This window comes from Streptomyces scopuliridis, from assembly GCF_042790125.1.
In the GTDB taxonomy this organism is placed as follows: domain Bacteria; phylum Actinomycetota; class Actinomycetes; order Streptomycetales; family Streptomycetaceae; genus Streptomyces; species Streptomyces scopuliridis_A.
On sequence record NZ_JBHTZS010000011.1, the window covers coordinates 226,244 to 283,914 of the forward strand.

45 protein-coding genes (2 of these 45 running past the window's edge) are annotated in these 57,671 nt (G+C 70.5%); 27 read left to right on the plus strand and 18 right to left on the minus strand.

The window, feature by feature from the left end; genetic code table 11:
* The 20 genes from ACFRKB_RS19570 to ACFRKB_RS19665 form a co-directional block, all read left to right on the plus strand.
* Nucleotides 1–981 carry the 3' portion of a phage tail sheath family protein gene (locus tag ACFRKB_RS19570; protein WP_383107250.1) on the plus strand. 870 nt of this gene lie to the left of the window's left edge, so the window shows 981 of its 1,851 coding nt (coding positions 871–1,851); its start codon lies off the left edge, out of view; the stop codon is at nt 979–981.
* 28 nt (nt 982–1,009) lie between these two features.
* Nucleotides 1,010–1,534 carry a phage tail protein gene (locus ACFRKB_RS19575; protein ID WP_249950016.1) on the plus strand — a complete coding sequence of 175 codons (525 nt, stop codon included), beginning with the start codon at nt 1,010–1,012 and terminating at the stop codon, nt 1,532–1,534.
* A gap of 94 nt (nt 1,535–1,628) precedes the next feature.
* Nucleotides 1,629–2,375, plus strand: coding sequence for a T4 family baseplate hub assembly chaperone (locus ACFRKB_RS19580; RefSeq protein ID WP_383107252.1), 747 nt, complete (start codon nt 1,629–1,631; stop codon nt 2,373–2,375).
* The gene (locus ACFRKB_RS19585) at nt 2,368–3,111 is read left to right on the plus strand and encodes a hypothetical protein (protein ID WP_383107253.1); all 744 of its coding nucleotides are present in this window, start codon (nt 2,368–2,370) and stop codon (nt 3,109–3,111) included. The genes ACFRKB_RS19580 and ACFRKB_RS19585 overlap by 8 nt, the downstream gene beginning before the upstream one ends.
* Before the next feature lie 4 nt (nt 3,112–3,115).
* Nucleotides 3,116–4,039 carry a Pvc16 family protein gene (locus ACFRKB_RS19590; RefSeq protein ID WP_383107255.1) on the plus strand — a complete coding sequence of 308 codons (924 nt, stop codon included), beginning with the start codon at nt 3,116–3,118 and terminating at the stop codon, nt 4,037–4,039.
* 33 nt (nt 4,040–4,072) lie between these two features.
* Complete coding sequence (locus ACFRKB_RS19595; RefSeq protein ID WP_383107256.1) at nt 4,073–6,100, plus strand: ATP-binding protein; 2,028 nt, start codon at nt 4,073–4,075, stop codon at nt 6,098–6,100.
* The gene (locus ACFRKB_RS19600) at nt 6,091–6,435 is read left to right on the plus strand and encodes a hypothetical protein (RefSeq protein ID WP_383107258.1); all 345 of its coding nucleotides are present in this window, start codon (nt 6,091–6,093) and stop codon (nt 6,433–6,435) included. Before ACFRKB_RS19595 ends, ACFRKB_RS19600 begins: the two co-directional genes overlap by 10 nt.
* The gene (locus ACFRKB_RS19605) at nt 6,432–13,100 is read left to right on the plus strand and encodes an eCIS core domain-containing protein (protein ID WP_383107259.1); all 6,669 of its coding nucleotides are present in this window, start codon (nt 6,432–6,434) and stop codon (nt 13,098–13,100) included. The genes ACFRKB_RS19600 and ACFRKB_RS19605 overlap by 4 nt, the downstream gene beginning before the upstream one ends.
* Nucleotides 13,101–13,217: 117 nt before the next feature.
* A complete protein-coding gene (locus ACFRKB_RS19610) occupies nt 13,218–13,790 on the plus strand; it encodes a hypothetical protein (protein WP_383107261.1) in 573 nt (190 codons plus the stop codon).
* The gene (locus ACFRKB_RS19615) at nt 13,787–14,479 is read left to right on the plus strand and encodes a hypothetical protein (RefSeq protein WP_383107263.1); all 693 of its coding nucleotides are present in this window, start codon (nt 13,787–13,789) and stop codon (nt 14,477–14,479) included. Before ACFRKB_RS19610 ends, ACFRKB_RS19615 begins: the two co-directional genes overlap by 4 nt.
* 30 nt (nt 14,480–14,509) lie before the next feature.
* Complete coding sequence (locus ACFRKB_RS19620; protein WP_383107264.1) at nt 14,510–14,839, plus strand: LysM peptidoglycan-binding domain-containing protein; 330 nt, start codon at nt 14,510–14,512, stop codon at nt 14,837–14,839.
* A complete protein-coding gene (locus ACFRKB_RS19625) occupies nt 14,829–15,971 on the plus strand; it encodes a hypothetical protein (protein WP_383107266.1) in 1,143 nt (380 codons plus the stop codon). The genes ACFRKB_RS19620 and ACFRKB_RS19625 overlap by 11 nt, the downstream gene beginning before the upstream one ends.
* Nucleotides 15,972–16,004: 33 nt before the next feature.
* Nucleotides 16,005–16,532, plus strand: coding sequence for a phage baseplate assembly protein V (locus ACFRKB_RS19630; protein WP_383107268.1), 528 nt, complete (start codon nt 16,005–16,007; stop codon nt 16,530–16,532).
* Nucleotides 16,533–16,551: 19 nt separating this feature from the next.
* Entirely contained in the window at nt 16,552–16,890 is a 339-nt protein-coding gene (locus tag ACFRKB_RS19635; RefSeq protein WP_365970346.1) for a hypothetical protein, read from the plus strand.
* On the plus strand, nt 16,887–17,255 hold the full coding sequence (locus ACFRKB_RS19640; RefSeq protein ID WP_365970345.1) for a GPW/gp25 family protein: 369 nt from the start codon (nt 16,887–16,889) through the stop codon (nt 17,253–17,255). The genes ACFRKB_RS19635 and ACFRKB_RS19640 overlap by 4 nt, the downstream gene beginning before the upstream one ends.
* Nucleotides 17,252–20,434 (plus strand): putative baseplate assembly protein, encoded by a 3,183-nt coding sequence (locus ACFRKB_RS19645; protein WP_383107270.1) that lies wholly within the window; start codon nt 17,252–17,254, stop codon nt 20,432–20,434. The genes ACFRKB_RS19640 and ACFRKB_RS19645 overlap by 4 nt, the downstream gene beginning before the upstream one ends.
* Complete coding sequence (locus tag ACFRKB_RS19650) at nt 20,431–24,273, plus strand: putative baseplate assembly protein (protein ID WP_383107272.1); 3,843 nt, start codon at nt 20,431–20,433, stop codon at nt 24,271–24,273. Before ACFRKB_RS19645 ends, ACFRKB_RS19650 begins: the two co-directional genes overlap by 4 nt.
* Nucleotides 24,270–26,441: a hypothetical protein gene (locus ACFRKB_RS19655; RefSeq protein WP_383107273.1), complete on the plus strand. Its 2,172-nt coding sequence runs from the start codon at nt 24,270–24,272 to the stop codon at nt 26,439–26,441. The genes ACFRKB_RS19650 and ACFRKB_RS19655 overlap by 4 nt, the downstream gene beginning before the upstream one ends.
* 101 nt (nt 26,442–26,542) lie before the next feature.
* Nucleotides 26,543–28,138, plus strand: coding sequence for a DUF6519 domain-containing protein (locus ACFRKB_RS19660; RefSeq protein WP_383107274.1), 1,596 nt, complete (start codon nt 26,543–26,545; stop codon nt 28,136–28,138).
* 39 nt (nt 28,139–28,177) lie between these two features.
* The gene (locus ACFRKB_RS19665) at nt 28,178–29,059 is read left to right on the plus strand and encodes a peptidoglycan-binding protein (RefSeq protein WP_383107276.1); all 882 of its coding nucleotides are present in this window, start codon (nt 28,178–28,180) and stop codon (nt 29,057–29,059) included.
* A 74-nt stretch (nt 29,060–29,133) separates the two neighbouring features.
* Here ACFRKB_RS19665 and ACFRKB_RS19670 read toward each other — a convergent pair whose 3' ends face one another.
* The 14 genes from ACFRKB_RS19670 to ACFRKB_RS19735 form a co-directional block, all read right to left on the minus strand.
* Nucleotides 29,134–29,646, minus strand: a complete 513-nt coding sequence (locus ACFRKB_RS19670; RefSeq protein WP_383107277.1) for a MarR family winged helix-turn-helix transcriptional regulator — start codon at nt 29,644–29,646, stop codon at nt 29,134–29,136.
* Complete coding sequence (locus ACFRKB_RS19675) at nt 29,643–31,574, minus strand: MFS transporter (RefSeq protein WP_383107279.1); 1,932 nt, start codon at nt 31,572–31,574, stop codon at nt 29,643–29,645. The genes ACFRKB_RS19670 and ACFRKB_RS19675 overlap by 4 nt, the downstream gene beginning before the upstream one ends.
* 96 nt (nt 31,575–31,670) lie before the next feature.
* Nucleotides 31,671–32,528 (minus strand): GNAT family N-acetyltransferase, encoded by an 858-nt coding sequence (locus ACFRKB_RS19680; protein WP_383107281.1) that lies wholly within the window; start codon nt 32,526–32,528, stop codon nt 31,671–31,673.
* A gap of 107 nt (nt 32,529–32,635) precedes the next feature.
* Nucleotides 32,636–33,472 (minus strand): phosphate ABC transporter ATP-binding protein, encoded by an 837-nt coding sequence (locus ACFRKB_RS19685; protein ID WP_383107283.1) that lies wholly within the window; start codon nt 33,470–33,472, stop codon nt 32,636–32,638.
* Between the two features lie 21 nt (nt 33,473–33,493).
* Complete coding sequence (locus ACFRKB_RS19690) at nt 33,494–34,471, minus strand: sortase (protein ID WP_383107285.1); 978 nt, start codon at nt 34,469–34,471, stop codon at nt 33,494–33,496.
* A gap of 211 nt (nt 34,472–34,682) precedes the next feature.
* A complete protein-coding gene (locus ACFRKB_RS19695) occupies nt 34,683–36,131 on the minus strand; it encodes an Ig-like domain-containing protein (RefSeq protein ID WP_383107286.1) in 1,449 nt (482 codons plus the stop codon).
* Entirely contained in the window at nt 36,128–36,271 is a 144-nt protein-coding gene (locus tag ACFRKB_RS19700) for a hypothetical protein (RefSeq protein WP_383107288.1), read from the minus strand. Before ACFRKB_RS19700 ends, ACFRKB_RS19695 begins: the two co-directional genes overlap by 4 nt.
* A gap of 18 nt (nt 36,272–36,289) precedes the next feature.
* Nucleotides 36,290–37,291 (minus strand): hypothetical protein, encoded by a 1,002-nt coding sequence (locus tag ACFRKB_RS19705; RefSeq protein ID WP_383107289.1) that lies wholly within the window; start codon nt 37,289–37,291, stop codon nt 36,290–36,292.
* 259 nt (nt 37,292–37,550) lie between these two features.
* On the minus strand, nt 37,551–40,067 hold the full coding sequence (locus ACFRKB_RS19710) for a hypothetical protein (RefSeq protein ID WP_383107291.1): 2,517 nt from the start codon (nt 40,065–40,067) through the stop codon (nt 37,551–37,553).
* Nucleotides 40,064–41,797 (minus strand): phosphate ABC transporter substrate-binding protein PstS, encoded by a 1,734-nt coding sequence (locus tag ACFRKB_RS19715; protein ID WP_383107293.1) that lies wholly within the window; start codon nt 41,795–41,797, stop codon nt 40,064–40,066. Before ACFRKB_RS19715 ends, ACFRKB_RS19710 begins: the two co-directional genes overlap by 4 nt.
* The gene (gene pstA, locus ACFRKB_RS19720; RefSeq protein WP_383107294.1) at nt 41,794–43,092 is read right to left on the minus strand and encodes a phosphate ABC transporter permease PstA; all 1,299 of its coding nucleotides are present in this window, start codon (nt 43,090–43,092) and stop codon (nt 41,794–41,796) included. Before pstA ends, ACFRKB_RS19715 begins: the two co-directional genes overlap by 4 nt.
* Nucleotides 43,093–43,227: 135 nt before the next feature.
* On the minus strand, nt 43,228–44,280 hold the full coding sequence (pstC, locus tag ACFRKB_RS19725; protein WP_383107296.1) for a phosphate ABC transporter permease subunit PstC: 1,053 nt from the start codon (nt 44,278–44,280) through the stop codon (nt 43,228–43,230).
* A 146-nt stretch (nt 44,281–44,426) separates the two neighbouring features.
* Complete coding sequence (locus tag ACFRKB_RS19730) at nt 44,427–44,819, minus strand: YegP family protein (protein WP_383107298.1); 393 nt, start codon at nt 44,817–44,819, stop codon at nt 44,427–44,429.
* A 293-nt stretch (nt 44,820–45,112) separates the two neighbouring features.
* The gene (locus tag ACFRKB_RS19735; RefSeq protein WP_383107299.1) at nt 45,113–46,321 is read right to left on the minus strand and encodes a S8 family peptidase; all 1,209 of its coding nucleotides are present in this window, start codon (nt 46,319–46,321) and stop codon (nt 45,113–45,115) included.
* A gap of 384 nt (nt 46,322–46,705) precedes the next feature.
* Between ACFRKB_RS19735 and ACFRKB_RS19740 the strand changes: the two genes are divergently transcribed.
* On the plus strand, nt 46,706–48,061 hold the full coding sequence (locus ACFRKB_RS19740; RefSeq protein WP_383107301.1) for a M14 family metallopeptidase: 1,356 nt from the start codon (nt 46,706–46,708) through the stop codon (nt 48,059–48,061).
* A 74-nt stretch (nt 48,062–48,135) separates the two neighbouring features.
* On the opposite strand, the gene ACFRKB_RS19745 is transcribed toward ACFRKB_RS19740, so the two are convergent.
* Complete coding sequence (locus ACFRKB_RS19745) at nt 48,136–48,804, minus strand: ChbG/HpnK family deacetylase (protein WP_383107302.1); 669 nt, start codon at nt 48,802–48,804, stop codon at nt 48,136–48,138.
* 378 nt (nt 48,805–49,182) lie between these two features.
* Between ACFRKB_RS19745 and ACFRKB_RS19750 the strand changes: the two genes are divergently transcribed.
* Both ACFRKB_RS19750 and ACFRKB_RS19755 read left to right on the plus strand, forming a co-directional pair.
* Nucleotides 49,183–49,617 (plus strand): subtilase-type protease inhibitor, encoded by a 435-nt coding sequence (locus tag ACFRKB_RS19750; RefSeq protein ID WP_383107304.1) that lies wholly within the window; start codon nt 49,183–49,185, stop codon nt 49,615–49,617.
* Nucleotides 49,618–49,769: 152 nt separating this feature from the next.
* Nucleotides 49,770–50,381 (plus strand): hypothetical protein, encoded by a 612-nt coding sequence (locus ACFRKB_RS19755; RefSeq protein ID WP_383107305.1) that lies wholly within the window; start codon nt 49,770–49,772, stop codon nt 50,379–50,381.
* Between the two features lie 68 nt (nt 50,382–50,449).
* On the opposite strand, the gene ACFRKB_RS19760 is transcribed toward ACFRKB_RS19755, so the two are convergent.
* Nucleotides 50,450–52,489 (minus strand): ATP-binding protein, encoded by a 2,040-nt coding sequence (locus ACFRKB_RS19760; protein WP_383107350.1) that lies wholly within the window; start codon nt 52,487–52,489, stop codon nt 50,450–50,452.
* 230 nt (nt 52,490–52,719) lie between these two features.
* On the opposite strand from ACFRKB_RS19760, the gene ACFRKB_RS19765 reads away from it, so the two are divergent.
* On the plus strand, nt 52,720–53,676 hold the full coding sequence (locus tag ACFRKB_RS19765; protein ID WP_383107306.1) for a hypothetical protein: 957 nt from the start codon (nt 52,720–52,722) through the stop codon (nt 53,674–53,676).
* 41 nt (nt 53,677–53,717) lie between these two features.
* On the opposite strand, the gene ACFRKB_RS19770 is transcribed toward ACFRKB_RS19765, so the two are convergent.
* The gene (locus ACFRKB_RS19770; protein ID WP_383107308.1) at nt 53,718–55,193 is read right to left on the minus strand and encodes a short-chain fatty acid transporter; all 1,476 of its coding nucleotides are present in this window, start codon (nt 55,191–55,193) and stop codon (nt 53,718–53,720) included.
* A 260-nt stretch (nt 55,194–55,453) separates the two neighbouring features.
* Between ACFRKB_RS19770 and ACFRKB_RS19775 the strand changes: the two genes are divergently transcribed.
* From ACFRKB_RS19775 to ACFRKB_RS19785, 3 genes are all read left to right on the plus strand, one after another.
* A complete protein-coding gene (locus tag ACFRKB_RS19775) occupies nt 55,454–55,885 on the plus strand; it encodes an Rrf2 family transcriptional regulator (protein ID WP_383107309.1) in 432 nt (143 codons plus the stop codon).
* Between the two features lie 97 nt (nt 55,886–55,982).
* Nucleotides 55,983–56,735 carry an SDR family NAD(P)-dependent oxidoreductase gene (locus ACFRKB_RS19780; protein ID WP_383107310.1) on the plus strand — a complete coding sequence of 251 codons (753 nt, stop codon included), beginning with the start codon at nt 55,983–55,985 and terminating at the stop codon, nt 56,733–56,735.
* A gap of 227 nt (nt 56,736–56,962) precedes the next feature.
* Nucleotides 56,963–57,490, plus strand: coding sequence for a DUF4142 domain-containing protein (locus ACFRKB_RS19785; RefSeq protein WP_383107311.1), 528 nt, complete (start codon nt 56,963–56,965; stop codon nt 57,488–57,490).
* Nucleotides 57,491–57,641: 151 nt separating this feature from the next.
* Here the strand turns inward: ACFRKB_RS19785 and ACFRKB_RS19790 are convergent, their stop codons facing one another.
* Nucleotides 57,642–57,671, minus strand: the end of a protein-coding gene (locus tag ACFRKB_RS19790; protein ID WP_383107312.1) for a hypothetical protein. The gene runs 144 nt beyond the window's last position; the window shows 30 of its 174 coding nt (coding positions 145–174); its start codon lies beyond the right edge, outside the window — the gene reads right to left on this strand; the stop codon is at nt 57,642–57,644.

A 57,671-nucleotide genomic window follows, 5' to 3' on the forward strand; every position in this document is an offset into this window, starting at 1 on the left:
GCCAATGACCTGGGCCTTGAGGCCTCGGTCAACCCGCCCGTCTTCCCGCTCAAGGGCGGCAAGGACGGCGATCCGCCCGGCCCGCGCGACCTCATCGGCAGCGAGGCGCGCAAGACCGGTGTGCAGGCGCTGCGCGATGTGGACGACGTCAATCTGCTGGCCCTGCCCGAGCTTTCGGCGTACGAGTCCACCGAGGACATGGTCACCGTCCTCTCCGCGGCCGAGCAGCTCTGCCGGGAGCGGCGGATCTTCCTGCTCGTGGACGCCCCGTCCACCTGGGGCAGCGTGGACGCCGCGCGGGCCGGGATCGGCGCGTTCGAACCCGTACGCAGCGATCACGCCGCGCTGTACTTCCCGCACCTCCAGCTGACGGACCCGCTCACGGGACGGCTGCGCTCCTTCCCGCCGTCCGGGGCCATCGCCGGGGTCATCGCCCGTACCGACGGCGAGCGCGGCGTCTGGAAGGCGCCGGCCGGGACCGAGGCGCGGCTGTCCGGGGTCCGGTCGCTGACCGTCAAGCTCACCGACCGGGAGAACGGACTGCTCAATCCGCTCGGTGTGAACTGTCTGCGCACCTTCCCGGTGGTCGGTCCGCTGGTCTGGGGCGCCCGTACGCTCCAGGGCGCGGACGCGCTCGACAGCGAGTGGAAGTACGTACCGGTGCGCCGGCTCGCGCTGCATGTCGAGGAGAGTCTCTACCGCGGTCTGCAGTGGGTCGTCTTCGAGCCCAACAACGAGCAGTTGTGGCAGCAGATCCGGCTGAAGGCCTCGGCCTATCTCAACGATCTCTTCCGGCAGGGCGCGTTCCAGGGCGGCACACCGCGCGAGGCGTACTTCGTCAAGTGTGACAAGGACACCACCACCGAGGCCGATATCGAGCGCGGAGTGGTCAATGTCCTGATCGGCATCGCGCCGGTCAAGCCCGCGGAGTTCGTGATCGTGAAGATCCAGCAGGTGGCCGGGCAGTTCGACCTGTCGTAACCGAGGAAAAGGAACACGAAGGAAACCGATGGCTGAGTTCCAGATCAACGCCCATCGCTTCGACCCCTACAAGAATTTCAAGTTCCTGGTCCTGTGGGACGGTCGAACGGTCGCGGGCGTCAGCAAGATCAGTCCGCTGAAGCGCACCACCGAAGTGGTCAAACACCGCCACGGCGGCGACCCCAGCTCACCGCGGAAGTCGCCGGGCCGCTCCGAGTTCGAGGGGGTCACGCTCGAACGCGGTGTCACCCACGACCCGGAGTTCGACCGCTGGGCCAACAAGGTCTGGCAGGTCGGGGCCGGGCTCGGTTCGGAGGTCTCGCTGCGGGACTTCCGCAAGGACATCATCATCCAGGTCCTCAACGAGGCCGGGCAGGTGGCCGTCTCGCACAAGCTCTACCGGGCCTGGGTGAGCGAGTACCAGGTGCTCGGCGAGCTGGACGCGAACGCGAACGCCGTCGCCATCCAGAGCGTCAAGCTCGAATGCGAGGGCTGGGAGCGGGACTACGAGGTGGAGGAGCCGGTCGAGCCGTCGTTCACCCACCCGGCCTGATCCACGCGCCGGCGCAAGCACTCGAAGCCGCACCACCCGAGGCACCCGCTCCACCCGCACCACCGATACCACCTGCACACCGGAGGAATGAGCGATGACGCCGACGGGGCCGGCCGAGCTGCTCGCCACCTGGGAAGCCGGGCTGGCGCAGCAGGAAGCGGGACGGTCTCTGCTGCTGCACCGGGCGGCCCGCCCGGGGGCCGGCACCGACGAGTTGCTGTCGATGCCGGTCGGCGCGCGCGAGTCGGATCTCTTCGCGCTGCGCCGGGCGCTGTTCGGCGAGCGCATGCAGGTACGCGTCGAGTGCGCGGCGTGCGAAGAGGCGATGGAGTTCGATCTCGACGCGACGCTGCTGGGCGTCCGGGGAAGGACTCCGGACGGGCCGCTGCGGGTGCAGGAGGGCGACTGGGTGGTGGAGTTCCGGCTGCCCACCGTCGCCGACCTCGCGGCGGCCGGCTCCGCGCCGGACGCGGCGGAGGCCCGTCGGCTGCTGGTGGCACGCTGCGCGGTCTCGGCCGTACGGGGCGGGACGACGGTACCACCGGAGCGGCTGGCCGGGCTGCTGCCCGCGGACGTACAGCGGCGGCTCGCCGAAGCGGCGGCGGAGGCCGATCCGGCTGCCGATGTGACGCTGAATGTCAACTGCCCCGAGTGCGGCGGGGCCACCCCCGCCGCACTGGACATCACCTCGTATCTGTGGACCGAACTGGACACCTGGGCACGGGACTTGCTGCTCGATGTCCATCTGCTCGCGAGCGCCTACGGGTGGAGCGAGCCGGAGATTCTGGCGCTCAGCCCGCTGCGGCGTCGTTACTACCTGGAGCTGTGTGCCGATGCCTGACTACTTCGACCGGCTGCTCGCCCGGTACACGCCGGTGCCCGGGGTGGGCGGTGCCGAGGGCACCGGGGGCTTGGCACGGGTCCGGCCACGGCTGCCCGGCCCGTACGAGCGGGTGGAGGCGCTGCGGTCCGGCCCGCAGGAGCCCGACGAGCCGCTCTCGCTGATCCCGTCCGCTTCCCAACCCGTCCTTGGGCAGGCCGAGTTGGTGCGCCAGGAGCGTGAGGTGCGGACGGACCGGCATACGGTGGTACGGACCGAGGCGGTACGTCCGGGAGACGAGCCCGAGCGGCCGGCCGGCCCCGCCGCCACCCCGAGCACGGGGCCGCCGCTCCCACCGTTGTCACACCGGACTCCGGGGCCGCGTGCGGCGGCGGACGACAGCCCGCGCGCGGCGTGGCGACCCGTGGCCCCCTCGGCGGCCGGCACACCGCGGACCGCGCACGCCGCCGCGCCACGCGCCGCCGCCCCCGCTCCCCCGGCCGCCACCGCACCTCTCAGACCGCGCGACGCCGACAGCGCGGCCGCCCGGGGTGCCGCGCCGAACGGGGTGGGACGGCGCGCGCCCAAACAGGCCGAACGCGTCGTCCACGTACAGATCGGCCGGCTCGAAGTGAGCGCGGCGCCGCCGCCCGGCGGGGACCGCTCCAGCGCCGCCGGCCGTCCCGATCACACCGGACGGCGCACGCCCGCGCTGACCCTGGACGACTACCTGTCGCGCGGCGAGAAGAGGAACTGAGGCCATGAGCAACGCACTTGCCGTCGCGACGGTCACCCAGGCCCTGGCCCTGCTGATCGAGAGCAATCTGGGGCCCGAGATGGATATCGCGGTCAAGGTGGAGACCCGTAAACCGCCGGCCGAGCCACCGACCGAGCCGACCGTCAATGTCTTTCTGTACCAGGTCACTCCGAACGCCTCGATGCGCCACACCGACCTGCCGACGCGCGCGTCGGACGGCACACTGGTCAAGCGGCCCGCCGCGCCGCTGGATCTGCACTACCTGATCAGCGCGTACGGGGAGGAGGCCGAGCTGGTCGGTCAACGGCTGATCGGGTGTGTGATCCGGACGCTGCACGAAATCCCGGTGCTGCCCCGGGAGTTGATCGAGCTGGCGGCCGAGCGTCCGTATCTGGCGGGCAGCGATCTGGCCGAGTCGCCGCAGCGGGTGCGGTTCACACCGACAGTGATGGACATCGACGAGACGTCGAAGCTCTGGGGGATGCTCCATCAGACGCCGTACACACTGTCGGTGGCGTACCAGGCTTCGTTGGTGCTGATCGAGGGCCGCGAGAGGCCCGCACCGACGAAACCGGTCGAGCGGCGGACGGTACGGGCGCTGCCGTTCGGGGCGCCGGGCGCGCCGGTACCGCCGACTGCGGGCGAGCCGTCGGGTGTTGGCGAGACCGCCACGAAGGCGGATGCGGAGACGGGGCAGGGCACGGGTACGGGTACGGGTACGAGTCCCGGTACGGGTCCGGAAACAGAGACGGCAACGGGACCGAAGCCGAAGGCCGACGCACCCGCGAAGAAGCGCACGGCGAGCAAGACCGCGGCCTCCAAGCCGGCCACCAAGCGGGCCGCGTCCGCCTCCCGTACGCGTACGCACACCCGCGGGAAACCCGGCACGGGCAACGACGGCACGGGCGAGAACGGCACGGAGAGCTGAGGCACGGTGCGGGAGATGGGGGCGGGTGAGGGCATGGGGACGCACGAGGGGACGAACACGGGCGCGGCGGAAGACGCCGGTACGGACGGCCGCGCGCTGGCCACGGCCGTACGCTCCGTTCTCGCGCGTGTCGACGCCCACGCGCGGCGCGCCGGGGACCGTACGCGGCCGACGAAGGACGACGCGCCGACGAACACCGGCACCAGCGCCGACACCAGCACCAGCACCAGCACCAGCACCGAGACCGGATACGCCACCGCCGGTCCCGGCGCCCTGGACGCGCTCGTCCGGTGTTTCGGCCTCAGCGCGTTCGAGCGCGAGGTGATGCTGCTCGCCGCCGCCGCGGAGCTGGACCCCACCACCGGCTCCCGGTGCGCCGCCGCGAGCGGCGATCCCGACCGGGCGCACCCGACCTTCTCGCTCGCCCTCGCCGCTCTGGTGGAGCCGCACTGGAGCGCGCTGACTCCCGTCGCCCCGCTGCGCCGCTGGCGACTCATCGAGCTGGACGACGAGACGCGGCTGACCACGTCCCGGCTGCGCCTCGACGAACGCATCCTGCACTTCCTCGTCGGTTCGCCGTATCTGGACGCCCGGCTGCACGGTCTGTTGCGCCGTACGACCGCGCCGGACTCCCTGCCCGCCTCGTACGAACGGGCGGCCGGCCGGGTCGCGGCGGGGCTGGCGGGCGCCGGACCGTACGCCCCGTTACGTGTTGAGCTGGTGGGCGGGGATCTGCGCTCCCGGGCCGATATCGCCGCCGCGGCCGCCCGCCGTTCGGGGCTCGGTCTGTACGCGCTGGCCGCCGACGATCTGCCCACCGATCCGGCGGAACGCGACCGGCTGGCCCGGCTCTGGCAGCGTGAGGCGATCCTGCTGCCCGCCGCGCTGCTGGTGGAGATCGGTGAGCCGGACCGTGAACAGGCCGCCGCCATCGACGCGTTCGTGGAGAGCGCGGGCGTACCGCTCGTGGTCTCCAGTCACGATCCGCGGCAGACCGCCCGGCCGCGCGGCGAGCGGGTGACCGTGCCGTCGCTTGACGCCGAGGAGCAGTTGGGGGTGTGGGCGAACGCCTTCCAGGACGTACCGGCGGTGTCGGAGCACGACTTGAGGGACTTGGTCGAGCAGTTCTCGCTGCCGCCCCATCTCATCCGGTCCGCGGGCGCCGCCGTCGTACGGGATCTGTCCGGCGAGGACGAGCCGGACGCGGCCGGACTCGCCTGGCGCGCCGGGCTCACCGAGGCCCGGATGGGCATGGACGAGCTGGGCCGGCGGATCGAACCGGAGGCGGCCTGGGGCGATCTGGTGCTGGCGGAAAGGCAGTTGAGCGTCCTGCGCGAGATTGTCGCGCATGTACGGCAGCGCGCCACCGTCTACCAGGAGTGGGGCTTCGAGGCGACGCTGCGCCGGGGCCTGGGCGTCACCGCGCTCTTCGCCGGCGGCTCCGGTACGGGAAAGACACTCGCGGCCGAGGTGATGGCGCGGGAACTGGGCCTGGATCTGTTCATCATCGATCTGTCGCAGGTGGTCAGCAAGTACATCGGCGAGACCGAGAAGAATCTGCGCCGCGTGTTCGACGCGGCCGAACGCGGCGGCGCGCTGCTGCTGTTCGACGAGGCGGACGCGCTCTTCGGCAAGCGCAGCGAGGTCAAGGACAGCCATGACCGGTACGCCAACCTGGAGGTCAGCTATCTGCTGATGCGGATGGAGGCGTACCGCGGGCTGGCGATCCTCACCACCAATATGAAGCAGGCGCTGGACACGGCGTTCATGCGCCGGATCCGCTTCGTCGTCGACTTCCCCTTCCCCGGCGAGGCCGAGCGCGCGGAGATCTGGCGGCGGGTACTGCCCGCGCGGGCACCGATGAAGGGGATCGATCCGGCGCAACTGGCCCGGCTGACCGTGGCCGGCGGCTCGATCCGCAATATCGCGCTCTCGGGCGCCTTCCTCGCGGCGGAGGAGGGCGACCGCCTCCAGATGCGCCACATGCTGGAGGCGGCCCGCACCGAATACCTCAAGCTGGACCGCTCGTTGACGCCCTCGGAGGTGCACGGATGGGTCTGAACGAGGCACCGCTGAACGGGCCAGCGCTGAACGGGCCAGCGCTGAACGGAGCGTCGCTGAACGGGGCACCGCGCACCATCCGGGTGGACATCGGCGAACTGGTCCTGAACGGCTTCGACCGCGTCGACCCCGACCGGGTCTCGGCCGCCTTCCAGGCGGAGCTGTCCCGCCTCGTACGGGACGGGGGCGTACCCCTGGCCGTGAACGGCGGCCGTGCCCTGGACACCCTCGCCGGGCTGCCACCCCTGCCCGCGACCACCTCCCCACGACGACTGGGCGAGGCGCTGGCACGCGCGGTGCACGCGGGGCTCTCGGGGCGGGGTGACTCGCGATGAGCACCACACACTCCGGAGCGCAGAACAGCCAGTCGAACCAGTCGACGAAAGACAAGCAGCGCAAGCGCAAGGCCAGGACCACGTCCCGTACCCCGGAACCGAAGAACATCGTCAGCGGCGCCGGCCAGCCCTTGGACCTCAGCGTACGCCGTGAGCTGGAGGAACAACTCGGCCACGACTTCAGCCGTGTACGCCTCCACACCGACCGCGACGCGGGCGCGCTCACCGACCTCCTGGGCGCGGACGCGGTCGCGGTCGGCCAGGACATCTTCTTCCGCGAGAACACCTACCGCCCGGGCACGACCGACGGCCAGCGCCTGCTGGCCCACGAGTTGCTCCACACGGTCCAGAACCCGGACGGCCTGGGCGCGCTGCGCGCGGGCCGCGATCTGGGCGCGGTGAGCCTGCCGCAGCAGACGATGGAACGCGAGGCGGAGTCGGCGGCGCGGGACCTCGTACGGGACGGCGAACCGGCGGCGCGGGAGGTCGAGGAGGGCCAGGCCACACCGGGCTGGCTGCGGTACGCCACCGTGGACGCCGACCGGCGCCGCATGGAGGAGCTGGATCCGGCAACGCTGGTCGACCGGCTGGCGAACGGCGTCCTGCGCTCCCTGCGCGGTGACCCGGAGGACCTCTCCAGGCGCACCCGTAAACAACTCGCCCGGCTGCCGGGCGAGTTGCTCGACAGCGTCCTCGTGCGGCTGGAGGGCAGGCTGCTCGGCTCGGAGCACGACCGCGTGCTCGACTTCGTGGACGAGATCGAGGCGTACGACGACTACGCCGAGGATGGCCTGGAGCGCGACTCGCACGAGGCCCCGCGGATCGAGCCGGACACCGCCGAGGAGGTGCGGACCGAGCGCGAGAGCCGGCTGCGGGACGCGGAGGAGCGGAAGGCGGAGGAGGAGCGGCCGAGGCTCGCGCCGGGCCCGGAGAAGGATCGGGCCGGCGAGGAGGGTGCGGCCGGGAGCACTCCGCAGAACGGTGGTACGCCGGAGCACGGGACGACTCCGCAGGGTGGGGGCGCGCCGCGGGGATCGGAGGTGTCCGGCGCGGAATCGTCCGGGGCCGCACAGTCCCCCCGGCCCTCCGGGTCCGGTGCCGGCGGCGGGCAGGCGGAGTCGAGCCAGGACTCGGGTCCGGGTTCGGCGGCTACCGCGGCGCGGAAGGAACAGTCCTCGTCGTCCACCGGGGAGAAATCGGGCGGTGGCGGTGGGAACGGCGGTGGGCCGGCCGCGTCGGCGCGCAAGGAGAAGGAGAAGGGCGGCAAGGAGGCCACCGAGCAGCAGGAGACGCCCGCCGCGAGCAAGGAGGAGTCGGCGGCGAAGAACCGGTCGGGCGCGGCCGACGCGATGGTGGCGGGCAAGCAGCTCAAGCAGCAGGACAAGCGAGGCCAGGAGAAGCCCAAGGGCTCACCGGTCATGTCCGGCAAGGACACCCGGCTGTCGGGCAAGGTCAGCACGCTGGAGGGGAAGCGCAACCAGGACGTCGCGGGGCTGGAGGAGGAGCCCGAGGAAGACCCGTTCGGCTCGGGCAGCGAATCGGAGGTCGAGGTCGGCGGCGAGGAGCCGAGCGCCTGGGACATCAAGCTCCAGCCCGAGGACTTCCTGCCGAAACAGGACCTCGACGTGTCCGGCGTACCGACGGCGGACGAGCTGGACCCGTCGTCGTCCGCCACCCCCGCCGTCCCGTCCTTCCCCGCCCCGCCGCCGACCAGGGCCGACGAAGTGCGGGCGCGGCGGGACGCGGAGGACGCCGAGGACGAGGCGGCGGAGGCCGAGCCCGAGGAGGAGGCCGCCCCCGAGGAAACGGAGTCGTCGGCACCGGAGACCGAAGGCGGGCCGGCGAGCGACGGCGGATTCGGCGGCCTCGCACTGGAGCAGGCCGCGGCGCCGACCGTACCGAGCGCGGCGTCCCGGGACCCGAAGGCCGGTGACGACCCGAAGGTGGGTGCGGTCGCGGCGCAGACGACCGTCCAGGAGGCGCCGGGCAAGGCGGACGGGAAGTCCGAGGGCGGCACCGAGGCCAAGGAGTCGGCCGCCAAGGAGGAGAAGGGCACCGCGGCGGGCGGTGACAAGGCCTCGGCCGCGCCGGAGAAGGAGTCGCAGCAGGCGACGGGCGGTCAGTCCGCGCAGACCGGCGGCGGGGGCAAGGAGGGAGCGCAGGAGCCGGCGGGCGGCGCCGGTTCGGAGGCTTCCGGCTCCCAGGGCGCTGAGGCCACCCAGGACACGGCAGGGGCCGCGGGGGGCACGGGCGGTGCCGCGAGCTCGTCGGACACGGCCACGTCGGGCGGCGGGACGCAGGCGAGCGCGCCCGAATCCAGTGCTCGTACGGAGGCTCCGGCCGCGGCGCCCACGGCGGCGCCCGCCACGTCGGAGTCCGCATCCGCATCCGGATCGGCACCCAAGGCCGCACCGAATGCCTCACCGAAGACCGCACCGAAGACCGATCCCGGGGCGAAGGGCGCACCGGAGACCGCGCCGGCGCCCAAGTCTGCACCGTCCGGCGGTTCCTCGGGCGGAGGCGGTGGGGGCGGGGGCGGCGGGGCGGCCGCCCCGGCGCGCGGGAAGGGCAAGAAGGATTCGGGAGCGGCCCCCAACCTCTCGGGCGTCTCCCCGGAGGCCGGCCTGTCCACAGCCTCAAAGCTCAAGCCTCACAAGGCACTTCAGGCCATGGGCGGCGTGGGCGGCGCGGTGGACCGTACGGTCGGCGACGAACACAAGACGCTCGCCTCGGCCCCGCCTTCCATGCAGCGCCCGGCGGGCGCGCCGCAGACCCTGGAGGGCAAGCCGACGTCGGACGCCCCGGCCCAGTACGCGCAGGATCCGGCCCAGCAGGCGCAGGAGCCGGACCAGGAGGACGCCGAGGTCACGGGAGCGAAGGAGCCCGAGGGCCAGATCGAGGCGGAGAAGGCCGAGGAGCCGGGCGGCTGGGACACGTTCAAGATGGCGCTGGGCTTCGGCATCGGGAAGGTGCTGAGCCTGGTCGGCTTCGAGGTGGACGCCCAGGAGCTGGCCGCGAAGTTCGCCGACCTGCCGACGAAGGACGAGGCGCTCAAGCAGGCCCAGGCGGGCAACGCGCCAGGCGTCGAGATGCAGGGCGGTGCCGAGCAGGCGTCCGCCGAACAGGGCGGCAATGTCGACGCCAAGGGCCGGCAGACCATGGGGACGGCCCAGGACGATGCCGGTCGCGGGATGGGCGAGGACCAGGTCTATCCCAACGCTCCCAAGGAGCAGATGTCCGCGAAGGTGCCGGGCCAGGGAGGCGGCGGCGCGGGTGTGGGTGCCGCGGGCGGGGGCGCGACCGGTGCCGTACCGCCGGAGGCCGCCTCGGAGGTGGCGGAACATGAGCGCGGCCCGCAGTTCCAGGCCGCGTTCAGCGAGGGCCAGAAGGGCATGTCCGAAGGCCGTCAGGCCAAGGACCGTGACTTCCGTGCCTCGCAGGCCAAGCACAAGCAGCGGGTCGACGCCGAGATCGCGACCAACACCGAGACTCAGGCGGGCGAGCGCGAGAAGGCGATGGCCGAGGTCACCGCCCAGCGCGAGGACTGGCGCGCGGAACAGGACAAGGAACTCAAGACCCTCGGCGACAAGAAGACGGACCGGCAGGAGAAGGTCCGCGAGGACGTCAAGACCGAGGAGAAGAGCACAGACGACAAGGTCGAGACCGAGAAGGAGACCAGCGACAAGAAGGTCAAGGACAAGGCTGACAACGCGGAGAAGGAGGCGGACCGGAAGAAGGACGGCGCCGCCGAGGAGTCGGGCAACTGGATCACGAAGGCCTTCGAGTGGATCAAGAACAAGGTCATCGAGATCAAGAACGCGATCGTCAAGGTCATTCGTGAGGCGCGTGACGCGGTCATCACCTTCATCCGCGACTTCAAGAAGAACGTCGAGAACTGGATCAACACAGCCCGCAAGAACATCATCGACGCCATCAAGCAGCTGATCACGGATCTGATCGAGTTCGCGAAGTCGATGGTGCGGGCGATCATCGACCTGGCCAAGCGGATCCGGAACCTGATCACGTCGCTGATCGACGCGGCGATCGCCCTTGTCAACAGGCTCGCGGCAATGCTGAAGCAGATCATCACGGACCTGCTGGACGCCATCGGCAAGCTCCTGAGCAGCATCCTGGACATCCTGAAGAAGGCCCTCCAGGACGTGCTCAAGGCGGTCAGGGACGCGGTGAAGGCGGTCCTGGACTTCGCCGCCGGACTACTGAACGCCCTCGGCGACTTCATGCTCATCGCGGTCGACTTCCTCTCCGACCCGGGCGGCTGGCTGGGCGGCGCCAAGAACTCCGCGGTGGACGGCGCGAAGAACCACCTGTTCCGCGAGGTCAAGGCGGCCGTCAAGGAGTGGTTCCAGTCCAAGATCGAGGAGATCATCGGCGTCCCGAAGGCCATCCTCGACAAACTGATCAAGGGCGGCATCACCCTCGAACGGATCGTCAAGGAGACATGGGACGCCATCGTCCCCCAACTCCCCTTCATCATCGGCGAGATCGTCATCACGAAGGTCATCGCCAAGCTGATCCCCGGCGCAGGCTGGGTGATGGCGGTCATCGACGCGATCCGCACGGCGATCGGCGCGCTCGGCGAGATCTTGCGCGCGATGGGCGCGGTCCTCGACTGGCTGAAGTCGGTCCGCAACGGCGGCGCGGGCGTCTTGTTCGCGAAGGCGGTGGCGGCGGGCATCGTGGCACTGCTCGAACTCGCCTACGAGGCCCTGCTGTCCGGCATCGGCAAGTACGTGGCGAAGGTGGGCCGCCGCTTCAAGGGCATCGCGGAGAGGCTGGGCAAGGGCAAGGGGGACGGCAAGGGACCGGCGGCCGGCGGCTCCGACGACAAGGGCACCCCGAGGCCTGCACATTCCACGCAGACCACACCCACCCCAGCGGCACGCCCGACGGCCACGTCACCGAAGCCGGATCTCAGCAAGCCCACGCCCAGGACCCCGGGCAGGACGGACCCCAGCAGCAAGAAGCCGCCGACGGGAACGGCCAAGACCGGCCAGCAGAAGCCCGACAAGGACACACCCACCAAGCTGCCGACAAAGCCGACCAAACCCACGAACAAGAACGAGAAGCCCGAGGTCAACGACAAGACCCCCAGCAGCAACTCGACCAAGCCCACGGCCCCCACGACGAAGGACAGGAACGGAAAGCCCAAGAACGAGGAGCAGGGCGACACCAAGGACACCAAGCCCACGCCCCCCAAGCCCGCAACGCCCAAGCCCGCCCCCAAGCCCGACAAGACCGACGCCCCGGGCAGTTCCACCAAGCCAAACACCAAGGACAACAACGGCAAGGACCAGGCCCCCGACGGCAACAAGAACAAGCCCGACCCCGACGGCAGCGGCAAGAAGGACACCGACCCCTCGGGCAAGAAGAACACCACCGAACGGGACGCCAAGGACGGCAAGACCGGCAAGGACAGCAAGAAGAACACAGACGGCCCGGACAAGAAAGACGCCGACGGCAAGGGCGACACCAGAGGAAATAAGAAGGGTGAAGAAAAGACCCCAAAGAGCGGGAAGTCACAGAAGAGGGAAGATCGCAAGAAAGAAGAGGAATCTGAAGACTCGCTGAACAAGCGCCTGAGAGAGATTGTGGCTCGAATTCGCCCCATCATCAATGCAAAACTAGAACGCGGCTTATCACAGCCGGACCATGCAACCCTCCGTGAACAACTAAGGACCCATTACCGCCTCACAGCACTCAGCAAGTCGAACGACCAGGACTTCGCAATCACAGCACGTCTGAACCCCGTTCGGCAGGCTGCAACCGGCCACACCGACAGCGAGGACCACAACGACTACCGAGAGCCCCGGGAAAACACAGAGCCCGCACTGCCACCAACGATCCTCCCTCCATTCACCAACGGATCAACAAAAGCCCCGAGCTTCAAAGCCCACCACATACACAAACCCCTCAAACAGGGAACGGAAGCAGATGACGAGAAGGACGCATTACCCGTGGGCTGGGAATTGGTTGCCAATGAGCGTCGCCCAGACGGAAAACCGTACAGTTCGGGCGGGGATTGGGTTCGAATGCACCTGCTACCTGCACCACTGGGAGGAGATGCCACCACCTCCAACCTCGTTCCCGCGCGAGGGGACCAGAACAAAGAGGCGGCAAGTTCCGTGGAGCACCCCGCCGCCCGAGCACTGGGCGAAACGGTCCGGAATGCCAAGTGGAGAGGGAAACTCAACAAGATGATCTGGTACGACGTACACGTCTCATACTATAGCGACGATAAATTTCCCGGCTTCCCAAGCTTCATGAGAATAAATTGGGGTGGATACAACTATGACGGGGGCCATTGGAAACGGGATCCGGCCACCGTTACCTGGCCTCGCAATTTCCTGCCGCCGCCTGAAAAAGAGGATGCGCCGCCCTATGCCGCCAACGTGAACCGCGATGACGCGCATGCGATCCGTAGGGCGACAGGAATCAGCATGTACTTCGCCGAGCGCATCGCCGCACTGGCAACCAGGACAAATTTCAAGAGCATGAGCCAATTAACCAGGGCCATCAACCAGGGCAAACACCTTTACGAGGGGGAAATCGATGAAACCCTCACCGGCGGCAGCCATAAGAACAGAATTGAGGCGCTCAAGCGACTCAAGCGAGCAGCTAGGTACGATTGGCTGACCTTTAGGTGATTGCGAGGAGAGTACGGAATGCGGAACTTGACGACCTGGGAGCAGGAATGGGTCCGTATCCAGAAGGAACTCCGGCAAACCCCGGGAGTGCATGTGTTTCGGGAGACTCTGGGTCCCGTGGTCGACGACATCGCTTCCCCTGGTCATGAAGTGCCGAACGGTGTCCCATCTCTCGATCCAACCCTCTTCGAGTGGTCCGTTCGGTTCTCCGAGATCGGAACACAATGGCGTACCGCTGAGCCGTACCAGTCAGTTAGTGGTGAATTCTTCCTCACGCCCTTGTCACAGGCAGTACACACCGATCCTCCCAATTTCAACCCATCCCTCTACTCGGAAAAGGAACAGCGCATAGGCCGGGAACTCCGCATCATTGACGATTCCCCCTTCACAGGCGCTGGTGTATTCGTCGCAATCAGGCTTCAGTCAAACGTTCACAGTCCTGAGATGTGGATTTCTGATCACACACAAGGACTATGGAAGATGGATCTCGACTACAGTGCATATGTAAAGTTCCTCCGCCTCACCAAGGGTGCATTCGGGTGGCAGCATCTCTTCACCCAAGCACCGTTGGACGATTATGAGTTCCAGCGGACCGCTGACAGGATCGCGAGAATGCTCAATACGCTTCCGCAAGTCTTTCCGGATTACGACTACACAACCCTGCTGGAACGCGGAGGGGAACGACTGTGACCCGCTACGCCGACATCCCCAAGCCCATCCGCTCCGGCATCGTCATCGTCGATCCCGAGCGCGGCACTCCCCAGCGCATCATCGTGCTGCAGTTCAATCCCGACACCCTCGAACGCTCCGTCGCGCCCCAGGCCGCCGGCGGTAGTGGTGACTCCGGCGGAGGGGGGAGTGGAAGCGGGGACCGGAACGAGGCGCTGCGGCTCAAGGGGCCGGCGCAGGAGACGTGGAAGTTCACCGCCGAGATCGACGCGACCGATCAGCTGGACGTGGCCGCGCCCGATGGGATTCATCCTCAGCTGGCCGTCCTCGAAATGCTGGTGCAGCCCACCACCGCGCAGCTTCGGGCAGCCTCGCGGCTGGCGCAGAACGGGACCATTGAGATCAGTCCGATCGAGACGCCGCTGACTCTCTTCACCTGGGGGAGCAAGCGCGTCATGCCCGTGCGGCTCACCGAGTTGTCCGTCAATGAGTCGGCCTTCGACGTGAATCTGAACCCCATACGGGCCTCGCTCAGTATCGGGCTCAAAGTGCTGACGGTCAGCGATCTGCCCGCCGGGCACCGTGGCGCCGAGCTGTATCTCGCGCATCTCGCGCAGAAGGAGCGGCTCGCCGCGCGGGTGGCTGCCGGGCAGCTTGGGGCGTTGGGGCTGAGTGGCGGGGTTGGCGGCGGAATCGGGACGGGGAGGTAGGCCGCGGTGGTTGAACCGTATGAGAGTGCGTTGGACGGGATACCCGGGGCTCATCCGTACCCCCGTTCCAGTCGGTATCACGACGCCGAGATCGGGGTCCATCAGCAGCCCGACGGGACCGAAGTGCGGTACACCAAGCGGCGGTTGCTGCCGCCGCTGCCGACGGGAGGCGGTGAGACCGCGCCCCATACCGTCAACAGCGGTGAGCGCCCCGACCATCTCGGGCAGCGGTATTTCGGCGATCCCGGGCAGTGGTGGCAGATCGCCGACGCGAATCCCGTTCTGGATCCACGGGAGTTGACCGCCGAGCCCGGTCAGAAGATCGGGATTCCGTTGCCGGGTGGAATCCATGGCCGATGAGACGCCGATCGGGAGCGGGCCCGTTCATCTCACCCTGCACATGGGGCCCAGGCTCACCCGCCCCGTCCCCGCCGAGGTGACCGAGGCCATGCTCTCCGCTCAGATCACGGCCACCGCCGGGGAGCGGAGTGGGTTTCAGTTGGCGTTCGACCTCACCAAGCGTGGGTTGATCACGGAGCGGCTGCTGCCCGAAGGGTTCTTCGACCCCAAGACCCGGGTCATCGTCACGACCTCCATCAAAGGGACGTCGACCGTGATCCTCGACGGGCTCATCGTGCGGCAGGAGGTGGGGGCGAGCAACGTACCCGGGCAGACCACCCTCACCGTCACGGGCGAAGACCTGACCCTCCTCATGGACCTTGAGGAGCGGACCGATCGGTTTCCGAATGTGCCCCCTTCCGAGCGGGTGAAAAGGATTCTGGCGAAGTACGCCGACTATGGAATCAATCCGCGGGTCGTCCCGGAGCAGGTCCACCAGCCGCCCCGCGAGCAGTTACGCGTCGAATACCAGACCGGAACCGACCTTCAGTATGTGAATGAGCTGGCCAGGGCGAATGGGTACACCTTCTACCTGGTGCCCGGCCCCGGGCACCAGCAGTCCTTCGCCTATTGGGGGCCCGAGCGCCGGCTGGGCCAGCGGCAGCACGCGCTCAACGTCAACATGGATGCCAACTCCACTGTCGACCAGCTGACGTTCGCCTACGACGGGACGGCACGCGAGGAGCCGCAGGCCCGCTGGCAGGACCCGAGGACGCGGGACGCGCAGTTGCTGCCCCAGCCCGACATCAATCCGCTGCGCCCGCCGCTCGGCAAGCGGCCCACGCCCGCCCTGAAGCGGAAGACGCTCTCCGGCACCGCGAAAATGGCCCCGGAACAAGCCCAGGCCGAGATCCTGGCCAGGGCCGCGACCTCCGCCGACGTGATCTCCGGCTCCGGCTCACTGGATGTCAACCGGCACGGATATGTGCTCCAGCCGCGCGAGCTGGTCGGGGTGCGCGGCACCGGACGGACGTACGACGGCGACTACTACGTCAAATCCGTCACCCACAACATCAGGCCCGGCTCGTATCAGCAGAATTTCACGCTCTCACGTGAAGGACTGATCGCCCGCAGCGGCACCGTACGACCGTGAAGACCAGGAGAACGAAGACCAGGAGAACTTCGCATGGCTGCAGGACCGAACAACCGGTTTCTCGGCAAGTTCCGGGGCCAAGTGGTGGACAATCAGGATCCGCTGCGGATCGGACGCGTCACGGTCAAGGTGCCGGACGTGCTGGGCGACGAGGCGTCCACGTGGGCCATGCCCTGCCTGCCCTTCACAGGGCGCGAATCCGGGCAGTACGTGGTCCCCGCCGAAGGGGCCGGCGTATGGGTGGAGTTCGAGCAGGGGGATCCGAGCTACCCCATCTGGACGGGGTGTTGGTACGGGCACACGTCGGAGCTGCCGCCGGACGCGCTGGCGGGGTCGCCGACGCACCAGAACGTGGTGATCCAGACCTCCGACAAGCACAAAGTGGTGATGGGAGACGTGCCCGGCGGCAGCGGAATCCGGCTCCAGGCCGCAGGAGGTGCGTACGTACAGATCGACGAGAAGGGCGTGACCATCGCCAACGGTCAGGGGGCGTCGATTGTGCTGATCGGCAATGAGGTCAACATCAACGAGGGCCGGTTGATCGTGCCCAAGAAGCCATAGCCAGGAAACGGGGAGTTACGTGTTGTCCGGGAATCTCGTGAACGGCGGTACGGCGATCAGCTGTCCGCACGGCGGCCGAGTCGTGCCCGCCTCCGCCCCGTCGTCCGGAGTCCGGATCGACGGACATCTCGTGCCCACCGCCACCGATGTCTTCACCGTCAGCGGTTGCCCGCATCTCATCGACGGCGTACCGCATCCGTGTGTCACGGTCCGCTGGACGCCGGAGCGCGGCGGTGTGCTGATCGACGGCTCGCCGGTGCTGCTCGACAGTACGTCCGCGCTCTGCTTCAGCGCCGCCCTGCTGCCGCAGGGCCCGCCGGTCGTCGCGACGGCCGCGAAGGGGGTGGCGTCCCGGTGAGGAGCGACATCGCCTTCCCGTTCCGTGTCGACGCCAGAGGCCGTACGGCGCACGCCGACTACGACGACCATGTACGCGATCTGATCGAGCAGTTGCTCTTCACCAGCCCCGGTGAGCGCGTGATGCGCCCCGACTTCGGCTGCGGTCTGCTCGATCTGGTCTTCACACCGAACAGCCCCGAACTGGCCTCCGCCCTGGAGCTGTCCGTACAGGCGTCGCTCCAGCGCTGGCTGGGCGAACTGATCGAGGTGGAGGCGCTGGACGTGGTGAGCGAGGAGAACGTGGTGCGGGTGTATCTGCGCTATGTGGTGCGCTCCACCGCGAGCCGGCGCGACGAGGTGTTCGAGGGGAGCGGCCCGGTATGAGCGTGCCGAGCGATCAGTTGGTCTGCCGTACGGACGGCAGGCGTACGAAGGTACGGGCCGCGCGGCTCGGTGGTGTGGACGCGGTCGAGGTCGGGGACGACGGGCTCACGCTCACCGTCACCTTCCTCGGCAAGGCGCCCCACGGGCTCTGCCCGGAGAACATCCGGATCGACGGCGGCCGGCGGATCACCGGTATCGAGGCCGTCGAGGTGGCGGTGGAGCGCGAGGAGGACCCGGAGCTGGACGACCGGCTGTTCGTCACGCTCGACCGCACCGGTGACACCTCGCGCTACCGGCTCTCGGTGGTCGGGACGGATCCGTACGGCCGGCCGGGCACCGAACCGTTCCCCGGCTTCGACCAGCGCTATTTCTGGGCCGACTTCGATTTCCGGGCGGACTGTCCCACCCCCTTCGACTGCGCGGACGAGCGGCCGGAGTGCCCGCCCCCGCACACTCCCGCGCCTGTCATCGACTACACCGCGCGCGACTACGACACGATCCGCCGGCTGATCCTGGACCGGCTGGCGCTGACCACCCCGGGCTGGGTCGAGCGCAATGCCGCCGACCTCGGGACGACACTGGTCGAACTCATCGCCCACACCGCCGACTTGATCAGCTACCAGCAGGACGCGGTCGCGACCGAGGCGTATCTCGACACGGCACGGCGCCGGGTGTCCGTACGCCGTCATGTGCGGCTCATCGACTATCCGATGCACGACGGGGTGAACGCCCGCGCGTTCGTCACGGTCGAGACCGTGCGCCGGCTGACACTGCCGCCCGGCACGTTCCGGTTCGCCGCCGTCGATGTCCGTACGCTCGGCCCGCGCGACCGGCCCGAGATCGGTACGGTCGTCGACGACCGGGATCTGGCCGTGCTGGACGAGCGCGGTTCGGTGGAGGTCTTCGAACCGGTCGTCGCCGAGGAGCCGTTGGTCCTGTCCCCCGCGCACAACACCATCCGCTTCTGGACCTGGGGCGACGAGAGGTGCGCGCTGCCCCGGGGAGCCACCGCCGCCACGCTCCGGGACGAGTGGGCGGACGAGGAGTGCGCGGCCCGGACGCTGGAGCTGTCGCCGGGCGATCTGCTGCTGATCGAGGAGGTACGGGGGCCGCGTTCCGGCACGCCCGGCGACGCCGATCCGGCGCACCGGCAGGCCGTACGCCTCACCTCCGTCACCCCGGTCGTGGACCGGCTCTCGGACCAGCCCGTCCTGGAGGTCACCTGGGCGCGGGAGGACGCGCTCGCCTTTCCCGTCTGTCTGTCCACGCGCGGCGGCCCCGGCTGCGAGCCGGTCGAGGACGTGAGCGTGGCGCGCGGGAACGTCGTGCTCGTGGACCACGGCCGGTCGCTGACCTTCCACGGCGGCGCGGCACAGACGGTCACCGTGCCGCCCGCGCCTGCCGTCCTCGGCTCCTGCGAGCCGTCGGGCTTTGGCTGCTGGGACGGGGACGCCGGTAACGCCACGGCCGAGCTGATCAACGCCCGTATCGAACAGACGCGTCGCGGGCGCATGCTGACGGCTGATCAGGTCAGAGAGCTGTTCGCCGTCGTCGGTGAGGACGCGACGGAACGTGCCGGAATCGGCCTGGAGCTGGCCGGACGGCGGCGGGAGAAGGTCGTCCCGGGCACCGCGTACGCCCAGGCGGAGGCGCTGGCGACCCTGCTGGCCCAGGTCACCTACCCCGGCATCCGGCCGCGCTTCCGGCCGGTGCTCGACCGCTCCCCCGTCGTCCAGTCCGTACCGTTCCCGGAGCCCCGCCATGTCTCGGCGGGACAGGCCACGCGGCTGGCGGCCATCGGGGGCCGGGTGCGGGAGCGGCTGGTGGAGCTGTGGCGCAGTGCTCGCGATCACGACGGTCTGACGGACCGGGAGATCAGCGAGCTGACGGTGCTGTTCGGGCTGCGCGTACTGGAACGTCTGGAGCTGCGGCGCCATCCGGTGCGCGCACTGCGCGAGTTGCTGCACCGCAGTGAGCGGCTGCTCGCCGCGAAGCTGCGCCGGCTTGAGGTGCTGAGCGCGCGGGCGCGGGCGGGGGCGGTGCTCGACGGATCCATCGCCTGGGAGATCGCGCACAGTTGGGGCCCGGCGTACGCGGTCGGACTGCACCCGGGGGAGGCGGTGCTGCGCGGGCCCGCCGCGGCCCTCGTACAGGACCCGCGGGGCGCGCTGCCCGCGGTGGGTGTCACGGACGGCGACATGTCGTGGGCGCCCCGGCGGGATCTGCTCTCCAGCGGCCCGCGCGACCGGCACTTCGTCGGCGAGCTGGAGGACGACGGGCGGATCGCCCTGCGCTTCGGCGACGGGCGGCACGGCGCGCGACCGCTACCGGGTGCCCGGCTGGAGCTGCGCTACCGGCTCGGCGGCGGTACGGCGGGCAATGTCGGCGCGGAGGCCATCAACCATCTGGTGCTGTTCCGTGATCCCGAGGCGTCCGACGCCGGGGACCCGATGCCGGTGGCGGGCGTCCGCAACCCGCTGCCGGCCGTCGGTGGCACGGAGCCCGAACCCGTCGACCAGGTACGGCAGTTGGCACCGCTCGACGTCAGGCGTGAGCGGCTGCGCGCCGTGACCGCCGAGGATTACGCGGCGCTGGCCGCCGGGCTCCCGGGGGTACAGCGCGCGGCGGCGGAGATCCGCTGGACGGGCAGTGTGCAGGAGGCGCATGTCGCCATCGACGCGCTGGGGAACGGCGATCCGTCGCCCGAACTGCTCGATGCGGTGTCGTACGCCCTGGAGAGCTACCGCCGGATCGGCCATGACCTGGTCGTCGGGCCCGCCAGGAACGTGCCGCTGGACATCGCTCTCTCGGTGTGCGCGGCGCCCGGCCACCAGCACGGGCAGATCCTGGCCGAGCTGTACCGGCTGCTGGGCAGCCGACGGCTGTCGGGCGGCCGGCTCGGATTCTTCCACCCCGACGCGCTGACCTTCGGCGAACCGGTGCGGCTGAGCAAGCTGGTGGCCACGGCGGCGGCCGTACAGGGCGTGGAGAGCGTCACCGTCACCCGGCTGAACCGGCTGTTCCACGAGGCCCCCGCCGGTCACACCGACACGGACGACACCGCGCTGGAGGCAGGCGTGCTGCGGCTCGGCCCGCTGGAGATCGCGCGCTGCGACAACGACCCCGACCGGCCCGAGAACGGCCGGCTCTCGATCGAGCTGGGCGGAGGTACGCGATGAACGCCACCAGCGGCAACGACTCCAGGAGCCACGACCGCGGAGGCCGCGGGTGCGGGTGCGGCTGCGGTGGGCACGACGAGCGCCACGCGCCCCGCCCGCTGTACAACCCGCCGGGCCGGACGGCCCTCGACTACCGGGTCGGTGAGTACGGCTCGTTCCTCGCGGCCATGCTCGACCGGCTCGCCTCCCCCGCCTACCCCGCGCTGCGCGGACTGACCGTCCGTACCCCGGACGATCCGGCGATCGGACTGCTGGACTCCTGGGCGGTCGTCGGCGACCTGCTCACGTTCCACTCCGAGCGGATCGCCGAGGAGGGGTATCTCCGTACGGCCCGTGAGTACCGTTCGCTGGCCCTGCTGGGGCGGCTGGTCGGGCACCGGCCCCGGCCGGGCATCGCCGCCGACACCCATCTCGCGTACACCCTGGACCGCGATCCGCGCGCCGAGGACCTGCCGGTGCTGATCCCGCGCGGCGCGCGCAGCAACAGCGTGCCCGCCTCGGCCGACGAGGCGTCGCGGACGTTCGAGACCAGCGAGGATCTGACGGCCCGCTGGGCCTGGAACGAGCTGGCGGTACGCCGGCGCCGGCCCGCCCTGCTCACCCCGGACGATCTGCGCGAGCGCTCCGAGATCCAGATCTCCGGGACGGCCGCCTCGCTCCAGACCGGGGACAGACTGCTGTTCGTCTTCGGCGCGGACGGGGAGACGGCCGGGCAGCGGCTGCTGCTGCCGGTCACGCGGGTCCGGATCGACCGGGACGACGAGGTGACGGCGCTCGGTCTGCCGCAGTCCGCGCCGCCGTCGCTCGCCGAACTGGTGGCGGAGCTGCGCGAGTGGATCACCAAGGACGGGCGGGAGGCCGAGGAGGGCGATCCCACCCCCGACAACCCCAACCCGCGACCTGTCAGCCTGATCATCGAGGACTTCGACGTTCAGGTGCTGGCGCCCCTGCGCGACGATCTGGACGGCATCACCTCCCCGGCGGCGTTCGCCCGGCGGCTCGCGGATCCGCATGAGCGGCTCGCCGAGGCGCAGGCCGTGGCGGCTCCGTACGAGGAAGTGGCGGCCTGGTTCGAGCGGTTGGAGGCCGTGGTCGGCGAACTGATGGAACGGGCCGCCGAGTTGGAGCCCTCCCAGCCCGTGCCGCCTGCCCCCGTGAACACGCCCGTGAACGCCACCGTGGACTCCTCCGCGCACGCCGGGGCGGCGGACTCCGCGGCCCTGCGGGCGCTCGGCACCGTACTGCCCGCGCTGCGCACCCGCGTTGTGAAACCCCCGTCGGGAGCCCGCGCGCTCGCGCACGACCCGGCGCGGCTCCTCGCGCCGGGCTCCGACCTCGGCGCGCGGCTGCTGTCCGCTCTCGATCCGCGGGTCGCGGACGGGATGTACACGGCGTGGCGCAACGCCGCCCCGGCCGTGCCGGCGCTGCTGCGCGAGCTCCAGGCGATGCGGGTGACCGCCGCTCCCTTCGGGGCGACGGCACCGCTCAAGCCCGTCCAGGACGAACGCGGGCGGGTCATCCGGCAGACCGACTGGCCGCTGGGCGGCTCGTCCCTCACCACCATGCGGATCGTGTACGACACCGCGGGCCGGGTGCCGGTACGCGCCGAGTTCCAGCACACGGAGACCGGCTCGTCCGTACAGCGGTCGGAGAATCTGCCCGCCGAGATCACCTTCGATCTGGCGCCCGGCCGGGTCTCGCTGGTGACCCGTACCGCCCAGGACCGCGATCTGAGCTGGCTCTCCCGGCGCCCGGCCGACTCCCAGGAGCCCGGCGTGACGGCCCAGTTGCTGCCCGGTCTCCCCGAGCGGACGCTCTTCGTCTCCCGTCCCGGCGAGGACGGGCGGGTCCATGTCGCCGTGCACAACGGCGAGGCCCAGGAGTGGTGGCTCGCTCCCGGCGAGCACAAGCAGGTCACCCACGGCGAGCTTGAGCTGACCGTGCGGTACACCGCCGGCAGCGAGCCGGCGAATGTCGAGATCGGTCTCGCGACCGTGCCCGAGCAGGCCAACCGCCAGGTGCTGCCGCTGGATTCCGTCCAGGACGGCATCACGGTCGGCAGCTGGGTCGCGGTCGAGCGGCCCCGCAAGGGCGCCGAGGGGCCCGACGGGATCCCGGGGGACAAGAAGCTCGCGTTCCTCACCACCCGCGTGACCGCCGTGCGCACCGCCGTGTACACCAACTACGGCATCACGGGCCGGGGCACGGAACTGACGCTCGCCGATGCCTGGCTGGACGAGCACGACGTCCTGCTCTCGACGATCCGTGACACCACCGTGCACGCGGGCGGTGAGGCGCTGCGGCTCGCCGACGAACCGCTCGGTGAGGACGTCCACGGCAATGAACTCGAACTGGCCGAACTCTACGACGGGTTGCGGCCGGGACGTCATCTGATGGTGTCGGGCGAGCGCACCGACATCCCGCACACGGCAGGGGTGCGCGGCACCGAACTGGTGGTGATCGCGGCGGTGGAGCAGACACTGGACCCCCACCTGCCCGGTGACCATGTCCATACGAAGCTGACGCTCACCACCGACCTGGCCTGTCGCTACCGCCGTGACACCGTGCGCGTCCAGGGCAATGTGGTGCCCGCGTCGCACGGCGAGAGCCGCGACGAGCCGATCGGCAGCGGTGACGCGGACCGGGTCAACCAGACGTTCGCCCTCTGGCAGTCACCGCTGACCTGGCTGCCCGCCGACAATCCGCTGGGCGCCACGCCCACCCTGGAGGTACGGGTCGACGGTCTGCTCTGGCACGCGGTGGACAGCCTGGCCGGACGCGGCCCGCGCGAGCGGGTGTATGTCACCGGCACGGCCGCGGACGGGCGGACGACCGTGACCTTCGGCGACGGGGTGGTCGGCGCCCGGCTGCCGTCCGGGCACGAGAACGTCCGCGCCCGGTACCGCTTCGGCACCGGCAGCGCCGCCAACCTCCCGGCGGACCGCGTCACCCAGACCGTCACCCGCCCGCTGGGTGTCACGGCCGTCACCAATCCGCAGCCCGCCACGGGCGGCGCGGACGCCGACGGTCCCGGTCTGACCCGGCGCACGATCCCGCTCGCGGTCTCCGCGCTGGACCGGCTCGTGTCCCTCAAGGACTACGAGGACTTCGCCCGCTCCCGGGCGGGCATCGGCCGGGCCGCGGCGCGCGAGATCTTCGACGGGCGGCGGCGGGTGCTGCATCTGACGGTCGCCGGGGTCGATGACATCGCGATCGCCGAGGACTCCGAGGTGCTGCGCGCCCTGCGGTCGTCGCTCGCCCGGTACGGCGACTCCCGGCTGCCCGTCCGGGTGGACGTACGCGAGCTGGTGCTGCTGCTGCTCGCGGCGCGGGTGAAGGTGGCCCGCGATCACACCTGGAGTGTGGTCGAACCCCGGCTGCGCCAGGCGCTGCTGATCGAATTCGGCAGCGGGCGAAGGGAGTTGGGACAGCCCGCCCGGCTGTCGGAGGTGCTGGCGACGGCTCACCGGGTGCCCGGTGTGGACTATGTGGACGTCGATGTCTTCACCGGCGTGCCCGCGTCCGTCACCCCGGAGGAACTGAGCGCGCTCGCGGGGCAGTTGGACCGGCCGCGCCCGTCGGTCCCGGCGCGGCTCGGCACGTACGACGAGGACGTGCGCGTGGTCACCGAGCAGGACGGCGAGACGCTCACCCGGATCGCCGGCCGGTACGGCATCCCGCTGGCCGAACTGCTGCGGCTGAACCCGGACATCACCGATACCCGGCGGCTGCCGAAGGGCCGGGCGGTGTGTGTCTTCCGGGGCATCAGGCCGGCCCGGTTCGCCCTGTTGTCACCGCATGTCGCGGACACGCTGATTCTGACGGAGGTCACCGCATGAGCAGGGAACCGGACGGGCTCGCGGAGCTGCTCCCGCAGTGGCACCGGCTGCGCGACGCCGAGGGCGGGGAGCCGCTGCGCGCGCTGCTCGCGGTGCTCGCCGAGCAGGTCGACCGGGTCCGCGACGGGGTCGAACAGAGCTATGAGGACTGGTTCGTGGAGACCGCGGCGCCCTGGGTGCTGCCGTATCTCGGCGATCTGGTCGGCTACACCCCACTGCCCGGCTATGAGCGGGTGCTCGCCAAGGGCCTGGAGAGCGGCGGGGGCGCCCAGGAGGCGCGCGACCGGCTCGCCGAGGCCCTGGCACCGCGCCGCGATGTGGCCGCGACCGTCGCCAACCGGCGGCGCAAGGGCACACTGGCCCTGTTGGAGGAGCTGGCCGAGGACGTGGCGGGGTGGCCCGCGCGTGCGGTGGAGTTCTCCCGGCTCCTCGCGCATCAGCAGCCGGTCAAGCTGTACGGCTCCGGGACAGCGGCGGTGAACGCGCGCCGGCTGGAGCGCGGCCGGCTCGTGGACGTACGGGAGGGCGCGGCGCTGGACCTGGCGGGCGGGCCGTTCGGCGCGGTCGCGCGGTCGGTGGACGTACGGCGGGCCGCTTCGGCGCGTACGCGGGGCGGCCAGTCCCCGGCGGGGGTGGGCCTGTTCGTGTGGCGGCTGAAGCCGTACCGCCTGACCAAGGCGCCCGCGTACTGCGTCGACCGGGCCCGTAACCTCTACACGTTCTCGATCCTGGGCAATGACACCCCGCTGGTGACCAGGCCGGTGCCGGAGCCGTCGGCCACCCATGTCGCGACCATCGACAACGTCCCCGCGTACATCCGCCGCAGGCAGCTCGCCGACCGGCTCGCGGACTACTACGGTCCCGGCAGGAGCTTCACGGTCTGGCGCGACGGCCAGGACGAGCCGGTGGCGCCGGCGGATCTCGTGGTGGCGGATCTGACGGACTGGCGCTACCGGCCCAAGCGCGGGCAGGTCGCCGTCGATCCGGAGCTGGGCCGGATCGCCTTCGGCTCGCGCTCCGCGCCGCGCCAGGGCGTCTGGGTCACGTACCACTACGCGTTCCCGGACGACACGGGCGGCGGTGAGTACCCGCGCGACCGGGAGACGCCGGTGTCCGCCGCGGTCTACCGGGTCGGCCCCGGCCAGCGGTACCAGCGGATCATGGACGCGTACGGGCAGTGGCGCGCGGACCGGCGGGCCGGGCACTGCGGGCCCGACGGGCTGATCGAGATCACGCACAGCGGCGCCTATCAGGAGCAGCTGGATTTCGATCTGGACCCGGGCGACCGGCTGGAGGTGCGGGCTGCCGAGGGCACCCGGCCGGTGATCCGGCTGCTCGACTGGTACAGCAACCGGCCCGACGCGCTCAATATCCGGGCGCGGGACGAGGACGGCGAGGGCGCGGGCGAGGCTCCCCGGATCGTGCTGGACGGTCTGCTGATCACCGGGCGCGGGCTCCATGTCGCCGGTCCCATGGGCGCGGTGGTGCTGCGGCACTGCACGCTCGTACCCGGCTGGTCGCTGGAGCCGCACTGCGATCCGCACTCCCCCGAGGAACCGAGTCTCGTGCTGGACAGGACCACCGCGTGCGTGGAGATCGAGCGGTGTGTCCTCGGCACCATCGAGGTGATCGGTGATGAGGTGGGGCACGATCCGCTGCCCCTCCACATCCGCGACAGCGTCCTCGACGCCACCGGTCACGACCGGGCCGCCCTGTCCGCCCCGGACTGCCGGCACGCCCACGCCGTGCTGCACGCGCACCGCACCACCGTCATCGGGGAGATCCACACCCACGCGGTGGAGATCGCCGAGAACTCCGTCTTCACGGGGGCGCTGCGGGTGGCCAGGCGGGGCGTCGGATGCGTGCGGTTCTCGTACGTACCGCCGGGCTCGCGCACCCCGCGCCGTCATCGCTGCCAGCCGGACCTGGTGGGCGCCGAAGAGGCGGCGCGGGTACGGCCGTTGTTCACCGGTGAGCGGTACGGGACGCCCGCGTACGGGCAGTTGGCGGCCGGGTGCGCCGAGGAGATCGAGCGGGGCGCCGAGGACGGCTCCGAGATGGGCGCCTTCCACGATCTCTACCAGCCGCAGCGCCTGGACAGTCTGCGCGCGCGGCTCGCCGAATACACCCCGGCCGGCACCGACGCGGGGATCGTCACCGTGACCTGAGACCCGAGCCTTCCTCCGCCGTGTGCGCCGCCTCACGCCCGACGCCGTAACTCCGTAGCCCGCGCGACCGAATGCCGAACTTCCGAGGGGGACCCCTTCCCATGCACGCAGACATCTCCCGCAACACCTTCCGGCCCGACCGGCACTACTCGGCGGTGATCGCCCAGCAGGGCCGCGTCCAGCTCGACGCGGACGCCAATGAGCAGGCCGCGATCCAGCTGCACCAGGCCCGTACCCTCGCCGCCGATCTGATCGGACGGCACGGCGGTCCGCGCGGTGCCACCGGATTCGCGCTGGATTTCGTGGGCGGCGGCCGGGAGCTGGACGATCTGACCATCGCGGGCGGCCGTTACTACGTGGACGGCATCCTGGTGGACGCGACACGTCCGGCGCCCGGGGTACCGGTCGAGGACGACGCGGCCCCGGCCGAGGACGGTGACCAGGACGCTCCGGCTGCGCCGGAACAGCGGGCCACCTGGACGTACTGGGACCAGCCCGACGCGTACCGCGACCCGGAGCGGCCCGGCGACCGGCTGCCCACCCACTACCCCTATCTGGCCTATCTGAAGGTGTGGGAACGGTCGGTCACGGCGGCCGAGGACCCGCTGCTGCGGGAGGTCGCGCTGGGCTCCGCGATGCCCGACACGGCGGCCAGGCTGAAGGTCGTCTGGCAGCTGCTGCCGCTGCCCGGCGAGCGGCTGGAGCTGGATCCGGCGGACGGAACGCCACAGGCGCAGGCCCGCGCGGCGTTCACCGCATGGGCGGCGGCGCAGGCGCCGACGGCGCGGATGGCGGCGCGCGCCCGGCGGCCGGAGCACGCGGACGAGGACCCGTGCCTGGTGAGGCCGGACGCGCGGTACCGGGGGCCGGAGAACCAGATGTACCGGGTGGAGATCCACCAGGGCGGCGCGGCGAAGGACGCGACGTTCAAGTGGTCCAGGGAGAACGGTTCGGTGACCTTCCCGGTCGACGGGCTCGACGGTACGTGGGTGGAGCTGGCCTCGCTCGGCAGTGACGACAAACTCGACCTGAACGTCGGCGACCAGGTCGAGTTCGCCGACACCGCGTATCTGAGCAGGGGCGAACCGCTGCCGCTGCTCAGGGTGGAGGAGGTCGACCTGCCGGGACGGCGCGTACGGCTCTCCGCCGAGCCGGACCCGTCGGTGGGCCGCCGGCCCGAACTGCACCCGTTCCTGCGCCGCTGGGACCACCGGCCCGGCTCGCACCACATGAGTGGCGCGGGACCGTCGGGACGGCAGAAGCGGGGCGCCGCGAAGCCGCGCGACGGCGCGCTGCGCATCGAGGAGGGCGGCTGGCTGCCGCTGGAGGACGGCGTCCTCGTCTACTTCGAGCCGGGGAAGACCTATCGCTCCGGTGACTTCTGGACCGTTCCCGCGCGTACCTCCACCGGCGATGTCGAATGGCCGACGGACGCGGCCCGCAGGCCGCTGCTTCGCGCCCCGAGCGGGATCCAGGTCCACTACGCTCCGCTCGCATGGGTGGTCGGCGAAGGGTCCGCCGTCGATCTGCGACTGGCGTTCGCCCCGCTGGCCACCGCGATCCCCGCGGCGGACGCGGCGGCACTGGCGGCGGAGACGGCGGCCGAGGAAGAGACCGTCGCCGCCGAACGGGCCGCGGCGGACGACACCGCGGAGCCCGCGCCGGAACAGAACAGCGAGGGACAGACCGAGAACTGACGTGCTGTCAGCGTCAGCATGATGTGAAGGAGCACCACGATGGCAACGCCCCTGACCGCCGCCAAACTGCTGCAAGTCCTCCGTAACGAAGGTCTGCGCGTCGTCGAGCACCGGAGCTGGCGCACGCACAACCGCAACCACAAGGGTCCGTGGGGACCGCTGCACGGAGTGATGATCCATCACACCGTGACGTCGGGTACGCAGAGCTCCGTGGAGCTCTGCTACAACGGCCATTCGAGCCTGCCGGGCCCGCTGTGCCACGGTGTGATCGCCAAGGACGGCACGGTCCATCTGGTCGGCAACGGCCGGGCCAACCACGCCGGACTCGGCGACGACGATGTCCTGCGCGCGGTGATCAACGAGTCGGCGCTGCCCGCCGACAACGAGGCCAACACCGACGGCAACCGCTACTTCTACGGCTTCGAGTGCGTCAATCTGGGCGACGGCAAGGACCCTTGGCCGGCCGCCCAGTTGGAGGCGATAGAGAAGGCCGCGGCGGCCATCTGCCGGGCGCACGGCTGGACGCAGCGCTCGGTGATCGGTCATAAGGAGTGGCAGCCGGGGAAGGTCGATCCGCGCGGCTTCACGATGGACTCGATGCGCAAGCGGATAGGGGACCGGCTCGGCGGCAAGCCGGACGGTCCCTCGACGCCGCCGCCGAAACCTCCGGCGACATACGAACCGTTCCCCGGAGCCGCCTTCTTCGCGGTCGGCCGGCGCAGCGCCGTGATCACGGCGATGGGCAAACGGCTGGTGGCGGAGGGGTGCGGACGGTACGAGGTGGGCCCGGGGCCGGAATGGACCGAGGCCGACCGCAAGTCGTACGCGGCCTGGCAGCGCAAGCTCGGCTACTCGGGAAGCGACGCCGACGGTGTGCCGGGCAAGACGAGCTGGGACAAGCTCAAGGTCCCCAACGTCTGATCCCTCCGCACGGCCTGGACACTGTCCGAGCGCGCCACGACCGCACGGGTTCCGCCCCGGGGTTCCACGATGTCTCAGATCCCCCGGGGCAGTTCGCCGGGGTACGTCGAGGCGCGCTCGGACAGTGCCTCCAGCGCGGGCAGCGCGGCGTACAGGGCGCGCTGTTCCTCTGCCGTGAGCAGGCTGATCTGCTCGGCGAGGCGGGCGGCGGTCTCGTGGCGCCTGGCATCCAGCACGGCCCTGCCCGTACGGCTGAGGGCCACCAGGCTGGCGCGCTGGTCCTGCGGATCGGGCCGGCGCGCGATCCAGCCGGTGCTGTCGAGCAGATCCACCATGCGGGAGGTGGTGGACAGGGCGATACCCATGCGTGCCGCGAGCTCGCTGATGCGCAGCGGGCCATGAGCGGCGAGCGCGGCCAGGGCGGCCTGCCGGCTGGGGGTGAGGTCGCCGGGGGCGCGCCGGGCCCGCAGTACGGGAAGAAGGTGCTGGATCGCCAGCCGGAGCCGGCCCGCGATCTCGGCGATCTCGGCGTTCTCAGCAGTCGTGGCGGTCGCGGCGTGGTCGGGGCCGGGGGTGGGCGCGGTCATGGTGACCCCTCGGACGGGGGCGGCGGCGGGGGTGCGGGCGACGGCCGCGCGTACGGCTGCGGGGACACCTTCGCAGACGGTTGCGCGGACGGTTGGGCGGCGGGTCCGGGGGACGTCAGTGGCGCGGGGGCCGGCGCGGCCGAGGCATCCCGGTGCCGTCCCGCAGCGGCGGGAGCCACCGCAGGAGCCACCGCGGGCGCCACCGCCAGGGGCCGGTCCCCGTCCCCGTGGACATAGCGTCCGCCCCGGAGCAGCGAGGCGACGGCCGCGACCAGACAGGCGGCGATCGCGAAGTCGAAGGCGACGGAGAGGCCGTCGGAGAACGCCGGGGAGATGAGCGCCGGGAAGAAGGCGCGCCCCGTCAGATAGTCGGCGTGCCCGGCGGGCAGCTGGGCCAGCACCTGCGGCCCGAGCAGCGTCTGCACCGGGTTGTATCCGAGGAGTGAGGCGAACAGCACGCCGACCGGCGGCAGCGCGGCGACCCTGGCCGCGTCGGCGGCTGGCACGCCCTGGGCGGTCAGGCCATGGGAGAGAGCCCCGGGCAGCGCCCCGGCGAGGCCCGCGATCATCAGGGAGAAGAAGATGCCGATGGAGAGCACGGTGGCGGAGTTCTGGAAGGTGGTGCTGATCCCGGCGCCCACCCCGCGCTGGTCGGGCGGCAGGCTGTTCATGATGGCCGCCCGGTTGGGCGACGCGAACAGCCCCATGGCGAGCCCGTTCAGCAGCAGGATCAGGGCGAACATCGGATAGCCGAAGTCGACCGGGAGTTCCTTGAGCGCCACGAACGTGCCCGCGGCCAGCAGCATGCCCCCGGTGGCGAAGGTACGGGCCCCGAACCGGTCCGAGGCCCAGCCGGAGAAGGGGCCCGCGATCAGGAACCCGATGGTGAGGGGAAGCATGTAGATGCCCGCCCAGAGCGGGGTCTGCTCGAAGCTGTAGCCGTGCCGGGGCAGCCAGATCCCCTGGAGCCAGATGATCAGGATGAACATCAGGCCGCCGCGTCCCAGCGAGGCGAGCAGATTCGCCACGTTCCCCGCGGTGAACGCGCGGATACGGAACAGCGCCAGGTGGAACATCGGCTCGGCGACCTTCGTCTCCACCACGCAGAACACCACCAGCATCGCCAGTCCCCCGGCGATCGCGGCGATCACCCAGGGGTTGGACCAGCCCATGGTGTGGCCGCCGTAGGGCTGGATTCCGTAGGTGATGCCGGACAGGACGGCGATCAGACCGATGGCGAAGGTGAGATTGCCCCACCAGTCCAGCCGGGCCGGGGCGCGAATGCCGGTGTCGCGCAGTTTGAGATACGCCCATACGGTGCCGAACAGGCCGAACGGTACGGACACCAGGAACACCAGATGCCAGTTGACGGGGCCGAGCAGTCCGCCGAGGACCAGTCCGACGAAGGATCCGGCGATGCCCGCCACCTGGTTCAGCCCCAGGGCGAGCCCGCGCTGATGGGCGGGGAAGGCGTCGGTGAGGATGGCGTTGGAGTTCGCCATCAGCATCGCGCCGCCGACGCCCTGGAGGACACGCATCCCGATCAGCCACAGGGCGCCCGCCGTGCCGTGCATCCAGGTCACCGAGAGCAGCACGGAGAACACGGTGAAGACCGCGAACCCCAGGTTGTACATACGGACCCGGCCGTACATGTCGCCGAGCCGGCCGAAGCTGACCACCAGCACGGCGGTGACCACCAGATAGCTCATGATCAGCCACAGCAGCAGACTGGTGTTGCCGGGCTGGAGCGGATCCACGCCGATCCCGCGGAAGATATCGGGCAGCGCGATCAGCATGATCGACATATTGATCGTCGCGATCAGTACGCCCAGCGTGGTGTTGGACAGGGCGATCCACTTGTAGTGCGGCCCCGGCTCAGGATCGGTGCCGGCCCGTGGATTGACCGGTTTCGCGACTGTCCAGCGCACTGCACATCACACTCCCGTCGCCCGTGATCGACGGATTTACTTGCTTGACCTCAACCAATCTAATCCTGGTCCGGCGCCGATGCCAGTGCCCGGGAATTACCCGAGCTCAAGACTGGTGACGGCGTACAGCCCCGGGAGATCCATTTCCGGGACGGGGCCTGTGTACATACGCGCGGCCTCGAAGGAAGGCGTCAGTCCGAGATCTTCCGCGAGCCGTACGGACGGCGCGTTGATATCCGGGATGTCGATCGCCACGGGCGCCCCGGGGACGGTCGCGGCCAGTCCGCTCAGCAGCGCGGCGGCGATGTCCGGGGACGAGGCGTACAGCGGCCCGATGCGCGAGGCGCCGCTACAGGGACGGATCGCCGCGAAGCCGCGCAGTTCGCCGTCCCGCACGGCCGCGAGGCTCGTACGGTCGGGCAGCCCGATCCATGAGGCGAGGAAGGCGTCGCGCTCGGCGGGGAAGAACCGCCGGTCGTAGGCGGCGAGTTGGTCGAAGGAGATCTGGCGGGCGTCGACCAGCGTGACGCCGTCCGGAATTCCGGTGGCCGCGATACCGGTGGCCGCCGGCACGCCTTCGTAGCGGACATTGTTCCAGGCCTTGCGGAAGCCGGACTTACGGTAGTTCTCCTGCTGGTCGATCACCCCGTCGAGCCCTACGTTCCGCCCGGCCAGCCGCGCCATGGCCGCCCGCCAGACCTGAATTCCGTATCCCTGTCCGCGCACGGCGGGACGGGCGATGTAGAAACCGATGAATCCGAAATCGGTGCCGTAGCGGACGGCGGAAACGGACGCGACGGCCTCACCATTCAGGCGTCCGAAGATAAAGCCGCCCGGATCGGTCGGGAAGAAGGAATGTCTGTCGGACGTACCGGGATTCCAGCCCTCCTCGTCGGCCCATGTGCCGAGCTGTTCGATGTAGTGGGAGTTCGCGGTCACGATCTCAAACGTCATGCTCGGCCTCCAGTGCGGTGGGCTCGCGGTGGGCTCACACCTTGCCATGGCCCGGACCGGGAAAGACCGGAAGTGGATCAACTCTCGGCCAGATGAGAACTTCCGGCTCAGCCGAACCGGCCGTTGACATAGTCGGCGGTCCTGCTGTCCTGGGGCGCGTGGAACATCGCGTCCGTGTCGCCGTGTTCGACGATCACGCCGGGTGTCCCCTGCTCGGCGAGGAAGAAGGCACAGGAGCCGGAGACCCGCGCGGCCTGCTGCATATTGTGGGTGACGATGACGATCGTCACCTCCGTCTTCAGTTCGGCGATCGTCTCCTCGATGCGCCGCGTCGAGGTCGGGTCGAGCGCCGAGCACGGCTCGTCCATCAGCAGCACCCTCGGCCGTACCGCCAGCGACCGCGCGATGCACAGCCGCTGCTGCTGGCCGCCGGAGAGCGCGCCGCCCGGCTGGCGCAGCCTGTCCTTGACCTCGCGCCAGAGCCCGGCCTTGGTGAGGCACTCCTCGACGAGATCGTCCTTGCTGTCGCGTCCCGCCTTGATGCCATTGAGCTTCAGCCCGGCCAGAACGTTGTCGTACAGCGACATGGCGGGAAATGGGTTGGGCTTCTGGAAGACCATGCCGATCTGCCGGCGGGCCTGGGTGATGCGCCGTCCGCGGTCGTAGATGTCTCCCCCGTCGAGCAGCACGCGTCCGGCGAGGGCGGCGGTCGGGATCAGTTCGTGCATACGGTTGAGGGTGCGCAGGAAGGTCGACTTGCCGCAGCCCGAGGGGCCGATCAGCGCGGTGACCTCGTGCGCGGGCATGGTCAGCGAGACCCGGTCGAGCACCTTGTGGTCACCGAACCACGCGGAGACGCTGTCGGCCCGCAGTGTGGCGGCGGTGTCAGCGCCCGCCACGGGCTGGACCAGGGTGTCGGCGAGTTGGGGCGGTGTCACCGTCATGATCGGGCAACTCCCTTTCTGTCAGAGCAGGTTCGGCAGGAGGCGGGTGGCGGCACCGGAGACGGCGAGGCCCAGTACGGCCAGGACGGGCACGGCGCAGATCCAGGTCTGCCAGCGCCCCCACACCCGGTGGGTCCAGGCGGCGAGGAGTGCGGCGAGGAAGAGCGCCTGGGTCCAGAGGAAGACGGCGAGCCAGGCGGCGCCGTCGCCCTTGAGCGCTTCCTCGGCGGCGCCGATCCACCCGGCGCGGCGCTCGCGCGGTGGGCCGGGCTGTACGGGCGTGGTCAGTTCGGCGTCCACGCGCAGCACACCCGAGGGGGTGTACGGGGCGCCGGTGGCGGTGATGAGGGTGAGCCGGCCCTGGTTCCGTCCCCCGCTAGGGCCTGGCAGCGCGTCCCCCGCGCGCCGGATGCCGGTGACCCGGTACTGCGCCTTGCCCTGGCCCGTCATCAGGGTGATCGTGGCGTTGTCGGGGATCCGGTCGAGGCGGGAGAACGGGCTTCCGTACCCCCACTGCCTGCCCATGATCACGGTGGTGCCCGGCTGGCCGGGCAGTGCGGTGTCACGGCGGTGTCCGGGGCCGGACATCAGCACGCCGGAGGTGGTGCCCTCGCCGACGACCTCGTGGACACCGAGGGCGGGGATGTCCAGCAGCGCGACGGGGGCTCCCAGGGCCAGTTCCTCGCCGTCGTTGTCGAGCGGGCCCACCGGGGCGGTGCCCTCGGCGAGTTGCTTGCGCAGCTCGTCGTAGGCGACCTGCTGGTCACGCGCGTGCTGGAGATGTCCGACGACGGTGAGGTTCGCGGCGAAACCGAGCAGTACGGCGGCGAGTACGCAGAGCGCGGCCCCGGCCATCGCGAGACCCGGGCGGGCGGGGGCCCGCTGGGCTCCCCGCCGCCCCCCGGGCTCCTTGTGCTCCGCCGTCTCCTCGGGTCCGGTGGGCGGTGAGGGGGCGTCCGGCGGGGCGGGGGCGGACGGCGGCGGTGTCAGAACGGCCACGGTGGCTGCGCTCCTCGCTGACGGGGTCGGCGGATGTGAGTGGGAGTGGCGGGGGGGGTGAGGGGATCCGGAGACCGGCTCGGGTACGGGGGCGAGGATCGCGTACGGGGACGAGCGCGGGGCCCTGGGGCAGACGCACGGCCTGCCCGGGGGCCCGGGGGCAGACGCACGGCCTGCCCCCGGAAGCCGACAGCCCCGGACCCGTCCCGCGTCAGTCGCCCGCCGTGCCCGAAGGTGTGGCGAAGGTCAGCAGCCCCCTGCGGCGCGCGCCGACCACGAACGCGGCGCCCACGAAGCACAACGCGAGGGAGGCCAGGGCGATCGAGGCGACGCCGGTGCCCGTCGAGGCGAGGGAACCGCCTCCACCGCTGCCGCCGCTCGCACCGCCACGGCCCGCCGCGCCGGAGTCACCGCCCGTGTCACCACCGGAGGTGCCCGCCGCCGCGCCGCCGTCCGTGCCCGTGGAGTCGCTGGGCTCGGGGGTGGGCTCCGTCGACTCGCCCGTGGTGAAGGCGAAGGCGAGGCTGTGGCCGCCCTCCGTGTCCTCGGCGAGTGTCAGTACATGGTCGCCGTCCGCGAGTTCCGCCGGGACGGTGAACGGATAGTCCTCGACGGTGCCGGCCGCGTCCGCCGTGGCGTTCTCGAACGTCGCGTCGCTCTCGGCGAGGGTCACCTTCACGGTCGCGTCCTTGGCGTAACCGCGGGCGGTGATCGTCACCTTCTGGCCGGCTTCCAGGTTCGGGTTCGCTTCGAGCAGGTTGCCGTCCGCGTCCACCACATCGAGGTCGGCGGGCACGCTGGGCCCGTCGGTCGGCGGCCCGGAGTCGCTGGGTGTCGGCGTACCACCCGGCGGGGTGCCGGGCTCGTCGACCGTATAGCCGTTGATGGCATTGCTCGAACCGGCGTACGCGTCAGGATCCGTGGGGGTGAACTGCGCGCGGATGTTCTGCACGCCCTTGGGCAGCGCGGTCGTCGTGAACACGGCGGTGCCGTTCTCGGCCGCCTTCGTGCCGAGGGCGGCCGGCTCCGCACCGACGCGCTCGGAGGTCAGAGTCACCTCACCGGCCGCCGCCTCGGGGGTCACCTTCACCGTGACCGTCACCTCACTGCCCTGAGCGGGGTGGTTCTCCGGAGCGGCCGTCAGCTCCACACTGGTCGTCTCGGCCGCGGCGAGTGCCCAGGTGTCGCCCGTGACCACGATGTTCGTGGTGAAGAAGGCCGGGGGCGTGTTCGGGTCGAGGACGTTGACGCAGTCCAGCCGCAGCTCGTACGTACCGTCATGGGCGCCGTCCGGGTACCACTCGGTGAGGGCGTCGAAGAGGGTGCGGAAGTTCTCCGGCATCTCGGTGTCGATGGGCCCGGCGTCGTACGGTCCCGTCGTCGCGTTGCCCACGCGGCTCGGCGTGCTGTCCTTCGGGTGGAGCACATTGAGCCGTACGGCGCCGCCCTGCCCCTCCGGGCACGCGGTGTCGGTGGTCACCCGTGGGACGAGCGGGTTGTCCATGATGCTGCCGGTGGTACGGCCGAGGGTCAGATCGCCGAGCCGGTCGGCCGCGCTCGCGGTGGCCGCGGCGCCGAGCACGGCGGCGGCCGCGCCCATGAGCAGGGCGCAGCACAGCAGCAGCGCCGGGAGTGATCTCGCTCGCGCGAGGCGTGTCATGGTCGGATCCCCCACAGGGTGTCGGTGTCGCGGTGGGTGTTCATGTCGATGTCGATGTCGGTGTCAGCGGAATACAGGACGGGGGCGGGGACGGGATACGCCGCGGGGCCGGGCACCTGGAGGGTGCCCGGCCTTGGCATGGTGGGAAGGGACGGTGATCAGCGCTCGCCCTTCAGGGCGGTGGCGCCGCAGGCGGTGCCGAGGGTGCCGAAGCCGTACGCCTGGATCTGCAGCGTCTGGCCACAGACCTTGGAGGCGGTGCCGACGAACGCGCTGACGACGTTGGCGTCGGCGGTGGTTCCGGTGATCTTGGCGGTCGGGACGACGTTGTAGACGTCACGGTTGTAGGGGAAGGCGGTGTTGAGCGAGCCGTCCGCGTTGCGCGGCGCGACGCCGTTCACCTTGCCCAGCACGGTGACGCCATGACGGTCCGTCACCACGCCGTTGGTCTGGGCGATGTACTGCGCCACGGAGTACGGCGCGATGTCGCCCGCGCTGTCCAGCGCGGTGCCGTCGTGCTCCTGGACGGTGCCGTCGACGCAGGTGCCGAGCTGGGCCTCGGTGACCCCGATCTTCTCCAGGAAGAAGGACCGCGTGCCCGAGCCGGACTGCGGCAGCAGCGGGGTCAGGGCGACGCCGTTGTGCGTGGTCTTGACGCAGGTGTAGATGTCACGCAGCTGGGCCGTGGTGAGATCCAGGCTGCTGTTGAGCGCGCTGTCCGAGCGGACCGCGATGGTCACCGCGTCCTTGCCGAACGGAATCCAGGTCAGCTTGGTGGTCGTCGTGTCCGCCGGACCCCGGGAGGAGCGGGCGAAGTCGAGGCAGCCGGTGTTGTTGAGCACCGCGTTGCGCAGGGCGTCGATGCCGGCCGAGGAGCCGTTGGGCCGGTTGATGGTGCAGCCGGTGGCGCGGGTCTTGATGGTGGCGGTACCCGTCGCGTTGTAGGACGCGATGAGCTGACCGTCCGGGACGCCGTCGGGGTCCGGGATGACCGCGCCGAGGCGGTTGAGGACGTCCTGCGTGGTGTCGGAGCCCACGCCGGCGAGCTGGCGGTACTCACCGACCGCCGGGTCGGCGGTGGCTGCGGGGGCCAGCAGGCCCACACCGAGTGCGGCAGCACCGACGACGGCGCCCAGGCGAACACGGGACTTGACGTTCACTTCTGTTCTCCTCCGTGAATACGGATTTCGAGGAATGGACTGTCAAGAAGAATCCGGATTTCGTTCCGCCGACCCGTCGGCCGGCACCGTGAAGATTTCCTCATACACACGGCCCGGGACCACCAACTCCGCCGGATAATAAGGTTACGGGGGCATTTCCTAGGAGACACTTGGAGAACTCACCCATGGTTATGGGGAATTCCCGGAGGGCGGTGAGCCGCTCCGGGAGATCCCCTGGACCGGACGCCTTTTCGCTAGCTCATCCGGGACCGCCCCCCGCCGTCGCCGCCCTGCGTACGGAGAGCCGCAGCAGTACGGGACCGGCCAAAGCGGCCACTCCGCCGACGACCAGGACGCCGAGCAGCACCCAGCGGACGATGCCCAGTACCTCGCCGGGGGTCAGACCGCCGGAGGAAGCGAGTCCGCTCTTCGCCGACGGGCCGGGGGCGCCCGCCCCCGCGCCCGGCGAGGCGGATGCCCCGGAGGAGCCCGCGTCGGCCCCGTCTCCGGCGGTGGCTCCCCCGGCCCCGGCCCCGGCAGAGCCGCCGGCCCTGGCCCCGGCGGCGTCACCACCGCCGACGGCCCCGCCGGCCGCCGTACCGCCGGCCGATCCGCCATCGGCCGGCGGCGTGGCGGCGGGGTCGGCCACCTTGCCGCGTTCCAACTGGTCGGCGGCGGAGAGCGCCTGGTCGCGCAGCGCCTTGGTCATGGGCGCGTATCCGGGCGGCAGCTCACCCGGCGTCAGGCCCTGGGTCTGTCCGGCGCCGGCCGCGTACCGGATCAGTCGCGCGTAGTCCTGGCGCGCGTCCACGGGCTGGTCGACCGGGGCCATGGCGTAGACCACCGCCGTCAGCGGATACGCGCCGCTCTTCGCGGTGGCCGGGCTCGGCGCTTTCACCCCCGCGACGGGCGAGTCCGGCATGCGGGCGACGGCCTTCAGCATCGAGTCGGCCGTCGGCCGTACGTAGTCGCCGTCGGCGTTCGGGAGCGCGGCGATGTCGAGTTCGTAGCGGGAGGCGGACGCCGCGTCGACGATGCCGTACGCCTGGCGGGTCCCGGGGAGGCTGTCGGAGGCCACCAGCTTGATGCCCTGCGGGGAGTTGGGGTCGAGCGCGGGGAGGAACGTGGCTCCGGTCGCACCGCGCCGGACCCGGAGCGCGCCGTCGTGCATGTCGTTGGAGTACGGGGACTTCTCCAGTTGGCCGTACGCAATGGTGCGTTCGACGCCGTTGTCGGGCAGCGTGGCGTGCGTCTCGGTCGTGTCGGCCTTCGGGAAGTCGAGCGGGGCGTCCGTGTCCAGACCCAGCGTCCGGTAGAAGGGGTTCACCTTCATCCCCCACGGATCCGGCTCGCCCCGCAGGAAGTCGCGCGCCTCCGCGTTCGACTGGAGATAGCGCCAGAGCAGGCTGTTCACATCCGAATTCCCGGCCTGGAGGAGTATTCCACCGGGACCCAGCTGGGGCTGTGTCGGGCGGTCGAAGTAGGGATTCAGTTTCTTGAATTCCGGGTCGACGACAATGGATTCCGCGTTCCCCTTCAGATGGTCCGGAACGGGATTCTGGAAGCTGACCTGCCGGATGTCGAACGGGTAGGAGCCGGTCACCAGTTTGGCCAGCAGCCGGGGGCTGAGTCTCAGGTCGCGCACCTGGCCGGCCTGCCCGTCCTCCCAGAAGAAGCCGACCGTGAGCGCGCTGACCGCGACCGGCGCGTACACCACGCCCGTCCCGTCCTCCATCGGGGCCACGGTGACGCCCATCCCGGGCGAGGTCGGGGTGGGGTTCCCGATGAGCCGGCGCGCGTAGTCCTCGCCGGCCTGGCTGAAGGTGAACCGCGCGTCGGCGCCCGCGCACAGCGTGGCCTGCCAGGACGTGATGGCGTCGGTCAGCAGCTCGGACCCGATCACGCGCCGCTCCGCCTTGTCCGCCGGGCAGGTGTTGCCGACCGCGCCGAACTCCAGGGAAAAGACGAGCCGTTGGTCCCAGTTGGACTGGCTGAGCGGGGAGGTGTGCACGCCCTCGGCGGCGTTGACCGAGCCGTCCGGGTCGTGCTCGCCACGCGGAACGACGACCAGCCAGCACTTCCGGGGCTTGCCAGCCCCGGCCGCGCCGCCGACATCTCCGCAGCCCAGATAGGGGGCCTCGATCGCCGTCTTCACCTCGAAGACCGCCTCGCCGCTGCCGTCGGCGCGAGTGCGCAGCCACGGCTGGGCGTTGGTGTCGTTGTTGCTGAAGTAGGTGGCGTCGGCGGGCGAGTCGGTCGGTTCGCCCGCCAGCGGCCGGAACGGAACGAACGGGTTGTCCGCGCCGGAGTCCGCGTACTCCTTCTCCAGCGGGTCCGTGCCCTGGGGCAGGGTGCGCTGGCTCATCCAGTGGGTGCCACCGCGGTTTCCTCCGAACTCGCACTGCTCCCGGTCGGGGCCGGCCGGGTCGTCCCCCCAGCACTGCATGATCTGGAGGAAGTTCCGGTAGCCGTCCACCGGCGGCACGGCGGGGCCCCTCCAGGTCACATCGACCCCCTGCGCACGCAGGTTCCTCGTCTGGTGGACGGTCACCTCGATACCGGAGAAGTCGTCGTACGGTCCCTTCCGGCCGGTCAGCGTCATCGCGGAGTCCGTGGCCCGCGTACCGCTCCCCGCGTCCGCCGCCTGCGCCCGGTCCGTGCCCGGCAGCGGTACGAGCGCGAGGAGCAGGGCGGCGAGGAGCGCCCCGACGCCGACGGTCACCCGTCTCGGAACCCCGGATCCCTGGGCCCATGACCGGAGTTGACGGCCGCTCATACCGATCCCTCCCTGCGGCGGGCCCGCGCGGCGAGCGCGCGTGCGGTGAGCGGCGGGCCGACGACCACACCGACGAGGAGCAGGGCGGAGAGCGCCATCAGCGCGCCGCGCAGCCCCGTCGCCTCGTCCGAGGCGAGGGTGACCGGATTCCCGACCACCGACGAGTCACCGCCGCCGGTGCCGTCCCCGCTGATCAGCTCGCCCGTGTCGGGGTCGATGACACCGCCGGACGCGCCCGCCGCGGCGGCTGCCGACTCCGGGGAGCCGGGGGCACCGCCCGTGGACCCGCCGGTACCGCCCGTGGCGCCGGATCCGCCGGTGCCCGCGGAGGAGCCGCCCGTACCACCGGATCCGTCCGTACCTCCCGAACCACCGCTGCCCGAACCGCCGTTGGCGCCCTGCGCCGATGGCTTCACCGGGGTCTTCTGGCCCTTGGCGCCCGCCGTACCGTCGGAGCACTGGGTCGGGCCCTTCGCATCGCAGGCCTTCGGCTGCGGGGCGTTCTTGGCGAGGGTGTTGGTCCCGTCCGAGGAGAAGGTCGGGTTGCGGCAGGAGTTGATATTGATCTTGTCCGTGGGCGCGCCCGGGATGCGCCGTACCTGCTCGAAGCCCGCCTGGACGAGGTTCTTCGGCAGCGGGGAGTACCCCAGCTCCTCGGCGATCTGCTGGCCGTCGCAGAGGAAGTAGTTGGCGAAGGTGCCCAGCGAGAGCCCCTTCTCCTTGGTCATCGGGTTCTGCTCGCCGGCCAGCGAGGTCGGCAGGATCATGTAGCTGTAGCTGGAGAGCGGATAGGCCCTGGGGTCCTTGGAGCCGTAGACACCGTCCAGGATCTGGGTCAGATAGTTCGTGGAGTTCTTGTCCGGGTTGATCCGCGCGCCGAGCAGCCCCACGGCGACGCTGGACGCGGTGGGCTCGACATAGAAGTGTGAGGCGTTGAGCATCTTCGCCACCGGGAAACCGGTCGAGATGGCGTATGAGTACTCGACGTAGGTGATCGCGCCCTCGGCCTGGCTCTGCTTCACATAACCGGAGACCCCGAGCGATCCGGGCTTGGCGATCGTGGAGGTGCCCGGCACCACCGGGAAGTACGAGGTGAGACCGCAGGGGGTGGTGCGTCCCGCGCGGGCGCAGTAGTCGTTCCAGGCCGAGGCGTGCTGCTTGGACAGCCAGGTGGTCAGCTGCGCCGTCGTACCGGAGCCGTCGGAGCGTACGACCGGCACGATCCGGCGGGCGGGGAGGGTGAGGCCCGGATTGTCGGCCCTGATCTCGGCCGCGTTCCACATGGTGATCTTGGAAGTGAAGATCTTGGCGAGGACTTCGCCGGAGAGCCGCAGGTTGGTGACCCGCTTGCCGCCGATCTTCAGGTTGTACATGAAGGCCGTACCACCTGCCACGATCGGCATATAGGCGTAGCCGCGCTGGGGCGGGGCATCGGTGACCCCGCCCTCCTTGAGGCCGTACGGGATCTCGGAGACACCGAAGTCGACGGAGCCGTTCCTGAACTGCTCACGGCCGTTGGAGGAACCGGTCGCCGCGAAGTTGACGGTCATACCGAAGTTGGAGGCGACATTGCGGCGCCACTGGTCCAGGGCGTTGGAACTCCAGGTGGAGCCCGCGCCGTTGATCTTCGGATAGGTCACCGCCCAGGCGGGCGGCGGGCCGGCGGCGAGCAGCGCGCAGAGCAGCGCGGCCAGCCCCATGGCCAGTCGGGAGACGGTCGCGGGTCTCACGGGGTACTCCTGTCGGGCTTGACGGCGGATACGGAGGACGTCGGTGCGGGCGAGGTGGCGGCAGCGGCGGGGCCCTGCGCATCGGCACGGAGGCGCGTGCGGCCCGCGAAGCGCTCGGCGTCGCGGCGCGAGGCGAGCACCCGGCGGTGTGTCTGACGGCGCGACAGCTTGCCCGGCGCGCGCCCGCCGATGAGCCGGGCGAGGACGAACAGCAGCAGCACCAGTGCCATCAGTGCCGCCGCGGTGCCGAACCCGCGGGCGATCATGGCCGGTTCGGGCGACTTGACGAACTCGAAGGTGGCGAGCGGCAGCGAGACCTGTGGCCCGTTGAACGGATCGGCGTTCATCTCCGCGGTGAACCCGGCGGTCAGCAGCACCGGGGAGGTCTCCCCCACCCCGCGCGCGGTGCCGAGGATCACCGACGTGGTCAGCCCGGAGCGGGCGGTGGGCAGCACGATATGCCAGGCGGTGCGCCAGCGCGAGGTGCCCAGCGCGTACGACGCCTCGCGCAGCGAACCGGGCACCAGCCGGATCACCACATCGGCGGCCCGGATGATGATCGGCAGCATCATCACACCGAGCGCCAGGGACGCGGCGAGGCCCGACTTTCCGATGCCCAGGGCGAGGATCGCGGTCGCGTAGACGAACAGACCGGCCACGATGGACGGCAGCGCCGTCATAGCCTCGACGATGGTACGGACGAACCGTGCGAACCGGCCGGGCACCTCATTGAGGAAGACCGCGCAGACCAGCCCGGCGGGCACGGTGAGGACCAGCGCGATGAGGATCTGCTCCAGGGTGCCGACGATGGCGTGCAGGATGCCGCCGGCGCTCAGCGGGTCGAGCGGGCCCGCGAGCGTCATGTCCTCGGTGAAGAAGTTGAGATGCGGCAGCGCCTTGCGGCCTTCCCACAGCGTGTAGACGATCACGAACGTCAGGGCGACGACCATGACCAGGCCCACCGTGCGGACGACGACCCCGGCGAGCCGGTCCCGGACGGTGGGCCCGTCCTCGTCGAAGGAGACCAGCAGCGCGTAGAGGCCGAGGAAGAGCGCGTATCCGACGACCAGGAAGCCGATCACTCCGTTGAACGGCAGCAGCCATACGAAGAGCAGCGCGGTCAGGCTGACGGCCGCGGCGCCGGAGCCCAGCAGCGCGTAGGTGTCCGTGGCGCGCCTCAGCGCCAGGGAGCGCCGCCGCTCCCCGGCCGGCTCCACGGGCCGCGGCCGGCTCGCGGGCAGGACGGTACGCCGTTCCTCCGCGACGGACGGCGGCGACTCGGGTGCGAGGGTCATGACGGGCGGGTCCCCTTAGGACAGGGTCGGGAGAGCGTGCGGGGCCTGGACATCGGAGAGGGCTTGGGCGTCGGAGAGGGCTTGCGTGTCGGAGAGGGCTTGGGCATCGGAACGGACGTGGCCATCGGAGACGGCCTACGCGTCGCTCGCCGCGCCCGAGCGGCTGCGCGCGACGATGGACGAGGCGATGAAGTTGACGATGAGGGTCATCACGAAGAGCGCGAGGCCGGCCGCCATCAGCGCGGACATCCCGAACGGGCTGGCCTCCCCGTACCGCAGCGCGATCAGCGAGGAGACGGAGCTGGTGCCGCTCTGGAGGACATGCCACTGGATCTGGAAGACCGGCGAGATGATCAGGTAGACGGCGATGGTCTCGCCCAGGGCGCGGCCGAGCCCGAGCATGGTGCCGCCGATCATGCCGCCCTTGCCGAACGGCAGGACGACGCTGCGGATCATCCCCCAGCGGGTGGCACCGAGCGCGTAGGCGCCCTCGCGCTCACCGGCCGGCGCCTGTGTGAACACCTCGCGCATCACCGAGCAGATGATCGGCGCGACCATCAGCGCCACCACGATGCCCGCGATGAGGGTCGAGGAGGTGTAGACGGTCTCGGTGGCGAGCGGATCGCGTGGATCGGCGCCGATGACACCGAGCGGCGGGAACCAGCCGAGATAGGTGGCGATCCAGCGGGCGGTGGGCAGCACGGCGCCCTCGAAGAAGAACAGCCCCCACAGTCCGTAGACGACGCTCGGCACGGCCGCCATCAGGTCGACCACACTGATCAGCGTCCCGCGCATCCCGGGCGGCGCGTACTCGGAGATGTAGAGCGCCCCGCACACCGCCAGCGGCACCGCCACCACGATCGCCACCAGCGCGATCAGTACGGTGCCGACGATGACGGCGGCGATGCCGAAGCGGCCCGCGTCCGGCTCCCAGGCCGCGGTGGTGAGGAAGGACCACCCGGCCCGGTCGAGCGCCTGCCACGCGCGGTACAGCAGAAAGCCGCCCACGAGCAGCATCACGGCGAGGACGAGTCCGCCGCCGCCACGGGCCACGCCCCGGAAGATCCGGTCGGGCAGCCCGGGGTCGGCGTACAGCCCACGCGGACCTTCGGCGGCGGCCGGTCTCCCGGCCGCGAGCCCAACGGACCGCTGGGTGGCGGCAGTTCGCTCCCCTGTTCGTCTCAGCACACCCATGACGCTCACGGGGCGCGGTTGACACGCAGGCACCTTCGTCTGAACGAGGAGCCTCCTAGAGGCAACTTCGGGTGACGAACGTGTGCGCGTACCGTGCGGGGACCCCGGCCGCCGTTACGACGCGACCTGCTGCCGGAGCGTCAGCCGCCGCTCCATGGCACCTCGCCGCTCTCCCCCAACTCCCTTAGCAGCTCGCGGAATCGGGTGTACGCGACCCGGCAGGTCGAGTACCGCTCGTAGGAGCGGGCGGACACGATGGTCCGGCGTCCGCTCTCGTCCCGGACGATCCACATCCAGCCGTTGGCCTCCGCCGTGTGCTGGACCCCTCCGGTCAGGGCCGCGTGCCGCCTGCACACCTCCTCGAACGCGGCGCGGCACCGCTCGTACGAGGCGAAGGCGAGGGCCGATACCGCGACCACGCGCCCGTTCTGCGCCACCACCCGCCATCGGTACCGGCCGTCCGTGTCGACGTCGGTCTGACAGCGCAGACCGGCGGCGCTCCTTAATCTTCCGCTCTCATCGGCAGATCTCATGTCCCCACGCCCCACCCCTGCCGCCCGTCCCTGTCGGACCGCGCATACGGCCCGTGGAGCGGCAGGTGAAACCTATTGAGACGATCGTCACGGGCGGGATCCAAACGACGCCCTGCCGACAGGATTCGCCTGGAAGTTGCCCCTAGGCCACCTCTTCGGCGGGGGTGCCGGAGCCGGCGGCGGACAGGCGTAACGGGTGTGACGCCCGGCGCCATGTGGTCGGCGCCGGGCGTCACACTCTCAGATCGTCCGGTGGGTTGTCCGGTGGGTACTCCGGTGGGTTGTCCGGTGGGTTACGGGACTATCCGCAGGAGCTTGTTGGGCGAGCCGGTACCGGGGTTGGTCACGACTCCGTTGGTGGCGCCGTTCACCAGGGCCGTGGCGACCTGGGCCGGGGTCGCGGTGGGGTGACCGGCGAGGTAGATGGCAGCGGCGCCGGCCACATGCGGTGTGGCCATCGACGTGCCGGAGATGCTGCTGGTGGCCGTGTCGGAGGTGTTCCAGGCACTGGTGATGGCGCTGCCCGGAGCGAAGAGGTCCACGCGCGCGCCGAAGTTGGAGTAGCTGGCGCGGGCGTCGGTGCTGGTCGTCGCGCCGACGGTGATGGCGTCCGCGACACGGGCCGGCGAGTAGTTCTGGGCGTTGGCTCCGGAATTACCGGCGGCGATCGCGTACGTCACACCGCTGTTGATGGAGTTCTGCACGGCAGTGTCGATCGCGGCGTTGGCGCCGCCGCCGAGCGACACGTTCGCCACCGACGGACCGCTGTGGTTGTTGGTGACCCAGTCGATTCCGGCCACGACCTGGGCCGTGGTGCCCGAACCCGCGTTGTTGAGCACGCGCACGGCGACGATCTTGGCCTTCTTCGCCACACCGTACGCCGTGCCCGCGGCGTTGGCGGCCACGTGAGTGCCGTGGCCGTTGCCGTCCTGCGCCGTGTTGTCGTTGTCGACGGCGTCGTAGCCGTACGAGGCCCGTCCGGCGATGTCCTGGTGGGTGATGCGGACACCGGTGTCGATGACGTAGACGGTGGTGCCCTCACCGGCGGTGTCCGGGTAGGTGTAGCTGTTGTTCAGCGGCAGCGCCGCCTGGTCGATCCGGTCGAGGCCCCAGGACGGCGGGTTGGTCTGGGTGGCGAGCGTGTGGACCTCGCGGTCCTGGAAGACCTTGTCGACGGCCGGGTCGGCGGCGAGTCTGCGCGCCTGCGCGGGCGAGAGCTCGGCCGCGTAGCCGTTGAGGGCCGCCGTGTACGTCCGCTTGACGGTACCGCCGTATTCGGACACCACGCTCCGGCCCGCGGCCGAGGCGGACTTGAGGCCGGCGGACTTCTTGAGTGTGACGATGTAGCTGCCTTGCACCGCGTCCTTGGCATCGGCGCCGACGACCGTACCCACGGCGGGGGCCGCCTGGGCGGGAACGGCGAGGGCGGTCATGGCCGCAGCCGCCGCTGCCGCCGTGATCGCCGCGGCGATCCGTGTCTTGGTGGTACGCAACACTGCCATCGTGAGGGATCCTCCTCATCGGGTGCGCTGGGGTGCGTGCGCAACGTGGGGGTATATACGGGATGTTCGTGTGCGGAGCGGACCGCGTCGTTCCGGGGACCGCCTGCTAAAGACCTTCGCTGAGACGGCGTCAGTCGACAAGAGGTCCGACGCGATGTCATAGCCATGACATGGTCGCGCAATAACCCCGTAGCGTGGATGCGCCCGCTTGGGGACGTATGGGGCGCAGCATTACGGAAGTTGTACACGTCGACGCCCCGGGCTCGGCACGCCCTCTTTGCCCGCCGCATGCGCACCCTTGACCCGGTCATGCCAAAGCCTCACGATGACCCCCGGGCAGTACTGCGCGCCCACACCCCCACAACTCCACATCCAGGAGACATCATGCGGCTCCGAATACGCGGCAGCGGCGGCACCGGTCGCAGACGGACAGCCACCCTGGCCGTCGCACTGACCCTGACCCTCGGCGCCACGGCGACGGCCACGGCCACCAGCGTCGATTCCACCCCCTCACCGGCCGCCGCCAGGGCCACGGCAGCCGACGAGGACATCCGGCAGTACGAGATCGTCATGCACGCCACCTCCGCGACGCGCACCGCGCTCGCCAGGACGGGCGTGACGATCGACGCGTCCGACAGCGAGAGCGTGGTCGTCTCCGCCGACCCCGCGCAGGTGCAGAGGCTCCGCGCGCTCGGCTACGCGCCGACGCCGCTGGGCGCCGCCCCGGACCGTACTCTGAACGGCGCCGTCACACCGTTCGACTTCCCCTCGGCCGACTCGAATTACCACAACTACGCCGAGATGACGAGCGAGATCAACTCCGTCATCGCCGCGAACCCGGGTATCGCGAGCCAGCGGGTCATCGGCACCACGTACCAGGGCCGGAACATCACGGCCATCAAGATCAGCGACAACGTCGGCACCGACGAGAACGAGCCCGAGGTCCTCTTCACCCACCATCAGCACGCGCGCGAGCATCTCACCGTCGAGATGGCGCTGTATCTGCTGAAAGAGCTGACCTCCGGCTACGGCACCGACTCACGCATCACCAACATCCTCAACAACCGTGAGATCTGGATCATCCCGGACCTCAACCCGGACGGCGGCGAGTACGACATCGCCACCGGCTCCTACCGCAGCTGGCGCAAGAACCGGCAGCCCAACTCGGGCTCCACCGCGGTCGGTACGGACCTCAACCGCAACTGGGCCTACCGCTGGGGCTGCTGCGGCGGCTCCTCCGGCAGCCCCTCGTCGGACACCTACCGGGGCAGCGCCGCCGAGTCCGCGCCCGAGGTGAAGGTCGTGGCGGACTTCGTACGCGGCCGGGTCGTCGGCGGTACACAGCAGATCAAGGCCGCGATCGACTTCCACACCTACAGCGAGCTGGTGCTCTGGCCGTTCGGTTACACCACGGCAGACACCACCACCGGAATGACCGCGGACGACCGCAACGCCTTCGCCGCCATCGGCCAGAAGATGGCCGCCAGCAACGGCTACACGCCCGAGCAGTCCAGTGACCTCTACATCACGGACGGCTCGATCGACGACTGGCTGTGGGGCACGCACAAGATCTTCGGATACACCTTCGAGATGTACCCGTCCTCTGGCGGCGGCGGCTTCTACCCGCCCGACGAGGTGATCACCCGCGAGACGAGCCGGAACCGCGACGCCGTACTGCAACTGCTGGAGAACGCGGACTGCATGTACCGGTCCATCGGCAAGGAAGCCCAGTACTGCTGACCGGCCCACGAGGGGGCGCCTCCGCTTCCTACGGAGACACACCGGAGGCGCCCCCACCATGACCGCGTTCCCGGCTACGGGGCTGTGCCGGTCCGGGACCAGACCTGCTGCAGAGCGCGGTAGTCGATCACGACAATCCCCTCCTCGCACAGGAGTTCACGGGTCTCCGGCGAGGTCAGGAACGCGTAGTCGGACCGGCGTACCCGCCAGCCGTCGGGCTCGATCGCCCGCCACTCGTCGGTGCCCAGGCCGGGATGCACGGCCCACTCGCTCAGCCCGGCCGGCAGCGCGCGCAGCAACTCGGCGTACCGTGCCCGCTTGCCCTCGATGTCGAGGCTGAAGCTGTCCAGGAACTGATGGTCGGTGACGGGCAGACCGCGCGGCCTTAGCTTCCGGCGTCCCGGTTCGAGCCAGACCCGTACCGCCAGGCCGTACTCCCGCGCCAGCGCGACGGTCAGATCGAAGATGTCATCGCGTCCGCCGTCGGCCAGACAGTGCCAGTCGAGATGGGTCGGGCGGAGCCCGGCGCCGGTCGCGGCGTCGATCTGAGCCCGGAACTCGGTCTCGACCTCCTCGATCCGGGCCCGCGCGAGGAGTTCGGGAATCCGCGGGGGCGTGAACAGTTCGCCGCGCTCGTCGAGCAGGGACGGCACGCGCTCCCTCGCCGGCATCGGCGGGGTGGCCGAGCAACTCACCGGAGAGACCCGGGGGCGCGACGGATCCGGACTCGAAGGCGGGTTCATCCATGCCGACAGTGTGAACGCGCGCCGTGGATCCGTCCGTTCATTTAATCCGCGGGGGCAAGCGCCTCGGCATCGTTCGCCAGACCGAAGTCATCGCGGATGATGCCGAATCTCAGGGCAGAAACACGCCATTTCCTGGCATTCCAAGGTTCAATAATTTACGAGCCTTTAATACACTTGATCAACTATCGACTACGGCTTCCTTTCAACCGAATCCCGCAACAGCTCCCCCACAGGTCAAACCTCGCCCCATGACCACGAGCTGCACTCATACCATCACATGGAGCGACCGAAAATGACGGGCAGATCACCCACCCGGCGTCGAAAGGGGCAAGACTGCCGGTGTTTTACCGAACCTCGACACAAGGAGTGTTTGAAATGCGGTCCATCGCAACAGGTCTGGCGCTCGCGGCCACCACACTGGCTCTCACAGCGCTGCCGGGCACGGCTACGGCGAGCGCCGAACAGGCCGTGGCCGGGGGCCTGTACGCCCCCTCGGCCCTCGTGCTCAGTGTCACCGGAGGCGACAACGCCACGACCGGGACGGTGCAGCGCGCGGTGACTCTCAGCTGCGCGCCCCAGGCCAGTGGCACGCACCCCGACCCGGCCGGCGCCTGCGCCGAACTGCGGGCCGCCCAGGGCCGGCTGGACACCATCACGACGCCGGCCCCGCAGACCTTCTGCAGCAGGGAGTGGAACCCGGTGACCGTCACGGCCGACGGCGTCTGGGAGGGCAAGCGCTTCTCGTACGCGCACACCTTCGGCAACCCGTGTGCGAGAGACAGCGGCAGCGGCACGGTGTTCGCCTTCTGACCTGACCGTGTCCCGCGCGAGCCGCTGAACCCGGCGCCGGGCCTCCGGCCGGGACGTGCCGTACATCCGGTGCGTCCGGTGGGTGCGTACGTTCTCCGCCAGGCGCGGGCAAGTGCCTGCGGACGGAGGCCCGGTGCTGGAACGCTGGACGAATGAACGAGAGCACGAGAACAGTGGGGCCGGGCCGACGGTGGTGTGTGCTGCCCGACGACAAGAACTGGCTGCGCGATCTGCGGACCGTCGGGGACCGGCTGCTCGATCATCTGGCGGCGGCCTCCGCCCTGGACGACGACCCGTGGGAACTCCCCGCGGGGCCCTACGCGGAGGCCGCGACCGCGTGCGACCGCGTCGTCTCCCTGCTCCCGGCGGGCGCCGGTGACGGTCTCGACCCCCTGCTCTCCCCCACGGGCACACCACAGCCGACCGTGCACGCCCTGGTGGTGGAGTCGGCGGATCTGGACGCGTTGTGGGAGGTCCTCACCCGGCTGCACCGCGCACTCGACGACGAGCCGGGCACCGAAGGGCTCCTGGACCTCGTCGGACAGGCCGGCGCCGAGTGGGGCGACCCGCCGCGCTCACCGCGCTGCCTGGTCTCCCAGCTCGAACGCGTGGTGGCGGTCCTTGAGTTGGACACCTTCGCGGTACGGACGCTGGCGGTCGTCATGGCCGACGGGCAGACGCGGACGACGCGGACGCTGGACGAGACGGGACAGACCGCCTACGAGGCCGTCACCGCCGCCTGGTCCACGACACTCCAGCCCTGACCGCAGCCGTGGCGCGGGGGGCCCGTCGCGGCATGGCCGGCCCGTCCGGCCGGCCGGTGCCGGGGGCTCTACGAGGGCAGATGGCCCTGGAGCGCGCGGACGAGCCCGCTCCTGGCGTCGTCGGCCAGCCCCCGGTCGTACGCCCTCTCATAGGCGGGGTCGCCCGCCGCCTCGCGTGCCCGCCGCTCCCACTCCTCGCGGAGCGCGCCGAGTTCGGGGGAGCCGCGATGGGGATGGCCGATCATGCGCCAGTACGCGTGTCCCGTGCCGTACGTACGGGCCGCCTCCACACCGTCGCCCTGGACCGCGATCGCTCCGGCGAGGAGATCGAGACCGAGCGCGATCCCGAGGCTGTCGTGCAACTCGTACTTGCCCGCGAGCATCGCGCGCGCATGGCTCTCGGCATCGCGCGGGCGGCCCTGGAGGAGGTGTATGAAGGCGAGTTGGTGATCGGCGTAGGCGCGCGCCCAGCGCTCTCCGTAGCGCAGGCTGAGCCGTTGCAGCCCGGCGGCCTCCTCACGCGCGTCGTCCAGCCGGCCGAGGGCGGTGAGCGCGAAGAGCCTTATCACCCGGCAGCGCAGCTGCGACGGGGCATCGAGCGGGTCGCCCGGCAGATTGCGCAGCGCGCGGTCGCAGACGGTGTGCGCGGCCAGGGGGCGGCCCATCATCAGGCAGTTGAAGCCGACGAGGTGGGCCGCGGAGAGCAGGGATTCCGGATCGTTGTCGTGCCAGGCCGAGACGCTGCACTCCTCGCCGACCCGGCGGGCGGCCTCATGGTCGCCCTGGAGCGCGAGGGTGATACCGAGGGCCCAGAGGGCGCGGGTGCGGTGCTGTCCTCCGGCGGGGTGGAGGCGCAGCGCGCGTTCCAGACAGCCGCGAGCCTGGTGGAGGTGGCCGCAGCAGCTCCAGAAGAGCCCGGTGCGGCCCGCCATCTCCACGCCCTGTTCGGGGTCGTGTTCGAGGAGATGGTCGATGGCCGCGCACAGATCGGCGTGGGTCTCGGCGATACGCCGGTACCAGGCGACCTGTTCCGGGCCGAGCCAGCCGGCGTGGGCCCGGCGCGCCAGCCCGGCGAAGTGGGCCGCGTGCCGGTCGGCGAGGAGCCGCTCCTCGCCCAGCTCGCCCAGCCACAGGGCGCCGTATTCACGGATCGTGTCCAGCATGCGGTAACGGCCGTCGCCGCCGTCGTCCTGGCGCAGCACGGATTTGGCGGTGAGTCCGGCCAGCGCGGTGGTGACCGCGTCGGGGGTCAGGGGCCCGCCGGTGCAGACGGCGCGCGCGTCGTCCGCCTCGATGTCACCGCGGAAGACGGAGAGCCTGGCCCAGAGCAGCCGCTCCAGAGGCGCGCACAGCTCGTGGCTCCAGCCGATGGCCGTACGCAGCGCGCGGTGGCGGCGGGGCCAGACCGTGTCATCGGTCAGGACATCCAGCCGGCTGGTCAGCAGATCGGCGACCTGCTCGACGGAGTGATCGGCCAGCCGGGCACAGGCCAGTTCGACGGCCAGCGGAATGCCTTCGAGGCGGTGACAGATGCGGACCGCCGCCGCGGCCGTGCCCGGTTCGTCCAGGGACACCTGGGGCGCGGTACGGGCCGCCCGGTCACGGAAGAGCCGTAGCGCCTCGTCATCGCCCTCCAGGGGCAGCGGCAGTACGTCGAGGCAGTGCTCGCCCCTCGCGCCGAGCGGCTGCCGGCTCGTGGCCAGCACGGTCAGTCCCGGCGCGGCGGTCAGCAGCTCCCCGACCAGATGCCCGACCGCGGCCACGGTCCGTTCGCAGCAGTCCAGTACCAGCAGCAACCGCCGCTCCGCCAGCCACTCGCACAACGCCTCCACCGGCGACCGCAGCGAATGATCCGACAGTCCGACGGCATCGCACACCGTCCCCAGCAGCAGCCTCTCGTCGTACAACGGCGACAGATCCGCCCACCACACCCCATCCGGGAACAGGCCGCCCGCCCGCTCGGCAGCACGCAGCGCCAGTCGGCTCTTGCCCACGCCACCACTGCCCGTGAGCGTGACCAACTGGTGCTCCGCGAGTGCCCGTTCGATCCAGCCCAGCTCGCTGATGCGCCCAACGAAACTGGTCGTCACGACGGGAAGGTTGCCCACCACGGCTATATCCTGGCCCTGTTGCGGTGCGTGGCCTACACCCCTGGTCGGAAACGGCCAGAATCGGCCGGGAGTGGGCCCAGAACAATCAACTATCCACACGTTCGGGCACGCGTGGGCAATTCCGGTGATCGTCCGGTGCCGCGTTCGCCACAGCCCGCGTGCGCGGTGGCGCCCACCCCCGCAGGCTGGAGGCAGGCGGAGAGCCGGGGAGACGAACGAGGTGGAGCATGGGACAGCCACTCGGCCGGCGGGCGCTGCTGCTGGGAACGGGCGGGCTGCTGATGGGAACGGCGGGGTGCTCGGGCCCCCCGTCCGCGCCCGCGTCCGTCTCGGCGTCCCGGTCCGGCTCGCCCGCACCGTCCGCCTCCTTGCCGGCGACCGCGCCCTGGAGGCCCGACCGGGGCGATATCGACCCCGCCGTGAAGCTGCGCGCCGTGCGGGTCGTGGAGGCGATCGGCGCCTGGGCCCCCGGCCGGGGCGGCGCGGCGGCGGCGAAGAAGCGGGTGGCCGCGCTCGGAGCGGAGCCGTCGCTGGTGGATCAGGCGGGGCCGCTGCTGCCCCGCGCGCCCGAGGCCGCCCTCCAGGTGATCGACGCGCAGTACGGCGGGATCCTGGCGGATTCGGCCAGCGTGCTGGTGGTGTGCCGGCAGTGGACGCCGGGGCACGCGGGCGGCACGACCGTCGACGTACGGCTGAGCCGGGCGCGGCCACGCTGGGACGTGACCGCGCTGCATCCGGCGCGGCCCGGCGCCGCCGCCGCTTCGCTGCCCGACGCGGCGCGGCGGGTCCTGGCCGAGCCACGGATCCTGCTGCCGCCCGCCGCCGAGGCGGACATCCGCAGCGGGAAGGTTCATACGAGCGTGCTGGGCGCGCTGCTGCGGCTGGCCGGTACGTACCGGATGTACATCAGTGTGGTGCGCTCCGGCCATCCGCTGAATGTCTTCGGCACCAGCAGACCCAGTGACCATCCGCGCGGCCGGGCATTCGACGTCTGGCAGATCGACGGGCACGCGGTCGTCGATCCGGCCACCTCGCGCCGGCTGGTCGAGTCGTTCATGCGGGACGCGGCGGCGGCCGGTTCGTACAACGTCGGCGGGCCGGTCCGGCCGTCCGGAGGCGCGCCCGGTCAGTTCTTCACCGACAACACCCATCACGACCATGTGCACGCGGGGTTCACGACCTGACGCCGCCGCGCCCGCCCGCCGGTACGGCCGGGCACCGCCGCTCAGGGGAAGGAGAGCGTACGGGCGAACAGCGTGACGAGGATCAGCACGACCGGGAAGCACACCAGGAACATCGCGAAGGTGTAGCCCATGATGTCGCGTGCCTTGAGCCCGAGGATCGTCAGCGTGGGCAGCATCCAGAACGGCTGGAGCAGATTGGCGCTCGCCTCACCGAGGTCGTACACGACGACCACCCAGCCCTGGTTCACGTGGAGTTGGTTGGCCGCGTCCAGGACGTAGGGCGCCTCGATGACCCACTTGCTGCCGCCGCTGGGGACGAAGACACCGAGCACACAGCTGTAGACGGCGATGAGGGCCGGGTAGAAGAACTCGTTCGACACCGACACCAGCCAGCCCGCGATGGTCTTGCTCAGCCCGGTGAAGGCGATCATCCCGAAGATCCCGCCGTACAGCGGGAATTGGAGCAGCACGCCGGAAGCCGCCGGTGTGCCCTCCTTGACCGCCTGGGCCAGCCGCACCGGACGCCAGTGCAGGATGAGCGCCAGCAGGATGAGGATGAGGTTGACGGTGTTCAGATCCAGGGCGTTGAGCGCGCTGCCCTCCGCGCGGGCGAAGTGCCGTGCCAGGTACCAGACTCCGAGCGCGAACAGCAGGATCGCGAAGACGGGGCTGTACTCGATCCACTCCCCCGGCCGGCCGCGGCGCAGCTCGGCACGTCCCTCCGCGACACTGGGGCCCAGCTCGACGCCCATCTCCTCGGCGGTCTTCGCGCGCTCCGGCGACGGCGACAGGAACCACGCCATACCGACGGCGACGACGAACACGATCGCCGTGGCCACCATGCCCTGCCAGAGGAAGATGGTGTCCGTGAGGGGGATGAGACCGCTGCCGCGCCCCTCCTCGATGACCTTCTGCACGGCGGGCGGACTCGACGCCTCGCTGGCCACCTGGAGCGCCGCGGACCCGGACAGGCCCTGGGCCCATACGGTGCCGAGCCCGAGGAAAGCCATCGCGCCCAGGGCCCGGTAGTCGACGCCCGGCACCCTGCGTGCGATCTCCTTGGCGAGTATCGCCGTGAAGATCAGGCTGAAGGCCCAGTTCAGATAGGACGTCACCATCGCGATGGCCGCGGTGTACGCGATGGCTCCGCGCGGGGTACGGGGAACCCGCGCGAGCCGGCCGATGAGCCGCCCCACCGGCGGTGAGACCGCGACCGCGTACCCGGCGATAATGATCATCGCCATCTGGAGCGTGAAGGTGATCAGCGACCAGAAGCCCTGGCCCCACGCGTCCACCAGTCCGTACCCGGTCGTCGCCGCCGGATCCGACGGGGCGCCGAACAGATCCTCGCCGGTCAGGAGACCGAGCGCGAAGACCGCGAACGTACCCACCAGCACGAAGCCCAGCGCGTCGGGCAGCCATCTCTCGGAGAACGCGGTGAAGCGCAGCGCCATGCGCGCCGGCCAGGGCTCCTTGCCGGTCGGTGGGGCCGGCTCCCGCGGGGGCGCTGTGGTCATCGGGTGTCCTCCTGTCGAGCGTCCTGGCCACCGCGGTCCGGGGACCCGAGTCCATGGGGCCAGGTGTGCGGTGCCGAGGATCTTCGGCCGCTCCTGACCGGAAGACAATGGAGGTGATCCACATAGCGTGCGGCCACATCATGTGGTGAAAGAACTTCGACGACGATTGACGACCCTTGTCGTAACACCTACTGTTGCGACTATTGGGGCATGAAAGGTACGCGCGGCACGTACGGGAGGGCGCGGGAGGTGAAGGACGAGTGAGCGCGAACAGCAGGCTGACGATCGCGGCCCACGCACTGACCTGGATAGAACTCAACCGGCGCCAGGGGCACGAGATCGCCACCTCGGAGCAGATCGCGGGAAGCGTGAACACCAACCCCGTGGTCATCCGGCGTCTGCTCGGAGAGCTGCGCGAGGCCGGGATCGTCGAATCGCGGCGCGGCGCGGGCGCGGGCTGGACTCTGACGCGCGAGCTCGAAGCCATCACGCTGCTGGACGTCTACGACGCCGTGGAGCCCAGCCCCCTGTTCGCCATGCACCGCACGGAACCGAACCTGGACTGTCCGGTGGGTTTCGGGATCCGGCCGACGATGCAGAGTGTGTACGACGGAATCGATGTCGTCCTGCGCGATGAACTGGCCCGCACCACGCTGGCCGATGTCCTCCGGGACGTGCTGGCCGCACGCTAGGAGAGGTGCTTTCGGCGCGTCGCGCCAGGGGTGCGTGCGCATAGGGCTTTTCGCACTCTTTAATGTAACAAAACTCATTACCTCAAGGATGGATGTCATGGGACAGCTGGAAAACAAGGTGGCCCTCGTGACCGGCGGCTCGACGGGCATCGGGTTCGCCACCGCACGCCGGTTCGCCGAAGAAGGCGCCACCGTCTATCTGACCGGACGGCGCAAGGCCGAACTGGACGCCGCCGTGGAAACCATCGGGGAACGGGCCGTCGGCGTACAGAGCGATGTGTCGAACCTGCCGGATCTCGACACCCTCTTCGAGACGATCGGGACCCGCAGCGGGCGCCTGGACGTCGTGGTCGCCAACGCGGGCGGCGGCGGGCTCGCACGGCTCGGGAAGATCACCGAGGAGCAGTACGCCACAACCTTCGACATCAACGTCAAGGGGCTGATCTTCACCGTCCAGAAGGCCCTGCCGCTGCTGCCCGACGGCGCGTCCGTGATCGTGCTCTCCTCCACCAACGCCTCGCTCGGCATCGAGGCGATGAGCGTCTACAGCGCCACCAAGGCCGCGATCCGCAACCTCGCCCGCACCTGGGCCGCGGAGCTCGCCGGCCGCGGGATCCGCGTCAACGCCCTCGCCCCGGGGCCGATCGAGACCCCCGGCATCGAGGGCCTGGCGGGCGACAACACGCAGGCCAAGCAGAAGCTCATGGAGAGCTTCACGGCCCAGATCCCGATGGGCAGGATCGGCCGCCCGGACGAGGTCGCCGCCATGGCCGTCTTCCTCGCCTCGGACCAGAGCTCCTTCACCACCGGCGCGGAACTCTTCGTCGACGGCGGCCTCGCCCAGATCTGAGCCGTACGCGTTCTCCGCCGCGCCGAAGCGCGCCGCCACGCACTGCGGGGCCGCCGAAGCGGGGTCGGCGCACTGGACAGCCATTCGCGTGATCGAGATGCGATTGTGTGACCGGTCCGCTCCGCACGGGAATGCATGGGCTCGGGCACCGACCCGCGTGCCCGTCCAGCGACCGGTCCGACGCCTGACCTGTGCGCGATCCGGGCCGGGCGAAGGGAGCAACGCAGATGATCGCTGTGCGACGCATAGCCGCCGCCACGATGCTGGCGGCGCTGGCCGGCCTGTCCGCGCCTGCCGCGTACGCGGCGGCCCCGGCCGCCGACGACGCGTCATTCCTGAAGGCGATTCACCAGAGCAACCTGGCGGAGATCGCGGCCGGACAGAGCGCACGCAAGAACGCCACGGCGGCTTGCGTGAAGCCGGTCGGCGCCACGCTGGTGCGCGACCACACGAAGCTGGACGTCGGCGTCAAGGCGCTGGCGAGCAAACTGCACGTCACGCTGTCGTCCGCGCCCTCCTCCGCGCAGACGAAGACGATGACCGCCATGCAGGCCAACGTGGGTACGAGCGCGTACGACACCAACTGGCTGACCACCGAGACCAAGAGCCGCGAGGACACGCTGGCCCTGATCGACCGCGAGACCGCCGACGGAAGCAACGCCCAGGTCAAGGCGGCCGCGCGGGCGGCACGCCCCGTAGTGGCGAGGCACCTGCGACTGATCCGCGCCTGCGAGGCGCGCATCAAACGGTCTTGATCCCCGCGGGGATCGGCGAACCGGGCGGAGACCGGTGGCGGCCTCGGGGACCTGGTCGCCCACCGCGGCGGACGGCACGGGCCGCAGGGCAGACGACGACGGCCCTGCGGCCTTCTGTCGTGCGGGCCCCACGACCGTGCCGGCAGGCGCTTCAGCGTCGGGCGCTCTTCCAGCTGGCCCA

Excerpts from the sequence above, each read along its gene's own strand:
- ACFRKB_RS19575 (WP_249950016.1), top strand. The coding sequence starts at position 1,010 with ATGGCTGAGTTCCAGATCAACGCCCATCGCTTCGACCCCTACAAGAAT.
- ACFRKB_RS19580 (WP_383107252.1), top strand. The coding sequence starts at position 1,629 with ATGACGCCGACGGGGCCGGCCGAGCTGCTCGCCACCTGGGAAGCCGGG.
- ACFRKB_RS19585 (WP_383107253.1), top strand. The coding sequence starts at position 2,368 with ATGCCTGACTACTTCGACCGGCTGCTCGCCCGGTACACGCCGGTGCCC.
- ACFRKB_RS19590 (WP_383107255.1), top strand. The coding sequence starts at position 3,116 with ATGAGCAACGCACTTGCCGTCGCGACGGTCACCCAGGCCCTGGCCCTG.
- ACFRKB_RS19595 (WP_383107256.1), top strand. The coding sequence starts at position 4,073 with ATGGGGACGCACGAGGGGACGAACACGGGCGCGGCGGAAGACGCCGGT.
- ACFRKB_RS19600 (WP_383107258.1), top strand. The coding sequence starts at position 6,091 with ATGGGTCTGAACGAGGCACCGCTGAACGGGCCAGCGCTGAACGGGCCA.
- ACFRKB_RS19605 (WP_383107259.1), top strand. The coding sequence starts at position 6,432 with ATGAGCACCACACACTCCGGAGCGCAGAACAGCCAGTCGAACCAGTCG.
- ACFRKB_RS19625 (WP_383107266.1), top strand. The coding sequence starts at position 14,829 with ATGGCCGATGAGACGCCGATCGGGAGCGGGCCCGTTCATCTCACCCTG.
- ACFRKB_RS19630 (WP_383107268.1), top strand. The coding sequence starts at position 16,005 with ATGGCTGCAGGACCGAACAACCGGTTTCTCGGCAAGTTCCGGGGCCAA.
- ACFRKB_RS19645 (WP_383107270.1), top strand. The coding sequence starts at position 17,252 with ATGAGCGTGCCGAGCGATCAGTTGGTCTGCCGTACGGACGGCAGGCGT.
- ACFRKB_RS19650 (WP_383107272.1), top strand. The coding sequence starts at position 20,431 with ATGAACGCCACCAGCGGCAACGACTCCAGGAGCCACGACCGCGGAGGC.
- ACFRKB_RS19655 (WP_383107273.1), top strand. The coding sequence starts at position 24,270 with ATGAGCAGGGAACCGGACGGGCTCGCGGAGCTGCTCCCGCAGTGGCAC.
- ACFRKB_RS19660 (WP_383107274.1), top strand. The coding sequence starts at position 26,543 with ATGCACGCAGACATCTCCCGCAACACCTTCCGGCCCGACCGGCACTAC.
- ACFRKB_RS19665 (WP_383107276.1), top strand. The coding sequence starts at position 28,178 with ATGGCAACGCCCCTGACCGCCGCCAAACTGCTGCAAGTCCTCCGTAAC.
- ACFRKB_RS19670 (WP_383107277.1), bottom strand. The coding sequence starts at position 29,646 with ATGACCGCGCCCACCCCCGGCCCCGACCACGCCGCGACCGCCACGACT.
- ACFRKB_RS19680 (WP_383107281.1), bottom strand. The coding sequence starts at position 32,528 with ATGACGTTTGAGATCGTGACCGCGAACTCCCACTACATCGAACAGCTC.
- ACFRKB_RS19685 (WP_383107283.1), bottom strand. The coding sequence starts at position 33,472 with ATGACGGTGACACCGCCCCAACTCGCCGACACCCTGGTCCAGCCCGTG.
- ACFRKB_RS19695 (WP_383107286.1), bottom strand. The coding sequence starts at position 36,131 with ATGACACGCCTCGCGCGAGCGAGATCACTCCCGGCGCTGCTGCTGTGC.
- ACFRKB_RS19700 (WP_383107288.1), bottom strand. The coding sequence starts at position 36,271 with ATGCCAAGGCCGGGCACCCTCCAGGTGCCCGGCCCCGCGGCGTATCCC.
- ACFRKB_RS19710 (WP_383107291.1), bottom strand. The coding sequence starts at position 40,067 with ATGAGCGGCCGTCAACTCCGGTCATGGGCCCAGGGATCCGGGGTTCCG.
- pstA (WP_383107294.1), bottom strand. The coding sequence starts at position 43,092 with ATGACCCTCGCACCCGAGTCGCCGCCGTCCGTCGCGGAGGAACGGCGT.
- ACFRKB_RS19730 (WP_383107298.1), bottom strand. The coding sequence starts at position 44,819 with ATGAGATCTGCCGATGAGAGCGGAAGATTAAGGAGCGCCGCCGGTCTG.
- ACFRKB_RS19735 (WP_383107299.1), bottom strand. The coding sequence starts at position 46,321 with ATGGCAGTGTTGCGTACCACCAAGACACGGATCGCCGCGGCGATCACG.
- ACFRKB_RS19740 (WP_383107301.1), top strand. The coding sequence starts at position 46,706 with ATGCGGCTCCGAATACGCGGCAGCGGCGGCACCGGTCGCAGACGGACA.
- ACFRKB_RS19745 (WP_383107302.1), bottom strand. The coding sequence starts at position 48,804 with ATGAACCCGCCTTCGAGTCCGGATCCGTCGCGCCCCCGGGTCTCTCCG.
- ACFRKB_RS19750 (WP_383107304.1), top strand. The coding sequence starts at position 49,183 with ATGCGGTCCATCGCAACAGGTCTGGCGCTCGCGGCCACCACACTGGCT.
- ACFRKB_RS19755 (WP_383107305.1), top strand. The coding sequence starts at position 49,770 with ATGAACGAGAGCACGAGAACAGTGGGGCCGGGCCGACGGTGGTGTGTG.
- ACFRKB_RS19765 (WP_383107306.1), top strand. The coding sequence starts at position 52,720 with ATGGGACAGCCACTCGGCCGGCGGGCGCTGCTGCTGGGAACGGGCGGG.
- ACFRKB_RS19770 (WP_383107308.1), bottom strand. The coding sequence starts at position 55,193 with ATGACCACAGCGCCCCCGCGGGAGCCGGCCCCACCGACCGGCAAGGAG.
- ACFRKB_RS19780 (WP_383107310.1), top strand. The coding sequence starts at position 55,983 with ATGGGACAGCTGGAAAACAAGGTGGCCCTCGTGACCGGCGGCTCGACG.
- ACFRKB_RS19785 (WP_383107311.1), top strand. The coding sequence starts at position 56,963 with ATGATCGCTGTGCGACGCATAGCCGCCGCCACGATGCTGGCGGCGCTG.